Origin of the sequence: Anoxybacillus eryuanensis (genome assembly GCF_051200995.1) — a bacterium.
In the GTDB taxonomy this organism is placed as follows: domain Bacteria; phylum Bacillota; class Bacilli; order Bacillales; family Anoxybacillaceae; genus Anoxybacillus; species Anoxybacillus tengchongensis.
The window spans coordinates 1-57,671 of the sequence record NZ_JBPODS010000008.1; the positions used below are offsets into that span (position 1 = coordinate 1).

Below are 57,671 nucleotides of genomic sequence, written 5' to 3' on the forward strand. Positions count from 1 at the left end.
TGCGGAAGAAGGATCTTGACTGATGAACCCATTTCATCCAGCTAACATGTTTCTGGGATTGAGTGGAAATCACAGAAAATGGTGAAGACCCAAAAATGTTAAAGCTATGACCGATGAGAAGATAACAATCACTACTCCGCTAATAGCGACCGTCTTAAAAATCTCAACATCAATAACTAACATGCCAGCCAACCCTAAAATCACGCATAAAGCCGAAAATAAAATAGCTCTCCCTGCTGTTTGTACTGCAACAGCGGTAGCTCCCTTTATATCCGCAGATTTTAACTCTTCTCGAAACCTACTAATAAACAATAAAGCAAAATCAATTCCTAAAGCCAAGCCAATCATTGGAACAATATTCAAAGTAAAAATGGACAACTCTTTATACTGACCGATGAAATACAACGTTCCCATTGAACAACTAACCGCAAGTAAACCAATTACAATTGGAATAAACGCCGCCACAAAACTACCAAATGCGATTAACAAGATAATTAAAGCAATTGGGATTCCAATCATTTCGGCTTTCTTCAAATCCTCTTGACTTGCTTTATTCATGTCCTCATTAATTAATGCAGGACCTGTCAAACGAATGTAAATTCCATCCTCACTTTTTAACTTTCTCTTTAACTCACGGAGTATATCTTCCATATCATTGAATTCTCGGTCAAATCCTAAAACAGCAAATGCTACATTGTTCTTTAGCTGCTCTTCTCGATCATAAGGAGATATAAGACTAACTAATCCCTCTACATTTCGAACACTCTCAAGTTTTTTTTGTATAAAATGTATGAACTCTTCGTATTCTACTTTTTTTTCTTTTTCAAATAAAACAATAACACTGTTATTTGGGAGATTAAACTCTTCACTCGCTATTTTTTGAACTTCTGCATAAGAACCTTTTTTCATCTCGAATCCATCGCCACTAAGCACGTTCGGAAGTTTAAATGCATATGAAACAAGCAAAAATGAAATCATCACCCACAAAGCTAATATAATCCATCGATAAACATACGCCATCTTCCCCAAGCTTTTAAACATGAAATCACCATCTCTCAAAAATATTCACTATAGTTTTCCCGTGAAAATAACGGATCCTTGACCGTTTATTTTCATAACATATATGGTTAGTGAACCTTTCCCATTGATGTTTTAGTACGTCAAAGCTACACATCCTATAGATAAACCGGCAGAAGTTCCGAATAATAACACCAAATCTCCTCTCTTAATCCTGTTATCCTCTATGTAATCGTACAACAACATTGGAAGAGAAGCTGCAATGCAGTTCCCATGTGTAGAAATATGAGAAGCAATTTGTTCTGAACGAAATCCAAACTTTCTAAAAATATCTATTCCATGCTTGCTTGTTTGATGAGGGAACAAATATTTCACATCACTTTGACATATACCACTTTCTGAAAAAAAATCTTTAAAAAAATCAGGAAGTAGACGAACTGCATACCTAAACACTTTCCTGCCATCCATCTGAAACAAATTGTCTTCTATTCTTGTTTTCGGGTCATTTGGGTGTCTTAGCGTACCCCCGCCCTTCACGCAAGTTAAATCGGCTCCCGATCCGTAAGTTTGCATTTTGAAATGTTGAAGAGCGCTTTTTCCATCCTTTTCTGATTTAGTAACAATCGCAGCAGCAGCCCCATCTCCAAATAAAGCCCTTACCTCATTAGAAGTTTTTAGCAATGTTGGACTTGGAGCATCTGAACTGATGATTAAGATGCGATTGTAGACTTGATTATGAATAAGATTAGCAGCCACAAATAAAGCTAATCCGAAACTATAGCACGTCGAATCAACATCAAAACACGGAATTCCTGAATCACCCAAACCTAATTCTCGCTGAAATAAACTAGCTCCACAAGGAATAGCCTGTAATGGAGAACCATTGGCACCAATTATACAATCAATCTGTTTCGGATCAATCCCACTATTTTTGATTGCCTGCTTAGCAGCTTTTATACCAAGTGTTAACGCATTTTCTCCATCTTCAAAATTCACATAATGTCTAGAATCAATACCTGTTGCCTTAACAATCCAACCGCTTGTAACATTCATTTGCTCTTCTAATTCTTGACTCTTTACTTTTAATGATCCAACAGCTTTTCCCATTCCAGCAATCTTTACTTTAAACATTTTCATCCCCTCCACAAGCTTTTTCTTCATTCAACCTAATTATAGCCTCACATTTTCACTCATTCACCGCCAACATGGTGTCGAACCCCGCCATTTTTTTTGTCGGATACCGACACGAAATGGCGGACTTCCAAAAAAGAAAATGCCCTCACCGATCCGGTGAAGGCATTCACAACATATGATGCTCTGGAATGAGCCCTAATTGTTTTGCTTTTTCCACTGCTTCTATTCGTGAAGATACGTGCAGCTTTGTGAAGATGCGCGATAAATGTCTTTCTATCGTTCTTTGACTCGTGTGATGTTTTTTGGCAATGTCTTTATTACATAAGCCGTTAGCAACTTCCATTAATAGTTCTTGCTCGAGAGGACTCAGCACAGCCAGTTGTCCGTTTTCATCCATATTTTCTTTTGCTCCACAACGGCACAGCTGACGCAATACATGCACAGGAATGACCGCCTCATCTCGTAGCGCACAGCGAATCGCTGTCACTAATTGCTCACTTGATGCGGTTTTACTGACAAAGCCTGTAATGCCTGATTCAATGAAATAATTTAAAAAGGGAACAATATCATATCCGGTATAGATGACAATTTTCGCAGTTGGCTGTTTTTCGAGAATTCGTTTACTCAATTCGATACCGCTCATATCCGACATACACCAGTCAAGTAAACATACATCATACGCACGTTGCTCGATCATTTGTTCTGCTTCGCTCGCAGATGTCGTAATGTCTACTTGAAAATCTCCTTCACGTTCAAGCACATTTCTCGTACCTTCACAAACAAGAAGATGATCGTCGACAATTAAAATACGAGCCATGCTTCTCTCCTTTCCATACGTCTATAATGGGATGGTGACCGTTATCTCCAATCCAGATCCATGTGATGAATCGATTTTGCATGCTCCACCTAATCCTTGCACACGCTCTTTTATTCCAAATAATCCTAAATTACCATGATGATCATTTAATTTTTCCATCTCTATTCCTATTCCATCGTCTACATAACAAAGTTGAACAGCCTCATCTTGCGCATCCAATACGAGGTGGATCGTTGATGCTTGAGAATGTTTTACGGCGTTGTTTAACAATTCTTGTATGATCCGATACATCGCCAGTTCCTGTTCTTCTCCTAATTTAGCTTGTATGTGAACATTCCACTTTACTTTTATATTCGTACGTAAATGAAATCGGTCAATAAGCTGCGAGATTGCTTGTTTTAGTCCCATCTGACTCAAAAACGGCGGTCTTAATTCATGGCATATTTCTCTTGTTACATCAATAACATTGAGGAGCTCCTCGTCGATATCGTTTAGCTGTTTTTGTATATCTTCCACGTACAGAGGTTGAACAAGCAAGTTTTCCACTTTTCTTCTTAACAAAATTAAATCTTGAAGCAATGTATCGTGCAAATCGATCGCCAGTTTTTTTCTTTCCCTTTCTGACCATTGGAACATCAACCGAGTAAACGAAATCGAATGTTCTTTCTCTTTTAATCGATCTAACTCTTTCAATAGATCCTCCACTTTTAACATGTTTTCGATCGTCATGCTCGTATAATAAACAATGGTAGATAGCCAGTCTTTTTGATCGGTGCGAAAGGAAAGAGGTCGTTTCTTCTTCCCTACTAGCCATAAAGGTGTTTGACGAAATGAGCCGATAAACACGACAAATAAGGAGCGATGTTCAATGACGCGACCGATCGAAAGTGGAGCACCATTTATTTTTTTGACGATATTCGCCCAATGTGCTTGATTGTACTTGAAAGAAGGTGGTTCGTTTATGGACTGAATCACCTTTATTTTTTCCACGTCCAAAATTTCTTGCAATTCCTTTTCCAAACAATACATGGCTCCTTCTACTGTACGCTGTTTTTTCAGTTGTTCACTTATGCGATACAAACTCTCTTCATAAAAATGTTTTTGCATCCGTAATTTTGCCCGCCATTTGCGGTCTAACCATTCTTTTATGTAAAAAGCAACAAGAACGATGATATAAACGACAGAAAATAAAACAACAAGTTCAGCCCATTTGCTAGAGCGATGGATCCATTGATTGTACACAATCATTATAAAAAAAGATGGGAATAATGCGAACAAACTAAGATACTTTAACCGCTCGATGGAAAATGGCAGTTGAAACAGTTGATCTGTTGCCATTAAATAAAAAAAAACGATCGGTAAGGCGAAAAGAAAGATAACCGTTAATTCCGCTGGCAATATCCATTTTTTCATTACTAGCATAGGAAGACTATAAAAGAAAAGAAACGGGATCGTCGATAAACTAATCGCCAATAACAATCCTGTTACGGTATGTTGCTGTTCATCTTTTTTCAAATCAACGAACCCTTTTCTTAACAAAGCAAGAATGATAACCGTATTGATAAAAAATGCCGTCAATAACACTTCCGTTTCACTTATCGAACGAAACGGTATAGACATCAGTGAAATAATAAACATCACAACGTTAAACCAATAAAGGAAAAAGACGATTTTTTTCGCAAACCATACTTTCTTTTCGTTTTCAAAATAGTTGTAAACAAAATGCAAAAATAGCGGAGGCAGCATGAAAAATGCACCGCTGAATATTTGCCTTCCAAAAGGCGCATGCTTCGCTGATAAACTGGCACTGATATAACAAAGCCCTGCCGATAACAACAAGTAAATCAGCACGGTCGCCGAGTTATCATCTGGCCGCAAACGAAGCAAAAAAACGCTTAAACGAACAGCGAATAGAAAAAAACCCGTCGGCAAAAGAATATAATACAACCACTGTTCCGTTCCATGCGCTTGATAGTCAACCGTCAATGTTTGGATTTGATTTTCTCTCTGAATCGTTATTGTTTTCGCTTGTTCAATTGTTTTGTATTCCCGTACAGTAAAATGGGAGAGCGGGGGCTTTTCATCTACTTTTAACACTTGATCATGAATATGAATCCCATGTTTTTTTGCCCAGCCAAACTCGTAAAGGTCGTTAACAATCATATCACCATTCTTGTTTTCTACTACATCCATGCCGATCAATGGATGTTTCACATTTAAAACGGTTAAATATAGCGCTAAAATCGAAGCAACAATCATGGCGATGACTGGTCGTTTCATTGTGATCTACATCCAATATCTAAGCGGATGAATCGATTCGCTAAACGCCTTTATCACCGCTTTTCCCTCTAACTCACTTAAACCAATTAAGCTCACTGTACCATTTTGTAATTTTTCGACGATTTCCGGATGTTCGACTAAAAAACGAATGATTTGTTGCATCACAATTCCCCTCCAACATTACAAAATCATTGTTTTCAGTGCGGATTTATGCTTATCATCTACATCTAGTTTTTCGATTTCTTGCCACGCTTTTTCCTTGTAAATTTGGCTCATCACTTTCGCATAGTAAATCGCTCCTTCCTGTTCCATTTGCTGAAGCGCTTTTTCTTTTTGGACATACATCCGATCGTAGTCTATATCGTTGTTGAAATACTGCTGCCACAAGTTATTTTGTTTGCTTTCTAGCATATACAAAATCGGAAGCGACTTTTTCTTTGCTTGAATATCAGCTTTTTTATCCCAGTTGTATAGCGCATCAAGATCATTATCGATTTGTGCCGCAATGCCGATGTAGCGAGCATATGTTTCAATCGCTGCGATGTCCTCTTTTCCTGCTAATAATGCTCCGATCACACAAACCATCGCAACAAGAGAGCCTGATTTTTCTCTACCATCTTTATATATTCTGCTTCTGTCTGTACGTTACACGCCACATCAGTCTGTTGTCCATGTACACTCTGAAGCAAGCAAGACGTAACATATGATAGTGCCTTTAATTTCTTTTCATCAGCAATGTGCAAATGAGCAATTACTTGCTGCCCTAATAACAAAAACCCAATCGCAGTATGTACGGTAATCGCATCATCTTTTAATCGATCTTGATCAACTACGTCATCAAGTAAATCGCCAGCAAGCACGATTAATTCAACAGCTGTGGCGATATAAATGAAGGGATATTCCTGTTTTGAAAACATGTCATGGTGCAAATTGGCTAATCGACCAAAAACCAAATCGCTCTCTTTCATATGTTCCTCAATTGCCATCAACATGTGTGCCTTTAGTTGTGGTTCCGACATGAATAGTTCCACAATTTCTTTCATTTGTTTCGCTATTTTTCCCTTTTCACTCATCCGACCGCACCTTGCACAAATATTTACAAATAGGGAACATTCGACAAGTTCAATGAAATTCCTTCCTGAAAAATAAAAAGACTTGTCGAAGATTGTGACAAGTCTGGTAAATGCATATTTTAAATCTTTTCACCTAAGTTTATAAAACCCTGAATGCTTTCCTCCGTTCTTCGCAATCTCAAAAGCTCCCCCTGCTCCCTTACCTCCCCCAGCGAAACCCCATCACTCCGACTTCATCTGCTGATACAGTTCTTTCGCGCTTTTCGCAAAGCCTGCCCCTCCTACGGTGGCAAGTCCTGTCCCATGCGCTACTTCCACAGCAGCAACCGCTGTGGCAGGCGTTCCAATGACTGCTCCTGCTCCTGTGGCGTTAAGCACTACCCCACCTGTACCAATGGCAACGGAATTTGATTAATAATTGAGGTAACAACTCCTTTATTTTGGGTGTTTGGGTGTGTCGTTACCTCATCGTTACCTCAATTGTACCAAAAACAGCAGGTGGCAAGCTTTTTTTGTCGAGAACAGCATAAAATCAATAAAAATTAAGGGTACGATTTTAAAACTTTTGACAGTACCAGAGATCTGTAGAGGTTCGGCTTATGGCAAATTTACAAGGAGTAAGGGGAGTGATAGGATTTTTAAACATAACCGCTCCTTGATATCGCTGTTTTTTGGACTTTTTAACCACATCCAAAAGATCTCCATGTCAAGTTGTAATTCTCTACAATTTTCGAGTTTGAAGGCCATATGGTCAGTCAATATTGTTGAAATATCAGTACTTTTCTAATTCAGTCTCCAAGTCTCTAAGTAGAGTATCTACTTCTAATACAGCTGAATCATTATTATTCCAAAATATAGATAATTTATAACCATCCTTTTTTATGCCAGGCAACCAGTCATTAATAAATTCATCTAAATCAATGCTTTTCGGTGTATAATCGGACCATTCCTCAATAGAACAAAGCTCCGCAAATTCTTTTTTTGGCCAAAACGGCATTAACATTTTCCCTGTATCGTCTTGAGATATTGCCCAACCATCATGATACAACCCCCAAACCTCTTCGAAGTCAACAACTTTCTTGATAAAGTACTCATATCTTTTATTAGCAGGTAGTTTTATAACAGCTTCAAGTTCCTTGTTAATCATCCTATCACTCTCCATTATTTTTCTTCTTTTTTCCATAACCATCATGCTTATGCTGAGTTCTATGATTCTTAATCATTTGTAAGTCGCTGTGCTCATACCCATATCCATTTCTTGCTTCATAGCCCCTTCTATGGGCAAGTTCATACCCCTGGGGTACTCTTATATTTTTCCTCTTTCCTGCTGCTATTTCATTCATATCACGTTTAATTTCGCCACGCAATGCTGATGAAACTTTATCATCATTTGCTATCTCTTTAAGTCTTGCTTGTTTTCCTGACCTACCAGAGTTTTTGACGACAGGTTGGTTAACATTCTCCGTTCTCGTACTTTTCCTGCCAGAAACCCCACCACTCCGACTCATCTGCTGATACAGTTCTTTCGCGCTTTTCGCAAAGCCTGCCCCTCCTACGGTGGTAAGTCCTGTCCCATGCGCTACTCCTACAGCAGCAACCGCTGTGACAGGCGTTCCAATGACTGCCCCTGCTCCTGTGGCGTTAAGCAACATCCCGCCTGCACCAGTGGCAATAGAACTTGTCGTTTCCATCACGCCTGCGATTGTTGCTACCGCATGTCCAAACGCTTGCCCTGCTTTGTATGCCGTCGGATGTTTACTGTAATCTGAGCGCTTTTGTACAACGTTTAATGTCATATCCGATAACGCTGCATCGCCTGCACCTGTGACAAACTCTTTTGTCCTTTCCATCGGATGTTTCTTAAAACTATGCCATGATTGTTCTGTACGTTTCGCTACGGACAGAACGGTTTTTTCGGCATGTTGTCCTGTGTTCATTATACTACGAGCAGCTTGTTTAACGGCAAGTCCTGCTTTCTTTTCTAGTTGGTGAACACCGCGTTCCAGCGTTTTTTCTGTATCTTTCAACGTTTGTTTAACAGAATGAACGGTTTCAGATGTAGTTTTTTTCGCATGATGAACGATTTGTTTTGTCACTCGTTCTGTTTTCTTTTCCGCCTCATGAAACGCTTTTTGCGCTTTCTGACTAATATGTACCGTGTCTTTGATCGCCTGTTTCGTTACTTGCTCCACTTTCTTTTCCACATGATTAACCGTTTGATGTATCGCTTTCTCTGCTTTTTTTACATCATTAGCGATGTGTTTGCTTGTTTTTTCTATTTTTTGCTCCACTTTCTCAAAAGCCTCTTTTGCTTTTTGGCTAATTTGAATCGTATCTTTTACAATTTGTTTGGTGACTGATTCCACTTTCTTCTCTGCTCGTTGAATCGTCTTTTCTACCTTTTTGAAGTCTTTGGCAACATGTTTTGTCGTCTGTTCAATCTTTTTACTGACTGAATGCCCCCATTTGCTTAATGAACCCCAAAAAGACATATGTTTTGTTCCTCCAATCGTAACATAGTGGAAATAGTCTTACATTTGATGAGTTTACTATACAAAAAGTTCATGGGAGGGGGGCAACGAGATTTTTTCGACAAATTTTGTACTTTTCGACAGATTTTATAGAGCAATATTTGTTCGATCATCATTACTAAAGTTTCACCATGTATTCTTTGTATAATTAGAATTTTTGTATCACTTACTACCCAATAGAACGATTAGCATTACAATAAAATTCTATACTTGTTGAAATCGTATATGTTGCACCATGATAGGAATATTTCCCGGAGACCGTAATGACGTATGTGCGACCACCATCAATTAATTCCGCATTATATCCTGTCTGTGTCCACGTCCCACTGCCAGACGCTTTTGAGGAGATCGATTTAACTCCCGAAAACAGTTGTCTTTTATGAACATCACTATACTGAGTTTCAAAAGTTCCTGTCACATACAAAGTTTGAACGGTTTGTCCAACTTGGATCGTTGTTGTTTTTGTCTTTGAGGCAATCGATTGAGGAGTAATCGTCCCTGATTCTTTTGAGGAATTAATCCCCTGTTGATTCGAAGTTGCCAACGAATCTTTTCCTATGCCAAATAAAATTCCTCCAACAAGCATTACTGCTACTGCTACACTGATCAATTGACGAATCATTTAAAAAATTCCTCCTTTCGTTTTGATAGTTTGATTATACTTCACTTTTTTCCATTCTTCACCGCCAACTTGGTGTCGAACCCCGCCTTCTTTTGGCGGTGTGCACGCCAATTGAGCTGATCGAGTCGCTACCGCAGGGTCGGGGGAGGAAGGCACATGTTGAATCCTCATTGATGCCGAAAAGATATCGTCATGATAATATGCTTCGATATGATCGAAATCCGTTTTTCCTGTGGCAAGCACATCATCGATCGAATGACGTCGCTATGGGAAATGTGCACCTCTCGACGAACGGTTGGAATCCGAAGCGCGTTTACTCGTTTATCCAGTTTCGTTTGATGGAGTAAGTAGACAATGAAAGCAAGCCTAGGGCTTGGGGTAATCGCTTCATCTGTCAATACAAAACGAATCGGGAAATCTTTCATGACATTCACCTACTTTTGATGCGTCAACGTTGTTTTTCCTTATGGTATCAATGGTTCGCATCTATTGTAAAAATGCTTTGTCACGGATTCAGATATTCAACTACAGAACCTTATTTTTTATCATCCTTCGTTACTTTTGAAAGTTTAAAAATACCAACTAACAGACAAATCATACTTCCTGCCCATAATGCCCCTGATTCACCTAAAAGAAGGGAAATTTCTTCTGACGCCATCGGATGATTAATGTCAAAAGAAATTGCTTTTAATGCCAAATATACAGCAATAAAGAACGATACAAAATGCACGAAAATCCAAAGAAATGCTGCTCTTTGTGTGGTATTCCTTCTCCAAAGAAAAATTAATGTAATAATTGCAATGAACATTATTGTGGAAAAACCACCAATTAACATGTTCATCACTTCTTCTTCCAAAGGCAGATGCCGATGCATGTTAAGAACACCTCACATAATAGATAAATAAATTCGTCGTGCTAGTTGAGAACTAGAACTACGAATTTATTCTTCATAAAAATATCATCCTTATGTATTTTTCCTATTCAACCTCATTATACCTCCATTTTCTCTCTCTTTCACCGCCAACTTGATGTCGAACCCCGCCATTTTTTTGACGGTGCGCCCGCCAATTTTGGCGGACTGGACAAAAAACGCCCTCACCGATCCGACAAGGACATAAAAACCCCCATCCAATGCTTATGCATTAGATGGGGGATTCGTTTTATGCGCGCAATGTGGCGCCGAATTGTTGTTCGACCGCTTTGATCACTTGTTCGTGAACGTTTGTGACTTCTTCATCTGTTAATGTCCGCTCTGGGTCGTAGTAGCGGAGCGAGAAGGCGATCGATTTTTTTCCTTCTGGGAGGCGGTCGCCTTTGTAAACGTCGAAAATCGTTACTTCTTTTAATAGCTCTCCGCCTGCTTCAATAATTGCTCGCTCGAGGTCACCTGCTACGATATGCTCATCAACGACAAGGGCAATGTCGCGCGTAATCGACGGGAAGCGTGGAATCGCTGTATAGCGAATGTCACCTACTTCCGCTTTTAATAAAGCTTCAAGGTCTAGCTCAAAGACGTACGTTTCTTTCAAATCAAATTGTTTTTGCACGTTCGGATGTAGCTGACCGATAAAGCCGATTGTTTTGCCGTCCAACAACATATCGGCTGTACGTCCTGGATGAAGGTACTCGCGTTTTGCTTGCTTGTATTCGATACGGCTCTCTAATCCTAGCAACGCAAACAAGCCATCTACAATGCCTTTTGCGACATAAAAATCAACTGCTTTTTTCTCTCCTTGCCATAAATGGGCATGCCATACACCTGTCAGAACGCCTGCGAGACGTTCTTTTTCGTTCGGCAGTTCATGTTCGCCGTTAGCTAAGTATACCGAGCCGATTTCATATAGCGCGACGTTTTCGACTTGGCGAGCGCGGTTGTAGCTTGCCGCCTCTAGCAAGTGCGGCACTAAACTTTGCCGCAAGACGCTGCGCTCTTCGCTCATCGGCAATGCTAGGCGAATTGGTGTAGCTGTTTCAAGCGCAAACATCGTCGCTTTTGCTTCGTTTGTGAGCGAGTACGTAATCGCTTGGAACAAGCCCGCATCTTCTAAATAACGGCGCACGTGGCGGCGCTTTGCTTGATATGGTGTGAGTTTTCCTGGCTTTGCCTCGCCGATCGGTAATGTTGCTGGTAAATGGTCGTATCCATATAAACGCGCCACTTCTTCGATGATGTCTTCTTCAATTGTAATATCTGCACGACGTGACGGAACAGTAATCGTAAACGTACCGTCATGTTCTGTAAATGTAAATTGCAAGTTCGTCAAAATGCCTGCGACTTCTTCTTTCGTAATTGTTGTGCCAAGCACGCGATTGATACGATCTAACGTAATCGTAACGACGACTTCTTTTTTTGTTAGCGTGTTGACTTCGACAACGCCGCCAACGACTTCGCCGCTAGCATATTCCGCCATTAACGCAGCTGCGCGGTCAAGCGCTTCTTTCGTGCGCGCAGGATCAATTCCTTTTTCAAAGCGTGTGCTCGACTCGCTGCGCAATCCGTGATCTTTGACCGCTTGGCGAATCGTCGCCCCGTTAAAATATGCCGCTTCAATAAATACGTTTACTGTTTCATCACATACTTCCGAATTCGCACCGCCCATCACACCAGCTAAAGCGACAGGCTCTTTCCCGTTTGTAATGACGAGATGCTCTTCTGTCAGCGTGCGCTCTACATCATCAAGCGTCACGATCGTTTCACCGGCTTTTGCGCGGCGAACGACGATTTCTTTTGAACCGAGCCGGTCGTAGTCAAACGCATGAAGCGGCTGACCGTATTCAAGTAAAATGTAGTTCGTAATATCAACGACATTATTATGCGGGCGGATGCCGGCTGCCATTAAACGCGCTTGCATCCAAAGCGGAGACGGAGCAATTTTCACGTTTTTCACGATGCGTCCTGCGTATAGCGAATTGTCTTCTGGCGCATCGACGCGGACAGAAATATAATCGTGAACGCTTTCGCTGTTTTCGTGAAGTTCGATTGTCGGGAGCTTTACACTTCGCCCTAAAATCGCTGCCACTTCATAAGCAACACCAACCATGCTCAAACAATCGGCACGGTTTGGTGTTAAACTAAGTTCTAGCACTTCGTCATCTAAGTAAAGTAATTGTAGCGCATCGGCCCCGACTGGTGCATCGCTTGGGAAAACGAAAATGCCATCGGCGTATTCTTTCGGTACTAATTTTGACTCGACGCCAAGTTCTTGTAACGAACAAATCATGCCGTTCGATTCTTCACCGCGCAGTTTGGCGCGTTTAATTTTAAAGTTGCCAGGCAATACGGCACCAACTTTAGCAACAGCGACCTTTTGTCCTTTTGCGACGTTCGGCGCCCCGCAAATAATTTGCACCGGCTCTCCTTCACCAATATCGACGAAACATTTACTTAATTTATCGGCGTTCGGATGTTGTTCACGCTCAAGTACATGTCCGATGACGACACCTTGTATTCCTTTATTGCGCACCTCAACGCTTTCTACTTCAATGCCTGCTTTCGTGATGCGACCGGCTAATTCTTTTGCGGTAATGCCTGCTAAATCAACGTATTCCTGTAGCCATTTATATGAAACAAACATCATGCAACCTCCTTTTACACCCGATGAAATTGTTGTAAGAAACGAATGTCGTTTTGATAAAAATGACGAATATCATCAATGCCGTATTTTAACATTGCAATACGCTCCGGACCCATACCGAACGCAAAGCCTGTATATTTTTTCGAATCAAATCCTGCCATTTCAAGTACGTTCGGATGAACCATCCCTGCCCCTAAAATTTCAATCCAACCTGTTCCTTTACATACGCTACAACCGTTTCCGCCACAATTTGCACATGAAACGTCGACTTCAACAGACGGTTCTGTAAATGGGAAAAAGCTTGGGCGGAAGCGAATATCGCGATCTTCGCCAAACATTTTGCGCGCAAATTCACGTAACGTTCCTTTTAAATCGCTCATGCGAATGTTTTCGTCTACAACAAGTCCTTCGATTTGTGTAAATTGATGGGAATGCGTTGCATCATCGTTGTCGCGGCGATACACTTTTCCCGGGCAAATGATTTTTACAGGACCGCGCCCTTGATGTTTTTCCATCGTTCTTGCTTGCACAGGTGACGTATGCGTACGCAATAAAATTTCCTCTGTTATATAAAACGAATCTTGCATATCGCGCGCAGGATGACCTTTTGGCAAATTGAGCGCTTCAAAGTTGTAATAGTCTTTTTCGACTTCCGGTCCTTCAGCAATCGTATAGCCCATTCCGATAAATAAATCTTCAATTTCTTCAATGACGCGCGTTAACGGATGATGGTTGCCGCGTCTAATCGGACGCCCCGGAAGTGTCACGTCAATCGCTTCAGACGCCAACTTTTTCTCGACTTCTTCTTGTTCAAGCGTTGCTTGCTTTGCTTCTAACGCTCGTTGAATCGCTTCACGCACGTCGTTGACAAGCGCTCCCATAATTGGACGTTCTTCAGGCGACAGCGCCCCCATCCCGCGTAGCACTTCTGTAATTGGGCCTTTTTTGCCAAGATATGCGACGCGCACGTCATTGAGCGCTTTTAAATCGTTTGCCTGTTCAATTTTTTCAAGTGCTTCTTGTTGAAGCTGTTGTAACCGCTCTTTCATGAAATACCCTCCCTTGTTATGTATAATTAAGAAAAGCGCAAAGCGCCCGCCTATCGGCGAAGAGCGCACAAGCCCCACCGAGGAGGCTGTCGCCGCCGAAAGAAGGGGCGAAGCGACTCGAGCCGATGGCGCTTGGAGCTAGACAGTTCCGTAAATCTGAAATTTTATACTTTCTTAATCTTTAAATAAAAAACTCGCCCCTTAAGTAAGGGACGAGTGCACTCGCGGTACCACCCTTGTTAGCTATACAATAAGCATAGCTCACTCCATTCAGATAACGGTCTACACCGGAACGCCTTTACATTTCGCATGCGCAAAATGGTCCAAGCGCCAACTCCCGAGGTGAATTCACTTGCTTCAACCATAAAAACGCTCGCAGTCTATGGCGTTTTCTCCCTGAATGGCGATCGGCAAGCTACTCTTCTCGATCATCGTTTTTTGTATGATGAAATTCTTCATTTATTATAAGCAAATAGGCAATAAGCTGCAAGGTGATGATACAAACATATGTTTATTTTTTCTGCAAATGGTAAAGTAAAATTCCTGTTGCAACGGCTACGTTTAACGATTCTGCCTTCCCGTAAATCGGCACATATAAGTTTGTTGTCGTCTGTTGCAGCCACTTATCGTTTACTCCGCTTCCTTCATTTCCAACAATTAATGCAAACGATGAAGAAGGAGATACAGAACGGTAGTCTACCCCATTTTGAAGCGATGTTCCATAAATAGGGATATGCTTGTTTTGAAAGTGGGCGATCCATTGCCCAATATCTCCTTTTATAACAGGGAAATGAAACAACGAACCTTGCGTAGCACGAATCACTTTTGCATTGTATATATCTGCGCTTCCTTCTCCGACAACAACAGCGTCTATTCCAGCGGCATCTGCCGTGCGAATGATTGTCCCTACATTCCCAGGATCTTGTACGGTGTCAATGAACAATGCCGTTTGTATATCATCAATGTTCCAATGCAGTTGTTTACATACCGCTGCGATGCCTTGCGGTGTTTCTGTATCGCTAATCGCTTTGATCACATCGTCGGTCACAATCGTCATCGGAATATGGGCAATGTCCCAGCTTGCTGGGATGACCGCATGCTCCGCAACAATCAGTTGTTCGATATGAACGCCACTTTTGACCGCCTCTTCTACTAAATGAAACCCTTCAATGAGAAACAGACCGGTTTTGTCGCGTCCTTTTTTCGTTAAAAGTTTTTTCCATTGCTTTACTCGCTCATTTTTCGGCGATTCAATTCGTTTCACTCGTTGTTCCCCCAATGTTTCGCAATAAATTCATCGCGGCCTGAGGCAGCGCGGTCTTCTTTATAATGTTTCGGATTTTTTTTATGGTAATTTTGATGATAGTCTTCTGCTGGATAAAACGTTGTCGCTGGTAAAATTTCTGTCACGATCGGTTTGGAAAAACGTCCGCTTTCTTCTAATTGCTTTTTCGATTGCTCCGCTAATGTTTTTTGTCTCTCATTATGATAAAAAATCGCTGTTCGATATTGTGGACCACGGTCATGAAATTGCCCGCCATCATCCGTCGGATCAATTTGACACCAATACAACTCCAACAATTTTTCGTACGGAAACACATCTGGATCAAACGTAATTTGTACCGCTTCGTAATGTCCTGTCGTTCCTGTTTTCACTTGTTCGTACGTCGGATGTTCGACATGACCGCCTGTGTATCCAGAAACAATGCCATAAATGCCGTCAAGTTCTTCAAACGGAGTGACCATGCACCAAAAACATCCGCCCGCAAATGTTGCTTTTTCCATTTTCCTCTCTCCTCTTTGATGAATAGTAATTATCATTATAGCAAAAACTACGTACGCAATACATAAAGAATGGAGTGAATCAAATGGACTTTAATTTACGCGGTGCCGTCATGGCAAACGTCGCAAACAGCTCAAAAGACCAGCTTGAACATACGATCGTCGATGCGATTCAACAAGGCGAAGAAAAATATTTACCTGGTCTTGGCGTTTTATTTGAAGCGTTATGGAATCACGCAACAGAGGAACAAAAACAATCAATGCTTGCCACATTAGAAGAAGCCGTAAAAAAATAGCCTTCGCGTTGAAGGCTATTTTTTAATCAAACGTAATTTCTTTCACTTTATCTTCATCAAGTCGTTTAATAACTTCGACTAATAGTTTTACCGTTTGTTCATAGTCGTCGCGATGAAGAAGGGCAGCGTGAGAGTGAATGTAGCGCGTTGGGATGGAAATGGTGAGCGCTGGAACGCCGCGCATCGTCATATGGATCGCACCAGCGTCTGTTCCACCGCCTGGCATCGCGTCAAAGCGGTACGGGATGTTCATTTCCTCCGCAACGTTAACGACAAATTCTCGCAATCCTTTGTGAGAAACGAGCGTTGCATCGTATAAAACGATATGCGGTCCACCTCCGAGTTTTCCCATCGCATCTTTTTCTGATACACCTGGTGTATCACCAGCAATGCCAACATCAACCGCAAATGCAATATCTGGTTCGATCGCAAAAGCAGATGTTCGCGCACCGCGCAAGCCCACTTCTTCTTGCACTGTACCAACGCCATACACGACGTTTGGATGCTCCACATCTTTTAATTGTTTCAACACATCGATCGCAACGGCACAACCGATGCGGTTATCCCATGCTTTTGCAAGCAACATTTTTTCATTATTCATCACGGTAAATTCAAAATACGGAACGATCGCATCACCCGGACGCACACCCCATTCGATCGCTTCATCACGGCTTGAAGCCCCGATGTCGATAAACATATCCTTGATTTCTACCGGCTTTCTTCTTGCTTCAGCAGGTAAAATATGTGGCGGTTTTGAACCGATGACGCCTGTAATGTCGCCTTTTTTCGTTACAATTGTCACTCGCTGAGCAAGCATGACTTGCCCCCACCAGCCTCCGAGCGGTTGGAAGCGAATGAAGCCTTTTTCATCGATTTGCGTCACCATAAAACCTACTTCATCTAAATGGCCAGCAATCATGACTTTCGGTCCATTTTCTTTTCCTACTTTTTTCGCAATTAAGCTACCAAGACGATCCGTTGTCACTTCATCAGCATACGGAGCGATGTACGACTTCATTACTTCGCGCACTTCTCGTTCGTTCCCTGGAACGCCTTTCGCATCCGTTAACGCTTTCAACATCGTTAACGTTTCATCTAATTTTTTCACGTATGTCACTCCTCTCTATGTACAACACTCATTATACTAAACATTTTGACAGTTGTTAATAATTGTGACTTTGTCGCTCATGATTCACTTCGTTTTTTGCGACATACGCTCGTTCAATTTGTTCAGCATTGAATTGAAGCGCATGACCAAGCTGTGCATACGCATATACTAATCGACCGTATGCTTGTTCGTCCATCTTTTCGCGAAACGTCTGAACGGCTTCAAATACGTATAAAAACTGTTCAACAAGCGGTTTACTTTCTTGCACATGTGGCCATTGGATATGTTCATAAAGGGAAAGATCGAGCCCGAGCGATAAAATAAAATGAAGACCGTCGACATATTCCTCTAAAATCGTTTCGTCCGCCGCTTTCGGCTTTGAGCTCCAAAATTTAAAACAGCGCGTTTCATTCGCGAGTTCTCCAATTTCAACAAGAAGAGCTAACAACTTACGTTCAATTAAACGTTCACCGCTCAATCCTCGTTCTGTCTCAATTCGCTCATCTAATTGTCGTTGCATAGAAAATAATGTTTGTAAATTCATTTTTCTCCCCCTCTTATAAAAAATGACCATCCCCTCAAGGGAGAATGGCCATTTCTTTTATTACTTGTTTAAGTTTTCTTTTGCGATGTTTGCAAGTTGTGTGAATGCCGCAGCATCGTTTACCGCTAAATCAGCAAGCATTTTGCGGTTTACTTCGATACCTGCAAGTTTTAATCCGTGCATTAAACGGCTATAAGAAAGACCGTTCATGCGCGCTGCTGCGTTAATGCGCGTAATCCAAAGTTTACGGAAGTCGCGTTTGCGTTGGCGACGGTCGCGATACGCGTACATTAACGATTTCATGACTTGTTGGTTTGCAACTTTATATAAACGATGTTTCGAACCGAAATATCCTTTTGCAAGTTTAAGAATTTTTTTACGACGTCTGCGTGTGACTGTACCGCCTTTTACACGTGGCATAATATTTCCCTCCTAAAATTATTTTACGTTATCTAACAATTGACGAATGCGTTTGAAATCGCCTTTTGATACAAGCGTTGCTTTACGAAGTTTACGTTTTTGTTTTTGTGTTTTGTTTGCGAATAAGTGGCTAGTGAATGCGTGTGAACGTTTTAATTGGCCTGTTCCTGTCTTTTTGAAACGCTTCGCTGAGCCTTTGTGAGTTTTCATTTTTGGCATAAGGTGTTCCTCCCTTTTGTTATTTGTCGTTTTTCGGTGCTAGCACTAAAAACATGCTGCGGCCGTCCATTTTTGGAGCCGTTTCAACCGTACCAATATCCGCGCACGCCTCAGCAAATCGATCAAGCACGCGCTGACCAATTTCTTTATGCGTAATCGCACGTCCTTTAAAGCGAATCGTCGCCTTTACTTTATCTCCTTTTTCAAGGAACTTCCGCGCGTTGCGCAATTTTGTGTTGAAGTCATGTTCTTCGATCGTTGGGCTTAAACGAATTTCTTTCACGTTGATTACTTTTTGCTTTTTGCGCGCTTCTTTTTCTTTCTTTTGTTGCTCAAAACGGAATTTGCCATAATCCATAATGCGACATACTGGCGGTTTCGCATTTGGTGCAACCATCACTAAGTCCAAATTTAAACGCGCCGCAATTTCTAACGCTTCTTGTTTCGTCTTAATCCCAAGTTGTTCGCCGTTTGGATCGACTAAACGAACTTCACGTGCCCGAATGTTTTCATTAATAATAAAATCTTTGCTAATAACTAGCCACCTCCACGGTTTTTTCAAACTTGTTTGTAAAAGCAGAACGCACATAACAAAAAACGTGTGGGCATAATACACCCACACGTCTCGATGACAACATTTGTTTTGTCATAAACCTGTTAACAGCCATATGGCGTCGATCAGGTGAGAAGCGGGTGCTTCTGCTTGTTTCAAACAAGTATTTATTTTTACTCTAACATATATACCATAAACGGAAATACATTGTCAACTGATGTCAATTGATCACAACAAATAAAACTATAACAAACATGAAGAAAAAATGCAACTATATTATTTACGCACTTCTTTTTGAATGAAATCGACAAACGCATGAAGCGGCATCGTTTCGCTCTTTTGTTCGCCATATTTTCGCACGTTTACTGCTCTTTCACTCACTTCATTATCCCCGACAACGAGCATGTACGGAATTTTTTGCATTTGTGCTTCGCGAATCTTATAACCGATTTTTTCTTCACGTTCATCGACTTCAACGCGAATGCCTGCCGCTTGTAACGCATGTTTTACTTCATACGCATAGTCCATATGGACAGATGGAGCGACTGGAATCACTTGCACTTGTACAGGTGCTAACCATGTTGGGAACGCGCCTTTATACTCTTCAATTAAGAAAGCGACGAAGCGTTCCATCGTCGATACGACACCACGATGGATGACGACTGGACGATGCGGTTTTCCATCCTCCCCAATATATGTTAAATCAAAACGTTCTGGCAGTAAAAAGTCTAATTGCACAGTCGATAATGTTTCATCTTTTCCTAGCGCTGTGCGCACTTGAACGTCTAATTTCGGACCGTAAAACGCCGCTTCTCCTTCCGCTTCGTAATAGTCAAGTCCGAGTTCGTCCATCGCCTCTTTTAACATGCTTTGTGCTTTTTCCCACATCGCATCGTCATCATAATATTTTTCTTTATCTTGTGGATCACGATACGACAGACGGAATGAATAATCAGTTAAACCGAAGTCTTTATATACCTCTAAAATTAAATTGACGACGCGCTTAAACTCGTCTTTAATTTGATCTGGGCGCACGAAAATATGTGCATCATTTAACGTCATGCCGCGCACACGTTGCAAGCCTGTAAGCGCTCCAGACATTTCATAACGGTGCATCGTGCCGAGTTCAGCGATGCGAATTGGCAGTTCGCGATAGCTATGAATTTTATGTTTATACACCATCATATGATGTGGGCAGTTCATCGGACGTAATACAAGCTGCTCATTATCCATTTCCATTGGTGGAAACATACCATCCTTATAGTGATCCCAATGACCAGACGTTTTATATAACTCGACGCTGCCAAGCACCGGCGTATATACGTGTTGATAACCAAGCGACAACTCTTTATCAACGATGTAACGTTCAATTGTTCGGCGAATCGTCGCTCCTTTTGGAAGCCAAAGTGGTAATCCTTGTCCGACCTTTTGCGATGTCATAAATAAGTCGAGTTCTTTTCCAAGCTTGCGATGATCGCGCTCTTTCGCTTCTTGTAAAAGGCGTAAATATTCATCTAAATCTTCTTTTTTGAAAAAGGCTGTTCCGTAAATACGTTGCAACATTTTGTTTTTGCTGTCGCCACGCCAGTACGCACCCGCCACACTTAACAGTTTAAACTCTTTAATTTTTCCTGTTGATGGCACGTGCACCCCGCGACAAAGATCGAAAAATTCTCCTTGTTCGTAAATGGAGACAACTTCTCCTTCCGGAATGTCGTGAATGAGTTCAATTTTTAAATGATCTCCAATTTCTTCATAGCGACGAATCGCTTCTTCACGACTCACTTCTTTACGAATGATGTCTAAGTTTTCTTTTACAATTTTTTTCATTTCTTGTTCAATTTTCGGTAAGTCTTCTGCTGTAATTGGCACATCAACATCAATATCATAGTAAAAACCGTTTTCAATAACAGGACCAACACCAAGCTTTACATCTTTATATAGTCGTTTCACCGCTTGCGCCATTAAGTGCGCTGTGCTATGGCGCAAAATATCAAGCGCCTCTGGCATATCTTGTGTAATAATCGAAAGTGCGCCATCTTCTTCAATTGGTGTACGCAAATCAATCATGCGATCGTTCAGCTTCCCAGCAATTGCTTTTTTCTTCAAGCCTGGACTAATTGACGCCGCAATGTCTTCTGTTGTCACTCCTTTCGGAAACTCCTTTACTGCTCCATCTGGAAATGTGATTTTTACTACATCCACCAAAGCTATCCACTCCTTTTTTAAAAATAAAAAAACTCGTCCCAAAAACGAGGGACGAGTTGGCTTCGTGGTTCCACCCTTCTTCCCGTTTATACAAATATCAAACGAGCGTATAAACGGCTTCATTTCGATAACGGCGCAAACCGTCAGCAATTACTAAACGGGGCATCGTCCCATTGTTCACTGCTGAAGTTTAGAGGTGGTAAGTGCATCTTTCGTGTTAGGAAGGTTTCAGCCTATGCCTTCCCTCTCTGTGAACCGTAAACATACACCCATGTCCTCATCATCACTTTTGACCTTATTCATTATGTATGTCATTATAAGCATATTTCTTTGGAAAATCAAGAGGTGTTCGAAGCTCCATTCGCTCTTGAAATACATTTTGAATCGTTTGAATCATTCCCACATCTGTGACATCTGTATACATATATATTTTTTCCGGCGCCATCGATACGAGCGGAGCTAATACAGATGTATCAATGTACATCGGCTGGCTCACCATGATTCGTCGATCGATGAACTGCTTTAGTTGTTGCGGTGACAAGTACAAAAATTGACCATCAAAAAATTGAAACGTTTCATTCTCATATACTACATGAAGCACGTTCATTTTCGGCTGACGTGATGCAACAATTTCGCGCAACATATGAACAAACGCTTGATATTCTTGTTCTAGTTTGTATTCGTCAATGGCTAATTCAACGTAATGCATCAACCGATCATAATACGGCTTTAACCGAAAAGTCATAAGCGACTCGAACGAAAATACACCTTCATGTAAACATTCATGTAGCGATTGAGCAATTAATTGCTCGCGCGGCATAATCAATTTTTTTCCGAGACGATAGTCGTACCTTTCTCCATCAATAAACGAGTAAGTCAGCTGTAAAATTTGTTGTTGCTCTTCTTCATTCTCATAAAAGAACGTACGGGAAATAATTGATAAAATCCAACGTGCTTCAAACGCTTGAATGATACATGAAGTAAAAATCGGAATGAACAATGCGCGCATATGGGCAATATTCGATTCATGAAAGAAGACGGTAATCGTCTTGTCGTCGTAAAACAATTTTCCATATGGTTGTGGTGCTTTATTCAATTCCACAAAAAGCCGTTGTGCATCTTGTCCATCTTGAAATACGATATAAATCAACGGTGCCCCTCCCTTTTTCCAAAAACATGCTTGTTTTATATATATGGGGAACACCGTCTGTTTATCACATTTCGATTCGTCGATTTTTTCCTTTCATCTCGATCGGAGTAGCTAAATAAACAATTCGCTCAATAATTCGAGCCGCTTTCACCTGTTCTTCTTCACCTCGTTGTGAGTGAGCGAAGTGATGGGTAAGACGTTTCAAATCAAAGTTCGATGTAAAGCATGTCGGCAAATGCTCAAGCATACGATATTGTAAAATCGGACCGAGCACCTCGTCGCGCCACCAACTTGACATTAGTTCTGCCCCTAGATCATCGAGCATAAGAACAGGCACTTGCTTTGCATATTCAATCGTATCTTGAAACGCGTCCGTTTGAAGCGATGACTTTAATGAACGAACAAATTCCGGCACGTACACAAGAAATGAAGCAATATGTCTTTGGGCTAACTCATTTGCCATCGCTGCTAACAAATACGTTTTTCCAACGCCAAAAGAACCGTATAAATACAGTCCTTTCGTTCGTTTACCTACTTCATACGTTGAAGCAAATGTGTTCGCAAGTTCGATCGCTTCAATTCTTCCAAGATCGTCCGTCTCTAACTGATCAAATGATGCTTGTAGCATGTCACGCGGAATAAATAAACTACGAATGAGCGACTGTTGTTTTTTCCGTTCATCATCTTGCACTTTACGAGCACAGCGCTCGTATTGTACATCAATGTTTTTCCCTTGCCAAATTAAATGAGGTGTGTACCCTTTCAGTAAATTCGGACATTGTTCTAAACTTGGACAACGTTCACAATGCTTACTTTGTTGCACAAACTCATACAATTTCCCGAGATGTCGATTCAACATCGCATCCGTCACATCATGACCACGTAAAAACGATTGAACGTGTCGATCGTTTAAAATATCGCGCTTCATCGCCTCATATCGCTCTTTAAAATCATGACGATTCATTAAATGATGGATCGTTTCCCGAATTGGTTTCATCATTTATCCCCTAACTTTTCGGCTTTTTCAACCGTTCTTCCAACTCGCGTCGTTTTTGTTCTAGCTCTTCTTCCGATTTCACTTGTTTTCGCTCAAATTGTGAATAATCTGTTTGTAACCAATCTGGCAATAACTCAGTACGAATCGGCTTTTTCGAACCTTTTTTCTCTTTTTCTTTTATAAATGTTTCGTATTCACGCGCTTCTTTTTTCGCCAATTCCATCGCTTGCTTCACTGTGCGCACTTTTTTTCGCGCCCATGAACTAGCGATCTTTTCTACATATTTTTTCGGAAGCTTCATATCTGTACGCAGCATGACGTAATAAATCAGCACATTCATAACACCTGGTGGCAATTTTTGTTTAAACATAATCTCTTCAATGAGCTGCAAATCTGCTAGCGCTGGCTCAACGCCACCAGAAAAGTCCATAAGTAGTTGTCTCGGCGAAACGGTTTCAAGCTGCTTCATTAAATATTCTTCTTCGTTTTTTGGCTCGACATGCGCCATCGTCCGCTCCTCTAACGGCTGCACACGATCATATAGACGCGGAAGCGCCTCACCACGTTCAAATTGATACCATTCTTGTGCTGCTTTTCTTAATGCTTCGATATCAATTTGTTCAGCCGGATCTATAACACTCATCACAATTTTTTGCATGTCAAGCGGGCCAATGCCATATAAAAAAGCTAGCTTTTTGATCGCATCTTTCACTTTTTCAGTAATCGCACGACGTGGAACAAGATGATGGGACAGTCCTGCATAAAATGTGTCAAAATCAAATATATCATCTCGCATCGTATACATCGCTTGCTCTTTTCCTATATACTGCTGTCCGTCTTGCAACATGACTTCTTGCTTCGCTTCGTCGCTTAACTTATGAATCATTTTTTCAGGTTGGATCGATGAAAATACATCGTGAAATGAGCGAGTAACGGGTATGAAAGAAGTGCGATCGATGGCACGATCAGAAAAAAACTTTTTCAACTTTTGAAATTTTGTTTTTCCTACACGATCATATAAAAATACGTTTAAAACACCATCAGTAAAAAATTGTTCTGGTGTAAGAGGAAGGCAAAGTTCATAAATAAATACGCGTTCATCATTTTCATTCGTGCGCTTCATATACGTATTCAACAGCCCAATGCCCTCGAGCTTTAAACGTTCAGCATATATCGTCGGCAAACTGCATTGCATAATTGCCATTAAACTATGATGCGTCGTCTCTTCGCTCCATAAACGTGCTTGCTCTAGTTCGCTCCATAACGTCATATATAGACTATATGCTTGAGCCCCGATTAAAGGTTGATATAAAAGCGTCAATACTTTTCGGTCTAGTTCGCTTAAAACCCCATTCGCATGCACAATATATCGGTCGACGGCAATTAATTCTTTCCAACTATATTCCATATTATCGACCTTCTTCATATGAAAAAGAGCACATTATGCCCTTTCTCCTTGTTCTTTTTTAATAAGTTCTTTTAATTCCTCAATAAAGACATTTAAATCTTTAAATTGACGGTATACAGAAGCAAAACGAACATAAGCGACTTCATCAATTTTCGATAACCGTTCCATGACCATTTCTCCAATTGTTTCGCTTTTCACTTCATTTATACCGCTGTTGCGCAACTCTCGCTCAATTTGTTGCGTCACTTCCTCTAGCTGTTCAAGCGCAACCGGCCGTTTTTCGCACGCTTTAATGAGCCCGCGTAATATTTTTTCACGACTAAATTCTTCTCTCGTTCCTTCTTTCTTCACAACAATTAACGGCGTTTCTTCAATCCGTTCAAACGTTGTGAACCGAAAATGACAACGTTCACATTCACGCCGACGGCGAATGGAACGCCCTTCATCAACCGGACGCGAGTCGAGCACGCGCGTTCCATTGTGGTGACACGACGGGCATTTCATATGTATCAGCTCCCTAGCAGTAATCTTACCCTTATAGTAGACAAAAAAAGGCGTATATACAACTATTTATCGCCATATATTCCTGATCCGATATATGTGAATCGTTTAGCTAATTGATCGTATAAACGAATAATAAGTTGGCGACTAAATCCAAAATCAATCGGCAACCATGTTGTTTCTGTCGTTACTGAAAAATCAACGGCTGTTTCAAATGGGCGAACAGAAACGATTGTCGCAACAATAAATGCTTTTTTTCCTTTCGTGAGGGATACGCTTATTTCTCCGTGTTCTGCTGAAATCGCCACAATGCGACATCCATCCATTTGTTCAAATATTTCTTTTACCGCTTGTAATGCAGCAGACTGTGTTATTTTATAATAGCGACTTTTTAGTTGTTCATCCGGGTGACGTTCAGATGTTTCATTATGATTTGTTAATACGTATTTCCATTTCACCGTTCGTCTCCTCGCTTTTCAATGAATGATAAAAAGAGGTGCAGAATCTACACCTCTTTTTCTCTTACATTTTATTATAAAGCTTTTGCTCGTTTAATTTCAATTGGGCCCATACCACGAGGCAATTCAATTGTTTCACGCGTTTGCGCACCTAATGCTTCTGCAATATAGTCAGCTGCAATCGTTGGATCTAGATGTCCACATGTGTAAACATCGATGCTCGCATAACCATGTTCTGGAAAACTGTGAATAGTTAAATGTGATTCAGAAATGATAACAACACCGCTAACGCCTTGTGGTGCAAATTTATGAAACGCAACTTCACGAATTTCAGCACCAGACTTCAATGCTGCATCAACAAATGTTTTTTCAATAAACTCCATGTCATTCAACTTATCAAAATCGCATCCCCAAAGTTCTGAGATAACGTGACGACCCATTGTATCCATGATCGTATCCCCCTTTTATGAATTTTAAAAAAATAAACGATGAATTTCTTTTGCTTTCTGGAATGTACAACTACCACGGGGGAAAGTTAGTCCAAAGAGGTCCTAACCCTTTAAGTAGTCACATTACCACGCGTTCAAGAAGTTCACGAAAAATAGTATACTTCGTTTATATATTTTTTTCAATATTGTTTTTTATTTTTTTGTAAAATGGGTAGAAAAATAACGCTGGGAACCCCCAGCGTTATGACATCGTAACCGTTTCATTTTTTAACAATTGTTTCGCAACAAGCTTTGTTAAGTCGACAACGCGACATGAATAGCCCCATTCGTTATCATACCATGCTAATACTTTCACTTTGCGATTTTCGATCACCATCGTTGATAAGCCATCGACAATGGCAGAATGTGGATTTGTGTTAAAATCAATGGACACAAGCGGTTCCATCGTCACGTCTAAAATTCCTTTTAACGATCCACGCGCAGCCTGCATAAACGTTTCATTCACTTCATCGACGGTGACGTCTTTTTTCACATCGACAACGACGTCAACAAGTGAAACGTTTGGTGTTGGAACGCGCAACGCCATACCATGCATTTTCCCCTTTAGATGTGGTAATACAAGCGCTAACGCTTTCGCCGCACCTGTTGTTGTCGGAATGATCGATTGTGCGCATGAACGTGCACGACGTAAATCTTTATGCGGATTGTCAATATTTTTTTGGTCGTTCGTATATGCATGGACAGTTGTCATGAGTCCATTTTCAATCCCAAATGCTTCATCAAGCACTTTCACAACAGGCGCCAAACAGTTTGTTGTACACGAAGCATTTGAAATGATGACGTGCTCTGGGGAAAGCATATGTTCATTGACTCCCATAACAATCGTTACATCTTCATCTTTTCCAGGTGCAGTTAAAATGACGCGCTTTGCTCCTGCTTCGACGTGCATCATTGCTTTTTCTTTTGCGTTAAACTTTCCTGTTGCTTCAATAACAATATCGATTTGAAGTTCTCCCCATGGTAATAGCCGTGGATCACGTGAATTTAGCAATTGCACTTTTTTTCCGTTTACAATTAAGCCGTCTTCAACCGCAATGACATCTCCGTCAAATTTACCGTGGTTTGAATCATATTTTATTAAATGAGCTAACGTTTCAGGCGGATAGCTCGCATTAATCGCTACAATGTCAAGATCATGCTCCATAATAGCTTTTCGGAACACCATACGTCCGATGCGTCCGAACCCGTTAATCGCTACTCTCGCTTTCATTATATAGCCCCTTTCAATATATGTGTTATACTATTTATCTGTTATATACAAAAATAGTATAACATTTTTAAGGTGTTTATGCTATAAAAAAATAAAAAAAGGGCATCCTATTTTCCAAGGACACCCCAGCGCATTAAACAGGTGTGCAATTGTTGTTTCGTTTCTTCGATCGTTCCATTATTATCGATGATCTCATCTGCTTTTTTTCTTTTTTCTTCAAGTGGCATTTGTGCTTTTATCCGCGCCCATGCTTCTTCAACGGAAAATCCATTGCGCTCACAAAGGCGATGAAGTTGAGTTTGTTCATCCACATACACAACGAGAATACGGTCAACGAGATGCTGTAATTTACTTTCAAATAAAAGCGGAATGTCAAGAACAACTGCTTTTTCCCCTTCTTTTGCATATTTCTCTTTCTGTTGCAACATATGTTTGCGAACAAGTGGATGAACAATGGCATTTAACTGTTTTCGCTTTTGTTCATCATAAAATACGATCGCACCAAGCTTACGTCGATCAATCGCACCATTTGAATCTAAAATGTCGCGCCCAAACGTTTCTATAATCGGTTGATATGCCTCGCCATCAACTGATGTGACACGATGAGCGATTTCATCTGCATCGATGACAGGAATATGTAAGTCACGGAACATTGCCGCGACCGTACTTTTCCCACTAGCGATGCCCCCAGTTAATCCGATCGTTAACACCATCCTCACCCCTACCTCATTTTAAAAATCCCAATAACAATAAGCATAATCCCAGGTAAAAACGAGTATTTTTGTAGCCAGTCATACTTCCTAAACGATTTTCCAATTTTTAACCCACTAAATAAAAAACTAAAGCTAAGCAAACAAACGAGAAATGTAGTAAACAACACAGAATAATTTAAAAGCGCAGCGCTCACGCCTGCTCCAAACGCATCGAGCGACAGGGCGATGCCTAAAAATACCGCCTCCATCCCTGTAATCGTTCCCGAGCGGTCAAAATCAGCCATCGTCGGTTTGCGTAAAATTTGAATGACAATACCGAGCGAACGAATTTCTACGTTCATTAAAAATTTTTCTTCATTGTCATCTCTTTTAAGCATAAATTGAATGATCATCCATAATCCTAATATGATTAATATACTCCCACCCATTGCATTAGCAACGGTTGGTGAAAAAAACATATAAAGCATGCGACCAATGCCCATCGCTACTAAAAATGTCATGCATGAAAAAAGCGAAATAATAAGCAACGAACGAAGCGGAATATGTACATTCCGCATACCATACGTAACACCGACAGTCAAACCGTCGATGCTCACAGCTAAAGCAAGCAAAACTAAAGACCACGTAATCATATACGCCCGCCCCTTCCTTTGAAAAGCTACCATAGTATATGGAAGAGGCCTAGGCAATGTTCTTATGCTATGTTTGACAATGCTGACAATAATGTGTACCGCGATTAGCCACAGTTGTCTTTATAATAGGTGTCCCACAACGACGGCACGGCATGTTTGCTCGGCCGTATACATATAATTGCGTTTGAAACGTCCCTGTCTTCCCTTGCGTATTAACGTACGTTCGAACGGTACTTCCGCCTTTTTCAATCGCTTCTTGTATCGTTTGAATAATCGCTTTATGTAACGCTTCGATTTCTTGGACAGTTAGCGTAGTTGCTACACGCTCTGGAGAGATGGAAGAACGAAACAACACTTCATCGACATAAATATTACCTAATCCTGCGACAATTGTTTGATCAAGCAATGTCGCTTTAATCGTTCGCTTCGTGCGTTGAAGCTGGTCGCTAAGCCATGAAACAGTAAACTGCTCGTCAAGTGGCTCAAGTCCGATATTTGACAAAGGAGGAACGTGTAATTCTTTTCCTTTATCGAACAGATGCATCGTACCAAATTTCCGCACATCGCGATAACGAAGTTCCGTGCGATCGGTAAATGTAAAAAAGACATGCGTATGCCGATCAAATGGTGTATCCTCTTTTTCATATATATAACGTCCTTCCATACGCAAATGGGAAACAAGAGCGACATTATCCAATTGAAAAATTAAAAATTTCCCTCGCCGCTGGATGTCGTAAATTGTTTGCCCTTTCAATCGTTCGCAAAATGTCTCTACTTCAGGGTGTTGAACGATTTTCTCCCAAAGCACGTTCACACGTTCGATCGTTTTACCAACAACAAGAGGAAGTAATGTACGTCGCACCGTTTCGACTTCCGGTAATTCTGGCATGCATGTTCACCCTTCCTTACTTTGCGTCATACCACGTCGGTCCAAAATGATAATCGACTTTTAGCGGAACACGTAATGAAACAGCATTTTCCATTACATCGGGAACAATGTTTTTCAACAAATTAACTTCCTCTTTTGGCGCTTCTAAAATGAGTTCGTCATGTACTTGTAGCAACAAACGAGCTTGTAGTCCTTCTTCACGTAAACGGCTAGCTAAATCAATCATCGCCTTTTTAATAATGTCCGCTGCACTTCCTTGAATTGGCGTGTTCATCGCTGTCCGCTCCGCAAAGCTACGAACATTAAAATTACTGCTCGTAATATCCGGTAAATAACGACGACGGTGAAGCAACGTCGTGACATATCCTTTTTGTTTTGCATCTTGTATAATTTCTTGCATATACCGTTTTACGCCCGGATAACTCTGGAAATAGCGCTCGATAAATTCCGCTGCTTCTTTGCGTGTAATGCCTAAGTTTTGCGACAATCCGTAGTCGCTAATCCCATAAACGATGCCGAAGTTGACAGCTTTTGCTTGCCGGCGCATTTGAGCAGTCACTTCTTCTTCTTTCACATGAAAAATACCCATCGCTGTTTTCGTATGAATGTCGAGATCATGATGAAATGCTGCAATTAAATTTTCATCGTTAGCGATATGAGCTAACACCCGCAACTCAATTTGCGAATAGTCAGCAGAAAAAATCACCCAGTCATCAAAAGATGGGACGAACGCTTGGCGAATTTTTCTTCCCTCTTCAATACGAATCGGAATGTTTTGTAAATTGGGCTCCGTTGAACTTAAACGTCCTGTTTGAGTGAGCGCTTGTTGGAAAATGGTATGCACTTTTCCTGTATCTTTTCGAACAACTTTCATTAATCCTTCTACATATGTCGATTGTAATTTTCCGAGCTGACGATAATGTAAAATTTGCTCGATGATTTCATGGTACGGCGCTAATTTTTCTAAAACATCCGCCGAGGTTGAATAACCTGTTTTCGTCTTTTTTACAACCGGCAACTGTAATTTCTCAAACAAAATCGTCCCTAGTTGTTTTGGGGAATTGATGTTAAATGTCGTTCCTGCTAATTCATAAATGCGTTGCTCAATTTGTTGAAGTTGAGCAGCGAATTCTTTCCCCATATCTTGCAAACGATTTACATCCACTTTTACACCGTAGAACTCCATCTGTGCCAAAATGAACGTAAGTGGTAACTCTAAGTGAATAAGCAATTCAAATTGTTCATTTTGTTTTAGTTCATGAATATATGTTTCTTTCAACGAAGCAACCGCTCTTGCTTTTCGGACAAGATGTTCAGCTAATACACTTGTCGACGGAACGGCTTGTTTTGCCCCTTTTCCGTATACTTCTTCGTCACTTTGTACATCTGTATATTGTTTCGTTTTTGCAATAGCTGCCACATCGCCATTAGCATCTGTCGGATTGAGTAAATATGCGGCTAATAATAAATCGAAATCGACACCTTTGAGGTCAATACCGTGCCACTTTAGCGCAACGATCGCTCGTTTTGCATCAAATACACTTTTTTTGCATTGCTCATCTTCAAGCCACGTTTTAAATGCAGACGACGCTAAAGCAACGTCCGTCGGGATAAAAAAGTGTCCGCGTTCATTGACAAGCGCAAAGCCAAGAATAGGCGCTCGATGATAATTCGCATCCATCACTTCAACAACAAGTGAACCTTCATTTGTCAACATGTGTTTATCAATCGTTTGAACAGTAACAAATGAAATATCCGTTAACGTTGGTTGTTCTTTTGAATTATTACTAATTTTGTCCATTAGCGATGTGAAACCTAGCTCTTGAAATAAAGATGCCAATCTCTCTGCATCATACGACTGCCATGCTAATTCATCGAGCGATAGCGTCAGCGGAACATCGCGACGAATGGTTGCCAACTGTTTACTTAGTAACGCTTGTTCACGGTACGTTTGCAAGTTTTCCTTTAGTTTTTTTCCAGAAATATGTTCAAGTGAGGCAAGCACACGTTCAACTGTTCCGTATTCTTTTAATAATTTTAATGCCGTTTTCTCTCCCACTCCCGGAACTCCCGGAATATTATCTGATGCATCCCCCATTAATCCTTTTAAATCAACAATTTGTCCAGGCGTTAATCCATACTTCTCAAAGATATGTTCTGGCGTATATCGTTCCATATCTGTTATTCCTTTTTTTGTCACATGCACATGAATGCGTTCAGACGCTAATTGAGTTAAATCACGATCACCCGAAATGATGACAACGTTAAATCCTTCTTTTTCCGCCTGTGTTGCGAGCGTCCCGATAATATCATCCGCTTCATAATTTTCAAGTTCATACGTACGAATGTTATATGCATCAAGCAGTTCACGTAAAAAAGGAAGCTGTTCTGATAATTCTGGTGGCGTTTTTTGTCTTCCGCCCTTATATTCTGTATACACTTCATGTCGAAATGTCGTTTTTCCTGCATCAAACGCAACGAGCATATGCGTCGGTTGCTCTTCTTCAATAAGCTTCATTAACATCGTTGTAAAGCCGTAAATGGCGTTTGTATGAACACCTTTATCGTTATGTAAGAGCGGTAATGCAAAAAAAGCGCGATAAGCGATGCTGTTGCCGTCAATTAAGACTAATTTGTTCGCCAAACAGAAAACCCCCTCTTTTATTCATTTACGCTTATTTTACCACGATCACCGCCAAAAAAGAAAAAAGACGAGAACATTCGTTGTCCTCGCCTATTCCAAGACAATCGGCTTCTTGGATGAAGGGGTTTTCACTTGCTATGTTACCAATATTTTTTTAATACATGGTAAACTAATTGTAAATATATCGTTAAAAATCAGTCGTCTGCACAAGCATCTGCACGAAAATGAACGGTGAATGTCGTCCCTACCCCCACTTCACTTTTTACAGAAATTGTACCATGATGCGCCTCTACTAAATGTTTCACAATCGCTAATCCAAGACCCGTCCCACCTGAGTTACGACTTCGTGCTTTGTCTACACGATAAAATCTTTCAAAAATACGCGGAATTTCTTTTTGTTCAATTCCGATGCCTGTGTCACTTATATGAACGCGTAACTCTTTATCGTCTTTCTCCACATAAACTGTTACACGCCCACCAGCTGGTGTATAAGCAATAGCATTATTAATTAAATTAATAAAAATTTGTTTTAAACGATGTAAATCACCATACATATAACAAAGCGTTGCATTCGATGTACATGTCAATGTAATTTGTTTATCGTTCGCTTTTGATTCAAGCATGACAATGACTTCTTTCAATACCTCATTCAAGTCAACAACGGATATATTTAACGTAAATCCTTGCTGTTCAATTTTCGACAAATCAAGCAAATCTTGAATTAAATGTTGAAGACGCTCACTTTCTTTTAAAATAATCGTTAAAAAATATTCAAGTGTTTGAACATCATTCATCGCCCCATCTAATAGCGTTTCTGCAAAACCTTTAATTGATGTAATCGGCGTTTTTAATTCGTGGGAGACATTGGCCACAAAATCTTTTCGCATTTGCTCAAGCTTTTTAAGTTCAGTAATATCGTGGAACACAACGATAATCCCTTTCCATTCGTCATTTGTCCCGATAATTGGCGTTCCGTACACTTCAAAATGTTTTCGTTCAATACCAATCGGAAGAAGCATTTGTTTCCGTACATTTATTTCTGTCATAAATATTTCTTCTACAAGGGCAATGACTTCTTGATGCGGAAACGCTTCATAATATAAGCGATGTATGTAATCTGATGGATCAATATGAAACATTTCTTTATACGATCGATTCATTAACGAAATGTACCCACGCTGATCAATTAAAATTAAGCCGCTCCCCATATTTTCAATCAATGCCCGCAATCGATCTTGTTGCATTTCTTGTGTACGAACCATCTCTTGTAAATTGCGCGCCAAAATGTTTAGCGACTGGCTAAGCATGCCTGTTTCGTCTTCTCGACTTTCATACGTTCGAGCTTTATAATTGCCACGTGCCAACTCCATCGCCACTTTTGTTGCTGCTTCTATCGGTTTCGTATACTGGTTTGTAATTTTAATACCTAATAAAAGAATGATGAAAAAAGCAATGCTCAAGCTGAACGTGAGCAACAACCAAATTTGTTCGTCCACCCGCTCAATCGCATCCATCGGCAAACTTATGACAATATATCCGAGTTGTTGATCGCGTTGCCAAAATGAAACTGCATAATAATATAAGTCTTGTTCTTCTTCAAATATAACTGATTCATCTTCTTTTTTTAATAACGTTTGAATGAGCTTTTGATGACGTTTTTTATCAATCAACACGTAATTGTTTGTATCTAACAGAACTTTTCCGTCTCGATCAACAATGGTGATGCGAGCAGACAGCATATCGCTAATGGCGTTCAATCGTTGTTCAAACATATCAGACTGAAGCGATTTATTTTCCATATATAAGGCTAAAAGTTTTGCCTCTTTCTCCATTCGATCATGCACAGTATCTGCATAAAACTTTTGAAACAATTGACCTAATAGCAAACCTAGACCGAATAAAACCGACAAAATGACGGAAATAAGCCCGAGCAATAGCCGGGAGCGAAATTTATTCATCCGCTTTCGGCTCCTCCAATTTATATCCTAAGCCCCGTATCGTTTTAATATATACAGGCTTTCGCGTATCATGTTCGATTTTGTCACGCAAATGACTAATATGCACATCGACAATGCGTGTATCCCCCGCAAAGTCATAGTTCCAAACTGCACTTAATAATTGATCACGTGTCAATACACGTCCTTTATATTTCGCTAAGTATGCTAATAATTCAAATTCTTTCGGAGTGAGTTCTAATCTTTGTTGTGCAAAATATGCCTCATAACGATCTGGGAAAATTTTTAGTTGTCCGACAACGAGCGAATCGTCGCTACTTTCTTGTTTTTCTTCTTGTCCAGGTATGGTCGTTCGTCGTAAGATTGCCTTAACGCGTGCCACAACTTCACGTGGACTGAATGGCTTTGTCATATAGTCATCGGCACCTAATTCAAGCCCAAGTACTTTATCAAATTCATCATCTTTTGCTGTCAACATTAAAATAGGGGTCATTACTTTTTGTTGGCGCAACTGTTTGCATACTTCAATCCCATCTAATTTCGGTAACATTAAATCAAGAATGATAAAATCGGGACGCTCCTCTAACGCTTTATGAAGCCCTTCTTCTCCATCATAGGCTGTCAATACGATAAACCCTGCCTGTTTTAAGTTGTACTCTAACAACGTAACGATCGACTGCTCATCATCGACAACTAACACACGTTTCGACATAACCATCCTCCAACAACGTAAATTTGTTACATTTTTATTATAACGAATGATGTAAAAAGAAAAAAATAAAAAAGAGGCAACGCCTCCTTTTTAAAAGTTATCTAGTGCTTTTTCTTCAACGAACGGATATGGCGGAACGACACGCAATGCTCCAACTAATATTTCTTCTCCATCTCGCGCAGCTTGAATCGAAATATGAATTTCGTTATTTTCTTCATCCACTTCAGTCACTTCAAATAAAAATTCAACATGTTCGTAATGATATACCGGTCGTTTAAATTCAATCGTTTGGGAAATGATGTGGCTTCCTGGTCCCGGCAAATATTTTGAAACAGCCGACGTAATGATACCTGTTAACATAATGGTTGGTACAATCGGGCGTTTCCATGGTGTTTGCGATGCGTAGTCATGTTGAATATAAAGCGGATTGGCATCATTTGTGAGACCTAAATATAACAATAAATCTTTATCTTCGATCGCTTCCGTTAATACGAGCTTCTCACCAACGGAAATGTCCGAAATTAAACGTCCAAGTTTGCGTTTTTTGCTTAGCATACACATCTCCCCTTTGTTTGACCATATATAAAAATTCGGGGATTCCCCCCGAATTTTTATTATTGTAATACTTTCATCACATTTTTCACCGACTCAACGGATTTTGCTAACGCTGCTTTCTCTTCTTCTGTTAGCTCTAATTCGATGACTTTTTCAATTCCGTTGCCACCTAAAATGGTTGGCACACCTAAATAAATGCCTTCATATCCGTATTCGCCTTCTAAATAAGCGATGGCTGGAAGAACTCGGCGCTGGTCTTTCACAATTGCTTCAACCATTTCAGCAAGGGATGCAGCGGGCGCATAATAAGCACTGCCGTTACCAAGCAAGTTGACGATTTCACCGCCACCTTTCCGAGTACGTTCAACAATGGCGTCTAAACGATCTTTTGGAATTAACGTCTCAAGCGGAATACCACCCGCATACGAATAACGCACAAGTGGCACCATATCATCTCCATGACCGCCTAAAACAAATCCTGTAATGTCTTTTACAGATAAATTTAATTCTTGTGCAACAAATGTACGGAAACGTGCGGTATCTAACACCCCAGATTGACCGATCACACGGTTTTTCGGAAAGCCAGATTCCTTAAACACCGTGTATGTCATCGCGTCAACAGGATTCGTTAGTACGATAATAAAACAGTTCGGCGAATATTTGACGATTTCTTTTGTGACCGCCTTCATAATACCTTGGTTTGTCGTGACTAAATCATCGCGGCTCATGCCTGGTTTACGCGCAATGCCAGCAGTGATCACAACGATATCTGAATCAGCTGTATCCGCATAATCCGACGTACCGATGATGTTCGCGTCAAATCCAAGAACCGGGCTTGACTCAAGCATATCGAGCGCCTTTCCTTTTGTTGGATTTTCCAACTGTGGAATATCGACAAGAACTATGTCCCCAAGCTCCTTTTGCGCTAAAATGAACGCTGTTGTTGCTCCTGTAAATCCAGCACCGATAATTGAGATTTTTTTACGTTTCATACCCACGTTCTTCCATCCCCTTTTTCGTTTTATTCTCCCATATTTTGAATGAGAGCATCCGCGAATTCAGAACATTTCACTTCTGTTGCGCCTTCCATTAAACGTGCAAAATCGTATGTGACCACTTTAGATGCAATTGTTTTTTCCATGGAGTCAATAATCAATTTCGCCGCTTCATTCCAACCGAGATGTTCAAACATCATAACGCCAGATAAAATGACAGACGATGGGTTCACTTTATCTAATCCCGCATATTTCGGTGCAGTTCCATGCGTTGCTTCAAAGATCGCATGACCTGTTTCATAGTTAATGTTTGCACCTGGAGCAATGCCGATGCCGCCTACTTGTGCTGCAAGGGCATCCGAAATGTAGTCGCCGTTTAAGTTCATTGTCGCAACGACATCGAACTCACGTGGACGAGTTAAAATTTGTTGTAAGAAAATATCTGCAATCGCATCTTTAATAATAATTTTTCCTGCTGCTTCTGCTTCTGCTTGCGCTCGGTTTGCAGCTTCTTTTCCATGCATTTCAACGATGCGGTCATATTCAGCCCAAGTAAATACTTGATCGCCGAATTCTTGCTCAGCTAATTCATAACCCCAGTTTTTAAATGCGCCTTCTGTGTATTTCATAATGTTTCCTTTATGAACGAGCGTAACCGATTTCCGACCATGCTCAATGGCATATTTAATTGCTGCGCGCACTAATCGTTTCGTACCTTCTTCTGAAATCGGCTTAATACCAATTCCAGATGTTTCAGGGAAGCGAATTTTACGCACACCCATTTCGTTTTGCAAGAAATCAATTAATTTTTTCACTTCTGGTGTTCCTTTGGCATACTCAATTCCCGCATAAATATCCTCCGTATTCTCACGGAAAATAACCATGTCTGTATCTTCAGGACGCTTAACCGGAGAAGGAACTCCTTTGAAATAACGAACCGGGCGTAAGCATACAAATAAATCGAGCTCTTGACGAAGCGCAACGTTTAATGAACGGATCCCACCACCTACTGGCGTTGTCAACGGTCCTTTAATGGCAATTATGTATTCACGAATCGTATCAAGCGTTTCTTGTGGCAACCATTCACCTGTCAATTTAAACGCTTTTTCACCAGCAAGCACTTCTTTCCAAACAATTTTGCGTTCACCTTTATAAGCTTTTTCCACAGCCGCTTCTAGCACCCGAGATGCAGCTGCCCAAATATCTGGACCTGTCCCATCTCCTTCAATAAATGGAATAATTGGATAGTTTGGAACGTTTAATACCCCATTTGTAACCGTAATTTTTTCACCTTGCATCACAATAACGACCTCCAAATTATGTAGTATAAAAAGGTGAGAAAGGCGAGTTTCTCACCTTTTGCAGCCATCCTTATGCTCGCTCTTCAAGCGGCACGTATACTTGTCTCATAGGTCCCGTATATTCAGCACGCGGACGAATGAGACGGTTGTTTTCGTATTGCTCTAAAATGTGTGCGAGCCATCCAGACATGCGACTAATTGCGAAAATCGGCGTAAATAAATCATGATCAATTCCTAAACTATGGTAAACAGAAGCAGAGTAGAAGTCAACATTTGGCGGTAAACCTTTTGTTGATGTAACGATCTCCTCAATTTTCACCGACATATCATACCAATGTGGTTCACCTGTTAACTTCGTCAATTTTTCAGACATTTTCTTCAAGTGCTTTGCACGTGGGTCTCCATGGCGATACACACGATGACCAAAGCCCATGATTTTTTCTTTATTATTTAATTTGTTATGAATGTACGTTTCTACATTTTCAAGCGTGCCGATTTCCGTCAACATTTTCATTACCGCTTCGTTCGCTCCACCGTGAAGCGGCCCTTTCAACGCTCCAATCGCTGCTGTAATGCCAGAATATACATCAGATAAAGTCGCAACACAGACGCGCGCTGTAAATGTTGAAGCGTTCAATTCATGATCTGCATGCAGCACGAGCGCTTTATTAAACGCTTCCTCAGCGATCGGATCAGGCTCTTTGCCTGTTAGCATATATAAAAAGTTTGCTGCAAAGCTTAAATCTTTACGCGGTGGCACAGGCTCTAATCCTTTTCGAATGCGCGAAAACGCTGCAACGATCGTTGATACTTTCGCCTGTAAACGAATGGCTTTGCGATAGTTTGCTTCCGGATTCATCGCTTCTGCTTCTTCATCGTACAAGCCGAGGAATGAAATCGCTGTACGAAGCGCTGCCATTGGATGAACTTGATCAAGCGGATACATTTTAAAATGATCAATGACTTGTTGCGGAATATCGGCATTTTCCGCTAACTGTTTTGTTAACATTTCTAGTTCTTCCTTATTCGGCAGTTTGCGATGCCAAAGCAAATAAACGACTTCTTCAAACGTAGCGTGTTCAGCTAAGTCATCGATATTATACCCAACATATGTGAGCGTATCATCGATGATTGAACTAATTGTGGAAGTGGTTGCTACAACCCCTTCGAGACCGCGAGTTACTGTCATCTTACATCTCTCCTTTTTCTCTTTTATTCCCCTTTTCCCATGTTGAAACGCGTCGTCGAGCGATTGCTCAAAACAGCTGAATAAAAATGCAAAGAAAATGCTTACATTTTGTTATATATTCACCTATCCGCTTTACGAAGCGAGCAGGGGAATATATACGATAGTTTCGTACATGCTCCACTACCATTATAAACAATTATCAGACTTTTGTGAACTAAAAGAAATCATAATTCAAAAATATTATTATAAAAAAGTAATCAATCATGAAAATACATCTACCATTTTCATGATTACATATGCAATGCCAGCACCTATTAACGGACCGACAGCGACCCCTTTAAATACAGATACAGCTAAAATCGTCCCAAGAACAAGTGCAGTCGTCATATGCGGATCTTTCACAAGCAGTGTAACTCCTCCCTTTGCTAACAAAGCGACAGCAACCCCTGATAACATGGCAATCCAGGAATAAATCGAGCGAACAGACTCTGTCAGTTCTTTCAACCCTATTTTTCCAGTTGCAATCGGAACTAATACAGCAATCGTAATCATCGTCACACCAAGATTAATTCCCTTTTGCTCTAAATAAGGAAATACTTTAGAACTTAATCCGATACTTTTCACAACGAGTAAAAAAAGTACAGCAACAATAAGGGAATGATTTTTTGCTATCATACCAATGACAAGAAGAATAAATAAAAAAATAAATGGTTGCATGAAATACGCCCCCTTCTTTGAAACTTTTTCTTCCTTTGCATTGTATATTATAATAGTTGTAAATGACAAAAGACGGGAGGTGAGGGAATGTCGAATCAATATTTGTACAGTTCCCTTCGTTTTTTATTTGTGATCGTTGTGATTATCGCCGGATTAGCAAGCTTATATTATTTGTCCACGTTAACGTACCCGTTTTTAATTGCGTTAGCGATCGCCTTTTTCATCAATCCGATTGTCGACGTAATGGAGAAAAAAACGAAAATACCAAGGGCGTTGGCAGTCATCGTTGTTTTAATTCTTTTACTTGCACTCGTTGCTGGGCTTGTCACCCTTCTTGTTGCAGAAATCGTGACTGGAACACAATACTTAGCAACAGTGGTGCCAAATCATTTTCAAAAACTCGTTATTTATATAGAACAGTTTGTGGCAAGCCAAATCATTCCACTCTATAACCAACTAGCTACACTTTTTAAAAATTTAGACACATCACAACAAGATACGATTATGTCAAACATTCAATCTGTTGGAACGAAAATTGCTACAACGGTCGGGCAATTTATCCAAAACATATTACAAAATATACCTTCTATCATTGGATGGTTGCCTAATTTTGCAACAATTTTTATTTTCTCGTTGCTTGCCACATTTTTTATATGCAAAGACTGGTATCGCCTAAAAGCATTGTTTCAAAAATTGTTACCAAACAAAGTGCAAACGAGCACGACAAAAGTGTTTGCTGAATTAAAAAAGGCGCTATTTGGGTTTCTTAAAGCGCAAGCGACACTCATTTCGATTACAACACTGATCGTATTAGTCGGCTTACTTGTGTTGCGAGTAGAATACGCGATTACGATCGCTCTTATTATCGGCATTGTTGATATTTTACCGTATTTAGGAACAGGATTAGTGTTTGTTCCATGGATTGTTTACGCAGCGATGAGCGGCGATACTCACTTTTCTATCGGCCTTGGTGTGTTATATCTCGTCGTTCTCGTACAGCGACAAGTGATGGAACCAAAGCTCCTCTCCTCTAATATCGGACTCGATCCATTAGCCACATTGATCGCTTTATTTGTTGGTTTCAAACTGATCGGTTTTCTCGGATTAATCGTTGGACCGGTACTACTTGTCATTGGTCGAACACTACATCACGCTGGCGTTTTTCAAGATATTTGGAACTTTATTATCGGAAAAAAGGAAGCATAAGCCAATTTTGAGCTTATGCTTTTTTATTTTCGAATGTAAATCCATGTTTTTGTATAGAACATCCTCTTAAATAAACGAACAAGCCACGGTTTTATTTTTTCACGCGCAAACGGGAGAAGTAAAATAAAACCTGTCGTATCTGTAATAAATCCCGGCGTTAACAATAACGTTCCCCCCACTAAAATACAAACACCATCTAATAGGGCATCGCTTGGTATGTGCCCGTTCATGAACTCATATTTTACCCGTTGTAGCGTATGCAATCCTTGTTTTTTGGCTAAAAACGCACCAATCATGCCTGTCAAAACGATTAGTGCAAACGTTGGCCATATGCCGATCGCCTTCCCCGACAAAACAAGCACAACAATTTCTAGCGCTGGAATAACAATAAAAAGAAGAAAAAAGATATTTCGCACATACATCCCTCCAAAATAATAAAGAAGGGGATGTCCCCTTCTTTATTATAGCACGCTTGCATGGCCACGATAAATGGCACCGAAGCTTGCATCTACCGTAATATCTTGTCCATCTTTTAAGATAGCTGTTGCGTTGTTTACACCGACGATGACCGGGATCCCCAAGCTTAAGCCAACAACAGCTGCGTGGCTCGTTAAGCCACCTTCTTCAGTGATGATAGCCACAGCTTTTTCTAATGCTTTCATCATGTCTGCATCTGTTGCTGGGGCGACTAAAATGCCGCCTTCCATCATTTTTTCAAGCGCCTCTTCAGCCGTTTTAGCTACAACGACTTTTCCGAATGCTGATTTACGACCAATGCCTTGGCCTTTAGCAATCATATCGCCGATCATGTGTACTTTCATTAAGTTGGTTGATCCGGTTTCTCCAACCGGAACGCCTGCTGTAATGACAACAAGATCACCATGTTTCACGATACCTGTATCGAGAGCTGCCTCAACAGCAATATCAAGCATCTCATCCGTTGAGGTCGCATGTTGGGCAACGCGTGGATGAACACCCCAAACGAGTGCTAATTTACGGGAGACAGCCTCATTTGATGTAACGGCGATAATTGGCGCTTTCGGGCGATATTTCGAAATCATACGCGCTGTATGACCGCTTACTGTCGGCGTCACAATTGCCGCAACATCTAAGTTTAGTGCTGTATGAGCAACCGATTGTCCAATTGCATCTGTAATTGTTGTTCCGCTTTGCTTGCTCCGTTTTGATAATAAATCGCGATATTGTAACGCTTGCTCCGTGCGCAAAGCAATGCGGTGCATCGTTTGTACCGCCTCAACTGGGTAAGCCCCTGCTGCTGTTTCTCCGGAAAGCATAATCGCATCTGTTCCATCGAAAATAGCGTTCGCCACATCGCTTGCCTCTGCACGAGTTGGTCGTGGGTTGCGTTGCATTGAATCGAGCATTTGTGTCGCTGTGATGACCGGTTTTCCAAGCGCGTTGCATTTTTTAATTAACTCTTTTTGGACAAGTGGCACTTCTTCCGCTGGAATTTCGACACCTAGGTCCCCGCGAGCAACCATTAAACCGTCTGCCACTTCTAAAATCTCATCAATATTGTCTACGCCTTCTTGATTTTCAATTTTCGGGATAATTTGAATGTGTAATGCGTTATGTTCTTCAAGCAATTCGCGAATTTCAAGCACATCAGAAGCACGTCGAACAAACGATGCAGCAATGAAGTCGATGCCTTGTTCAATACCGAAACGAATGTCATCTGCATCTTTTTCCGTAATGCCCGGTAATTTCACTTTTACGCCTGGAACGTTGACACCTTTTTTATTTTTTAATACGCCGCCGTTCAACACTTTTGTTTTGATTTCTTTCGCTTCTTTGTCAACAGCTAATACTTCTAAACCGATTAACCCGTCATCTAATAAAATGGTTGAACCGACATGTACATCATCAATGAGTCCTTCATAAGTAATCGAAAATTTTTCTGGTGTACCAAGTACTTCTTTCATCGAAATGGTGACTTCAGCACCTGCTTTTAACTCAATTGCACCATTTTCCATGTTGTGTGTGCGAATTTCTGGACCTTTTGTATCCAATAAAATGGCAACAGTTTTCCCAGTCATTTTTGATGCTTCACGAATGTTGCGAATGCGTGCAGCATGCTCTTCATGACTTCCGTGAGAAAAGTTAAGGCGTGCAACGTTCATTCCCGCTTCGATAAGTTGCACAAGTTTTTCTACGCTTTCACTCGCAGGACCGATCGTACAAACAATTTTCGTTTTGCGCATAAATACCCTCCTACACTTTGCATATGGAAACGATACCACAAATATCCATTAAATTGAAAGCTCTTTTGATAGTTGGTACATTTTCTGATCGACTGTATGTTTTTGGGCTAACGCTTCAATAATATCATGATCAACCAGTTGGTTATTTTGAATACCAACGCAACGTCCGCCTTTTCCTTCAAGTAACAACTCTACTGCGCGCGCACCTAGACGACTTGCAAGGACACGGTCAAAAGCAGTTGGTGAACCACCGCGTTGGACATGACCTAATACTGTTACACGCGTTTCGAACCCTGTTGCTTCTTCGATGCGCTTACCGAATTCTACACCGCTACCGACACCTTCTGCAACAACAATGATGCTATGTTTCTTACCACGTTCATGTCCGCGTTTGAGACGCGCAACTATTTCGTCCATATCATAATCGGCTTCTGGGATTAAAATGCTTTCTGCTCCACCTGCAAGACCTGCCCAAAGCGCAATATCACCTGCATGACGTCCCATGACTTCAATGACATATGTACGTTCATGAGATGTCGCTGTATCGCGAATTTTGTCAATCGCGTCAATGACCGTATTTAACGCGGTATCAAAACCGATTGTAAAATCTGTTCCTGGAATGTCATTATCGATTGTTCCTGGTACACCAACACACGGATAACCGTGTTCTGTTAACTTTTTCGCTCCTTGATATGAGCCGTCACCACCGATGACAACCAGTCCTTCAATCCCATGTTTTTTCAACTGCTCAATTCCTTTTAACTGTCCTTCTAACGTTTTGAATTCTGGGCAACGGGCAGTATATAACATCGTTCCGCCACGATGAATAATATCGCCAACATCCCCGATTTCAAGCTTTTTAATTTGACCGGCAATTAATCCTGCATATCCATGGTAAATGCCGTACACTTCTAATCCATGATAGATCGCCTTTCGGACGACTGCACGAATGGCAGCATTCATTCCCGGCGAATCGCCACCGCTCGTAAGCACACCAATTCTTTTCATCGCTCTTCACCTCTTTAAAAAAATAAAATAAGAAGTATGACCTCTTACTTTAAGATAACATGAAGGTATATGGAACACAATACATAATGAAATGTTTCACAAAACGTTGATTTTTTTTGCACTACAAAAAGTTTGCCCAAAGTCGTCTATTTCATGTAAAGAAAAAGGCCATCTAAACGGATGACCTTTTTTACATAACCGAAACATGCTGTTCGGAATCAATGAAATCGCCAATTTTCTTATATTTTTCGTATCGTTGAGCAATCAACTGTTCAGCATGTAATGGAAGTAATTCACGCAAGGAACGCTTAAGCACATCATCAATATATTTCGCTTGTTCATCTACATTTCGATGGGCACCACCGCGCACCTCAGGAATCACTTCATCGATGATACCAAGCTGTTTCAAATCTTTCGCCGTAATTTTCATCGTTTCGGCAGCTTTTTTTGCAAGTGATGCATCTTTCCATAAAATTGCTGCTGCTCCTTCTGGCGAAATAACGGAATACGTTGAATTTTCAAGCATGTGAACGTAGTTTCCGACACCGAGTGCAAGCGCACCACCGCTTCCCCCTTCGCCAATGACAATGCATACAACGGGAACTGTCAATCCCGCCATTTCAAATAAGTTTCGCGCGATGGCCTCGCTTTGTCCTCGTTCTTCTGCCGCTTTTCCAGGGTATGCCCCTTTCGTATCAATAAAACAAATAATCGGACGCCCAAACTTTTCAGCTTGTTTCATTAAACGAAGCGCTTTTCGATATCCTTCTGGATGTGGCATACCAAAATTGCGACGAATATTTTCTTTCGTATCTTTCCCACGCTGATGGCCAATGACCGTCACGGGTAATCCGTAATATTTTGCAATTCCCCCTACGATCGCTTCATCATCACCAAAACAACGATCACCGTGACATTCAAAAAAGTTTGTAAACAAACGTTCAATATAATCAAGCGTTGTCGGGCGATTCGGATGACGTGCAATTTGTACACGATCCCATGGACCTAAATTGGCATAAATGTCATTCTCAAGTTTTTCAAGTCGGGCTTCTAATTTGTTGATTTCATCGGAAAAATCGACGTCGCGATACTTTGTAAATTCTTTCAATTCACTAATTTTTTTCCGTAATTCTACAAGTGGTTTCTCAAATTCTAATTCGTATGCCATTCGTCTCCACCTCGCGATTGGTGAATGTCTAATACATTCGTTAATACGTCTTTTAGCTCGTGACGCGGAATCACAGCATCTAGTTGTCCATGTTTCAATAAAAATTCCGCTGTTTGAAAATCTTCTGGCAACTCTTCACGAACGGTTTGTTCAATGACACGTCGTCCTGCAAAACCGATGAGCGCCCCCGGCTCAGCGAAATTGTAATCCCCAAGCGAGGCGAAACTTGCTGATACACCACCTGTCGTCGGATGAGTCATCACTGAAATAATAAGTCCACCTTGTTCGCTAAACAGTTTTAACGCTGCGCTCGTTTTCGCCATTTGCATTAAACTTAATACACCTTCTTGCATGCGCGCTCCACCTGAAGCGGTGAAAATCATAAAAGGCACTGATTTTTCCATTGCTCGTTCGATGGCACGTGCGATTTTTTCTCCGACAACCGATCCCATACTTCCCATGCGAAAGCGAGAATCCATTACGGCAATGACGATAGGAAACCCGTTAATCATTCCTTCCCCTGTGACGACCGCTTCATTTAGTTTTGTTTTTTCACGATCTTCCTCGACTTTTTCAATATATTGAGGAAAATCGAGCGGATTTTTAGAAAGAAGGTGACGATCGTATTCTTGAAACGTTCCTTCATCTAATAAACACGCAATGCGCTCTGGAGCAGACATCGGATGATGATAACCGCATGATATACAAACGCGTAAGTTTTTCACTAGTTCTTTTGTATACATAATTTTTTTACATTTTGGACATTTCGTCATAATGCCTTCTGGTACATCTTGCTTCGCTTGTTCAGACGGAATGGTGGCATACTTTTTCCTTTTAGAGAACAAATCTTTCAGCACATGTTTCCCTCCCCTACTTAGTCCATTTCTACTTTACCGAATAGAGACAACTTTGTTTGTCATATTGTGTCAGTTTGCTTTCGACATTTTTTGCATCACGTATTGTTCATAAATCGCTGTCGCTTCTTCACAAGACCGTTTTTGTAGCGCTGTCCACATTTGTTCATAAAACTCGGAAGGGAGAGTCAACGTATATACGTGTTCAAAAAAGTCGTTTAATACAAGCCAAATGCGTAACAATAAATAGTTGTCGGTTGCTTCCACAACTCGTTGAAAAAATAAATCATACGTATGCTCAGCACGAGCTATATGCTCGAGCTTCTCATCTGTTAGTCGCTCACAAGCAAGCTGCAGACACATTCGTTCGATAAACATTTTTGTTTCGATTAAATCTCGTTTTTCCCGATTTCCTTGCAAAATAAACGAACCGAGTAGTTGAATGAGCTGATGGTCACCAAACGGTTTCATAAATGTTCCTTCCCCGCGACGCGTTTCGATTAATCCAAGCAACTCTAACGCTCGCAGCGCTTCACGAACGGAAGATCGACCGACTCGTAACCGATCCGCTAACTCTCGTTCAGAAGGCAATCGATCCCCTGGTTGAAGCCCCGCTTCTTCAATCATGCGATGAATTTGCCAAAACGTTTCAATATACACTTTAGAAGTAGTCATCGGTGTCCTCACCTGCAATCAAAGCTAATTGTCGTGTTCGTTTTTCTATCTCTTTTGGATCAACAATCACTTGAGCCACTCCTGTTTCGATTGCTGCTTTTGCCACAGCAGCAGCAACTGCTGGAGCGACGCGCGGATCGAACGGAGCAGGAATCACATAATCCGCACGCAACTCATCTTCTGCAATTAAATGTGCTATTGCTTCGACTGCTGCTATTTTCATTTGTTCGTTAATTTGTTTTGCACGCACATCAAGCGCCCCTCTGAAAATACCTGGAAATGCTAACACGTTATTCACTTGATTCGGATAATCAGAACGTCCTGTGCCAACAACTGTTGCCCCTGCTTGTAACGCTTCTTCCGGCATAATTTCCGGCGTTGGGTTTGCCATCGCAAAAATAATTGCATCTCGATTCATCGTTTCAACCATGCTAGCTGTCAATGCTCCTGCAACAGACACACCAATAAATACATCGGCACCAACGATCACTTCTTCTAACGTGCCAGCTTTTTTCTCATGGTTTGTCCATTGTGCAACTTCATGTTTCATCTCATTCATTCCGTACGGGCGTCCCTCATAAATTGCCCCTTTGGAATCGCACATGATTATATGTTTTACACCATAACAACGAAGCAACTTCATGATCGCTATTCCTGCTGCACCTGCTCCATTAATCACAACTTGAATATGTTCTATTTTCTTATTCACTAATTTCAATGCATTCACTAAACCGGCAACAGTCACGATCGCTGTTCCATGTTGGTCGTCATGAAAGACCGGGATGTTTAGTTCTTTCTTTAAGCGTTCTTCAATGATAAAACAATGCGGAGCTGCAATGTCTTCTAAGTTAACGCCACCGAATGTCGGCTCAAGTAGCTTCACTGTTTGAATAATTTGTTCTGCGTCCGATGTATTTAAGCAAATCGGAAACGCATCAACTCCCGCAAAACTTTTAAAAAGCACGGCCTTTCCTTCCATCACTGGTAGCGCTGCTTCGGCTCCAATATTTCCAAGTCCTAATACCGCGCTTCCATTCGATACAACAGCTACTGTATTCGCTTTTAATGTATAATCGTATATTTTGTTCGGTTCATGATGGATAACTTTGCACGGTTCTGCTACACCAGGAGAATAAGCCAAGCTTAAATCGTAAGCATTTTTTAACGGTACTTTCGCTTTTATTTCTAGTTTTCCTTGATAACGCTCATGCATATGAAGCGCTTTTTCAAACAACGACACTAACAATCCCCCCACGAAGTGGTCGCCACTGGTCTGACCACTTAACTTCTATAAAAATATAATAAAAATGAAAAATAGTAAAGCATTTTTATTTCACAACGACATTCCCATCCCCAAGCAATGTTGTCAATTTCCTGATTACCTCATCACTTGGAGATACTGCGTGCTCATAGGAAAGCTGCACTTTTTTTCGTTCTTTTTCATAATACAAAATAACAGGTGCATATCCTCGATGAGCAGTTAACACATCTTTTAACTGTTTTAACACAACTGGTGACGCATGTTGTTCATCAATTTTGACATACACGCATACCGGCTTTCTCACTTGTTGTACAATGAGATGCCAACCACTCGGTCGCTGCTCTATTTTGCCTTCCATATACAATACGCTTCCTTGTTGCAATAAAGCATGAAACCGCCTATAGCTCGTTGGAAATACAATTGCATGCCACTCATCACTATCGTCACAAATTGTAGCAAACACCATTTCTTCCCCTTTTTTTGTCCGCTTTTTCGTCACCTCCTCAACATATACAATCACCTTTCCGTCCTTTGCCCTTTCTATGATCCATTCATACATACGTTTTGCTCCCCACATCGAGTAAAAATGTGAAAATGATTCAACAGGATGAGGGGACACGTATACATTGAGCCATTGTTTCTCATATTTCAGTTGATCGATAAGTGATAGAGGTTCAGCATGAACGTATTTTGGCCGTATATTCAGAGGGACATTCATCAACTCTGCATGCTCAATCGCAACATCGATACTTGCATAAAGAGTGGCACGCCCGATCTGAAATTCATCAAAGCATCCAGAAAAAATAAGTGCTTCGATTATCTTTTTTTGCGAAGGCTCAATACGTAGTCGTAAAACAAAATCAAAAAAATCGGCAAATGGGCGTTTTTGACGCTCCCTGATCATTTGCTTGACAAAGGTGGAACTCACTTGCTTAATCGCTAACAACCCAAAACGAATGCCGTTGTCATCAACGGTAAAGTGCCCTTCGCTTCGCGCAATAGAAGGGGGAAGTAAACGTATTTTTTTGTTCCGAAGCTCGTATACACATTGCATCATTTTTTCTTTTTGTCCACTTACGTTTGTTAATAATGTTGCATAAAAATCAAGCGGATAATGCGCTTTAATATACGCCAACATATATGCGATGTAGCTATATGCTACCGCGTGGCTACGATTAAAACCATATCCAGCAAAGCGAACGATGAGTTCATACAATTCGTTTGCGAGATCGGCATCATATCCATTTTGTATGCATCCCTCAACGAAGTGCTTTTTCTCTTTTTCCATTTGTTCAACATCTTTTTTGCTTATTGCTCGCCGTAATAAATCTGCCTCAGCTAATGAAAACCCCGCCATTTGTTCAGCAATTTTCATAATTTGTTCTTGATACACGATGACGCCATATGTCGACTGCAAAATTGATTGCAAATCATCATGCATGTAACGGATCGGTTCGTGGCCATGTTTACGAGAAATATATGTTGGAATTTGCTCCATCGGCCCTGGACGAAATAAGGCGTTCACTGCAACAATATCTTCAAACGTTGTCGGTTGTAATTCGCGCAATACCCGCTTCATTCCTTCTGACTCAAGCTGAAACACACCAAAGGTGTCCCCTTGACTTAAGAGCGCATACGTTTTTTGATCATCCATTGGCATGTTTTCAAAACTCAAGCGATGACCTGTGCGCTGTTCAATACTTTGAATCATTTGCTCAATCAGCGTTAAATTTTTAAGCGCAAGCAAATCAAATTTTAGTAATCCTAGTCGTTCAAGCGCATCCATCGCATATTGCGTCACATATGTTGTCGTTTGCCCCCTTTGAAGAGGAACGATATCAGTTAATGGATGCGGGCTAATCACAAGGCCAGCAGCATGAACGGACGTATGCTTCGGTAGTCCTTCGATTCGTTGTGCAACGTAATGCCATGGCCGCGTATGATTGAAACTTCCCGTTGATAACGTTTGTTGAATCTCGTGTTCATCAACATCAAAAATGCGACCAACTTCACGAATAGCAGAACGCATCCCAAAAGTTCCGAACGTAATAATTTGTGCAACGTGATCAGCTCCGTATTTTTGCTCAATGTAACGAATCACTTCTTCACGACGATCATCCGCAAAATCGATATCAATATCTGGAAGGGATAAACGTGCTGGATTTAAAAAACGTTCAAACAATAACCCATATTGCAACGGGTCTACTTGGGTAATACCGAGTATGTAAGCAACGAGCGAACCTGCGGCTGATCCGCGTCCCGGTCCGATGAATATGCCTCGCTCACGCGCAAAACGGACAAAATCGGCAACAATTAAAAAGTAATCACTAAAGTTCATTTGTTGAATGATTTGCAGCTCATATTGTAGTCGGTCAACATATGCTTGGGGACGCTCTGGAAAGCGTCTTGTCAGCTCTCTAAAGCACCATGTTTGTAAATATTCATCTGCTGTCGTCTCTGAAGGAACGGGGTAACGCGGCATATGCCATTGTTCATGTTCAAATGTCACATGGCATCGTTCTGCAATGCAGATCGTTTCCTTCACCGCCTCATGACACATAGAAAATAAAGAGACCATTTCATCTGCGCTTTTTAAATCATATTCATTTGTTTCCAAACGCGGACGGCTTGTGTCATTCATTTTCTTTCCATGCTTCATCGCAAGCAAGCACTCACATGCAAGCGCATCTTCTTTATAGATGTAACGTACATCGTTTGTTGCAACGAGCGGAATGTTCCATCGTTTACTATATTCAAGAAGTAGCGGCAATAATTTTGCTTGCTCTTGCAACCCGTGTTGTTGAACATTTATGTAAAAATCGCCTTTCTGGAATATTTTAGTGTACATTTGAGTAAGTGCTTCTGCTTGGGCAATTTCGCCATTTAACAAGTGCTGTTCTATTCGCCCATGCAATCCGCTTGTGATGCCAATTAGTTCGCTCGTGTAACGAGATAAGTCACATAAAGAAATCCCCTTTCCATCATTCATTTGAATCATTGTAGCAATATGGACAAGTTGACGATAACCGTCGTTATTTTTTGCTAACAACACAAGCTGATCTGTATGACCATATTCATGAATGACCGTTGCTATCATACCAATGATTGGCTTAATTCCATGTGCTTGACACGTCTCATAAAACGGAATGGCGCCGTACAACACATTTTCATCTGTTAATGCGATCGCTGGAAATTGAAGCTCGCGTGCACGTGTGACGAGCTCCTCGATTTTGACCGTGCTACTTAATAAACTATAACCACTTCGCACTTGTAGATGGATAAACGACAATGTGTCTCCCACCTTTTCTATTTTTTTCTATTATAGGCTCTGTAAAAGCTGAAAAGCAAAACATACCTTGCTCGTTTGTCCCATATACATAGTATACAGAAGGAGTGAGAGGTATGGAGATGAAAACAGCGTTTTTACCTGCTTTTATTCAAAGCTATTTCATTGCTTTAGGCGTGTTAGTTGGAGGGGCTCTCATCGGGGGATTTGGGGCTTTTTTGTCCGGCGAACCGCCACTGACGATGATGTATCGCTTTGCGAGCAGTTTAAAAATTTGGGCGTTAATTGCAGCCATTGGTGGTACGTTTGATACGTTTTATAGCGTGGAACGCGGATTTTTCCAAGGAGAAACACGGGATGTCATTAAACAATTTTTACTCATTTTATCGGCAACCGGCGGCGCACAGACAGGTATGACATTTATTCGCTGGTTTACGCAGGAGCATAGCGCATGAGAGTTCCACCATATTCACGCGATCCAGGATGGCAACGCTTTTTTGCTGGAGCGGCAATTGGAGCAATTATTAGCTGGATCGTTTTCACACAAATTTTTGGCATTTTACAAGAAAAACAAGTGCGTCAACTCAAAACCCAACAAGAAATCATTGCTCAATTAAAACATGATTTAAACATTTGGCAACAAGATTACATTCAACTAAACAAAGAAAATAAAAAACGACTGACGATTCAATCAATTGATGTGAAAGTCATTAACGCCCAATCATATGGCATCGATACGTACACAACCTTCCGCATTGAAGAAGATATAAAAAAAGATATTCAACATATAACTGCCAAAGATATCGAAACCGTATATAAAAGTAAAGAGCTATTAAAAAAAGCAATTGAAAATAAAACATACATTATAGACAATCGGACGTATCATCTCGATATCGAAACCATTTTATTTTTCACCAATATATCTATTGAACTAAAATTAAAGCAACAGTAGAAAGTATCCTACTGTTGCTTGCACACTTCGTTTAAATCTGCTAATACGTGTTCAACTTCCTCCCACGAATAAATCGACGCACCTGCGGCTAGCGGATGACCTCCACCACGGTATTTTTTCGCCACTTCATTGACGATCGGGCCTCTTGAACGAAGACGGACACGAATTTGATCATCTTCTTCTACAAAAAACACCCATGCTTTTATTCCTTCAATATTTCCAAGCACACTCACAAGTTGCGAAGCTTCTGACGGCGTTGCATCATATTGTTTTAACAACTCTTTTGTTAATATAATATGGGCCACCCCATGTTCAGATAGCTCAAAATTTTGCAACACATATCCACTTAAATGTGCAATCGATAATTTCGTCCGATACAGTTGATCATATAAATCGACAAACGAAAACCCGTATTCAACTAACTCGCTTGCATATTTAAATGTTTTCGGATTTGTACTTGGGAAAAGGAAACGGCCTGTATCACCAACAATGCCCGCATAAATGAGTCGAGCGGCTTCTCTCGTTAAAACAAGACCATGTTCCTTTCCAATTAAATATAACTCATAAATCATTTCGCTAACGGAACTTGCATTTGTATCTACCCACAAGATGTCACCGTATGGATCTTCATTTGGATGATGGTCGATTTTAATAATCTTTTTCCCTAGTTTATAGCGTTGGTCACATACGCGCTCTTCATTTGCTGTATCACAAACAATCACAAGCGCATCGTTATACATTTCATCCGAAATAACATCCATTTTACGTAAAAATTCAAGCGATGGTTCGTCTCTTCCAACTGTATATACTCGTTTTTCTGGAAATGAAGCTTGAATGATCTCGGCTAACCCTCCTTGTGAACCGTACGCATCGGGATCCGGTCGAACGTGCCGATGAATAATAATCGTATCAAATTGCCGAATATGATCAATAATTTCCAAAACTTTTTGTTCCATGGCGCTTCTCCCTTTTTTTCTCCATTAAAACATATTTTATTATGATTCGAAAAGATGTAAAATAATCACGCAACAATTTTTTCTTTTGGAGGACTGAATATGCCAATATTTGTTATACTTATCGTTTTTTCGCTTTCGTTTTATTTGTATTACAAAATAAAATATTTCCGAAGTAAAAAACCGATGGAGCGGAAATGGATTAGCGCAAAATCAAGCATTGCGCTCGGCTCATTTGTATTTTTCTTTGCGATCAACCAATTTTTCATTCATCGGTCAACGGTATCTCTCATCGTTGGTATTGTGCTTCTTCTTGTCGGTGCGGGAAGCATATGGGCTGGGTATCGTGCCCATCGCTATTATTTTCCGCTTGCAGTAAAAGAAGCGGAAGAAACGAAATAGGCTGCCGTATGCAGCCTATTGTCGTTCAAATAATTGACACATCATTAACGCCTTTCCGACAAGTGTCCCTTCATTAAACACTTCAACGTCAACCTTCCCAAATTTACGACCGATTTCTAACAACTTTGGCTTAATATCGATGACGGTATCAATCTGTACGGGTTTAATAAAGTAAATAGTAATATTTTCTACAACAAGATCACCTCGTTTATGCAAACGAAGCGCACGCGTAGCAGCCTCGGTTACAATCGTCGTAAATACGCCGTACGATAATGTTCCTAAATGATTTGTCATTTGCGGAGTAATGTTACAACGAAAAAAACCATCAACTGTTTCAGTTAAAAACTGGGTTGTTACAATATCATCAATAGTTTCCCCGACTTGTGGCTGACGTTGGACCATTTGTAACGCTTTTAATACGTCTTGACGACTAATAATTCCTTGAAGTCGATTGTATTCATCGACTACAGGCAACACTTCTATGCCTTCCCACACCATCATATGTGAAGCGGAAGCGACTGATGTTTTCCCACTTACCGTAATCGGATGTTTCGTCATCACTTTTTCAATGAGCACGTCACGCTCATATCCCATAATATCTTTTGCCGTCACAATTCCTTGCACTTTTAATTGCTGATCAATGACTGGAAAACGGCTATGCTTCGTCTCGCGATTAAGTTCATACCACCGCTCGATTGGATCTGTCACATACAAATATGCTGTTTTTTCAAATGGCGTTAAAATATCTTCAACGAGCACAATCTCTTTTTTAATTAACTGGTCATAAATAGCACGATTAATCATCGTCGCAACCGTAAACGTGTCGTAACTTGTCGAAATAATTGGTAACTGCCGCTCATCTGCTAATCTTTTTACATGTTCTTCTGTATCAAAACCGCCTGTAATGAGCACGCCTGCCCCGGCTTCAAGGGCTAATTCGTGCGCTTTCGTTCGGTTCCCAACGATCAACAAATTGCCTGCACCTGTATAACGCATCATTGCTTCAAGCTTCATCGCACCGATGACGAATTTATTTAACGTTTTATGTAATCCTTCTTTTCCTCCGAGCACTTGCCCATCAACAATATTAACAACTTCAGCATACGTTAGCTTTTCAATATTTTCTTTCTTTTTTTGTTCAATTCGAATCGTCCCGACCCGTTCGATCGTGCTTACATATCCCTTTGTTTCAGCATCTTTAATAGCACGATAAGCCGTTCCTTCACTTACTCCCATTTCTTTTGCGATTTGGCGAACGGATATTTTTTCTCCGATCGGTAAGCTCTCAATATATTGCAAAATTTGTTCGTGCTTCGTAATCGTCAAGTTGCCCCACCCTTTTTCGACAGTTTCTTACTCTTATTATAAGGGTGTGCATGACTGCATTCAATGAACGTTTTCACAGTTCAATGCTTTCCCCAACACGTAAAACGCGTCCGACCCGTCCAATCATTTCTACAAACTGTTGAGGATCTTGCTGAATGATAGGGAATGTATTGTAATGAATTGGAACAACTATTTTCGCCTTTAACCATTTTGCTGCAATCGCTGCATCCTCTGGTCCCATCGTAAAATTATCTCCAATTGGCAAAAAGGCAACATCAATATCATTCATTTCGCCGATGAGCTTCATATCAGAAAATAACGCTGTATCCCCGGCATGATAAATCGTTTTCCCTTCTGCATGAAATAAAATGCCACTTGGCATTCCTGTATAAACAATCGTTTCGTCTTCTTCTACATAGCTAGAGCCGTGAAACGCTTGTGTCAACTTTATTTTACCGAACTCAAACGTAAATGATCCACCGATGTGCATCGGATGAGTCCGAACACCTTTCCAACTTAAATATGTAGCTAATTCATAAGGAGCAATAACAAGCGCATCATTTTGCTTTGCTAATGCAACTGTATCTCCGACATGATCATTATGACCATGTGTTAATAAAATAACATCGACATGAACATCCTCTACTTTTAAATCTGTTAGCGGGTTTCCTGTAATAAAAGGATCAATGAAAATCGTTTTTCCGTTCGTTTCAATTTTTACGACTGAATGTCCGTGGTAAGTCAGTTTCATTTTTCATTCTCCTTTCTTCGTTTTTTTACATGATTTTGTTTCTTCATTTTTGCACTATTTCCTTCTTTTTTCGTTCATGATAAGCTGAAAAAGAAAGGATGTGAATATGATGGAACGGATAAGTAAACTTCAACAAAAACTGAAAGAAACAAATGCATCGTGGGCGTTCATTACATCGACAGCAAACGTTTTTTATTTTAGCAACTTTTACACCAACCCACATGAACGGCTATTAGCTATTGTCGTATTTCCAAATGACGAACCGTTTCTCATTTGTCCAGAAATGGATGTGAATCAAGCTAAACAGTCAGGTTGGTCATATTCCATCGTCAGCTATGATGATGTGCATGATCCATGGCATATGTTGCGCGATGAATTAAGTAGACGAAATGTACAAACAGAACGAATCGGTATCGAAAAATCTCATATGACCGTAAGCCGTTTCGATCAACTTCGTTCGTGCTTTTCTCATGCATCATGTTTCGATTTGACAGACACAATCCATAAACTACGTATGACAAAAGATGAAAAAGAGCTCCAAACGCTTCGGCAGGCAGCCGAATTAGCTGACTTCGGCGTCGATGTCGGTGTCCGTTCGCTGAAAGAAGGGAAAACAGAATTAGAAATCATCGCCACTATTGAATATGAATTAAAAAAACAAGGGGTACGTACGATGGCGTTTGATACGATGGTTCTTACCGGAACAAATAGCGCACATCCCCATGGTGTCCCAGGAATGAATCGTATTCAAGCAGGCGATTTCGTGTTATTTGACCTCGGTGTCGTACTTGATGGATATTGTTCCGATATTACGCGCACAGTCGTATTCGGGCAACCAACAGAAGAACAAAAACGCATATACAATATTGTTCTCGAAGCACAACAAGCAGCAATTGATGCTTGCCAAATTGGCGTGACGATTGGGAGCATCGATCAGGCAGCTCGCTTACGGATTGAACAAGAAGGATACGGAGCATATTTTCCGCATCGAATCGGTCATGGTCTCGGCATTGATGTTCATGAATATCCGTCGATGAACGCAACAAACACAATGCCTCTTCAAGCGGGAATGGTATTTACCATTGAACCTGGTATTTACGTCCCATCGATCGGTGGCGTACGCATTGAAGACGATGTATATATGACTGAAAAAGGACCGCTCATTTTAACAACATATCCAAAAGAGCTACAAATCGTATAGGCTGTCATCTTGGCAGCCTATTTTCGATACCGATGAATGACATCAAGACCGCCTGTCACTTCAATGACTGTCCCTGTAATCATATCGGAGTGATCATCACATAAAAATTCAACGACGCGGGCAATATCTTCCCCTGTCCCTGAACGACCAATCGGCGTCATATTATCTTTCATCTGGCGAGCATATGTGATTGTCGCTTCTTTCATTTCCCCAATAATATTTCCCGGACAGACCATATTCGCTGTAATGCCATACTCTGCTTCCTCCAGTGCGATCGTTTTTGTAAGCGAAACGAGCCCTACTTTTGCTGCGCTAAATGCTGAACGATACATCCATCCTGGTGCGTGATCTGCTCCTTGAAAACCGTATGTCACAATGCGACCGAAATGTTGGTTACGCATAATCGGTACTACACGTTTAAACAGATGAAACATGGCGCTTAAATTTCCTTCAATCATCTCATACCACTCACCGTCGGTATAATCGGCTAACTTTTTTCGTTCAAATATGTAAGGTCCTGCATTATGAATTAAATAATCGATACGTCCGAATTTGGCAACGGCTTCATCGACAAGGCGAATTAAATCTTCTTTATTCGTCACATCCCCTTGTACAAAATGAAGTCGGTCGTGACAATGACGAT

The 57,671-nt window shown here is 40.8% G+C and carries 58 protein-coding genes, 1 pseudogene and 2 other annotated features (1 of these 61 running past the window's edge); of the genes and pseudogenes, 6 read left to right on the forward strand and 53 right to left on the reverse strand.

The window, feature by feature from the left end:
• Positions 1–69: 69 nt before the first annotated feature.
• From HNQ84_RS08880 to msrA, 17 genes and pseudogenes are all read right to left on the reverse strand, one after another.
• A complete protein-coding gene (locus tag HNQ84_RS08880) occupies positions 70–1,041 on the reverse strand; it encodes an MMPL family transporter (RefSeq protein ID WP_435621884.1) in 972 nt (323 codons plus the stop codon).
• 111 nt (positions 1,042–1,152) lie between these two features.
• Positions 1,153–2,148 (reverse strand): 3-oxoacyl-[acyl-carrier-protein] synthase III C-terminal domain-containing protein, encoded by a 996-nt coding sequence (locus tag HNQ84_RS08885; protein WP_435621885.1) that lies wholly within the window; start codon positions 2,146–2,148, stop codon positions 1,153–1,155.
• A gap of 169 nt (positions 2,149–2,317) precedes the next feature.
• The gene (locus HNQ84_RS08890) at positions 2,318–2,968 is read right to left on the reverse strand and encodes a response regulator transcription factor (protein ID WP_435621886.1); all 651 of its coding nucleotides are present in this window, start codon (positions 2,966–2,968) and stop codon (positions 2,318–2,320) included.
• Positions 2,969–2,989: 21 nt separating this feature from the next.
• Complete coding sequence (locus tag HNQ84_RS08895) at positions 2,990–5,248, reverse strand: sensor histidine kinase (protein WP_435621887.1); 2,259 nt, start codon at positions 5,246–5,248, stop codon at positions 2,990–2,992.
• 6 nt (positions 5,249–5,254) lie between these two features.
• Entirely contained in the window at positions 5,255–5,410 is a 156-nt protein-coding gene (gene comX, locus HNQ84_RS08900; protein ID WP_183242144.1) for a competence pheromone ComX, read from the reverse strand.
• An 18-nt stretch (positions 5,411–5,428) separates the two neighbouring features.
• Positions 5,429–5,824 (reverse strand): isoprenoid biosynthesis enzyme family protein, encoded by a 396-nt coding sequence (locus HNQ84_RS08905; RefSeq protein ID WP_435621888.1) that lies wholly within the window; start codon positions 5,822–5,824, stop codon positions 5,429–5,431.
• Positions 5,821–6,321 (reverse strand): hypothetical protein, encoded by a 501-nt coding sequence (locus tag HNQ84_RS08910; RefSeq protein ID WP_435621889.1) that lies wholly within the window; start codon positions 6,319–6,321, stop codon positions 5,821–5,823. Before HNQ84_RS08910 ends, HNQ84_RS08905 begins: the two co-directional genes overlap by 4 nt.
• Before the next feature lie 222 nt (positions 6,322–6,543).
• Positions 6,544–6,699 (reverse strand): hypothetical protein, encoded by a 156-nt coding sequence (locus HNQ84_RS08915; RefSeq protein ID WP_435621890.1) that lies wholly within the window; start codon positions 6,697–6,699, stop codon positions 6,544–6,546.
• 394 nt (positions 6,700–7,093) lie between these two features.
• Complete coding sequence (locus HNQ84_RS08920; protein ID WP_066327990.1) at positions 7,094–7,468, reverse strand: DUF2750 domain-containing protein; 375 nt, start codon at positions 7,466–7,468, stop codon at positions 7,094–7,096.
• A gap of 4 nt (positions 7,469–7,472) precedes the next feature.
• On the reverse strand, positions 7,473–8,813 hold the full coding sequence (locus tag HNQ84_RS08925; protein WP_435621891.1) for a polymorphic toxin type 8 domain-containing protein: 1,341 nt from the start codon (positions 8,811–8,813) through the stop codon (positions 7,473–7,475).
• Positions 8,814–9,021: 208 nt separating this feature from the next.
• Entirely contained in the window at positions 9,022–9,474 is a 453-nt protein-coding gene (locus HNQ84_RS08930) for a hypothetical protein (RefSeq protein ID WP_435621892.1), read from the reverse strand.
• A gap of 87 nt (positions 9,475–9,561) precedes the next feature.
• Positions 9,562–9,899, reverse strand: a pseudogene (locus HNQ84_RS08935) (IS1380 family transposase); the annotation flags it as partial.
• Positions 9,900–10,009: 110 nt separating this feature from the next.
• Positions 10,010–10,348 (reverse strand): hypothetical protein, encoded by a 339-nt coding sequence (locus HNQ84_RS08940; RefSeq protein WP_003396547.1) that lies wholly within the window; start codon positions 10,346–10,348, stop codon positions 10,010–10,012.
• A gap of 286 nt (positions 10,349–10,634) precedes the next feature.
• Positions 10,635–13,049: a phenylalanine--tRNA ligase subunit beta gene (pheT, locus tag HNQ84_RS08945; protein WP_435621893.1), complete on the reverse strand. Its 2,415-nt coding sequence runs from the start codon at positions 13,047–13,049 to the stop codon at positions 10,635–10,637.
• 14 nt (positions 13,050–13,063) lie between these two features.
• Positions 13,064–14,098, reverse strand: coding sequence for a phenylalanine--tRNA ligase subunit alpha (gene pheS / locus HNQ84_RS08950; protein WP_435621894.1), 1,035 nt, complete (start codon positions 14,096–14,098; stop codon positions 13,064–13,066).
• Between the two features lie 205 nt (positions 14,099–14,303).
• Positions 14,304–14,539: a binding site (T-box leader), on the reverse strand.
• A 70-nt stretch (positions 14,540–14,609) separates the two neighbouring features.
• A complete protein-coding gene (locus HNQ84_RS08955) occupies positions 14,610–15,362 on the reverse strand; it encodes a TrmH family RNA methyltransferase (protein ID WP_435621895.1) in 753 nt (250 codons plus the stop codon).
• Positions 15,359–15,883 carry a peptide-methionine (S)-S-oxide reductase MsrA gene (gene msrA, locus HNQ84_RS08960; RefSeq protein WP_021093804.1) on the reverse strand — a complete coding sequence of 175 codons (525 nt, stop codon included), beginning with the start codon at positions 15,881–15,883 and terminating at the stop codon, positions 15,359–15,361. Before msrA ends, HNQ84_RS08955 begins: the two co-directional genes overlap by 4 nt.
• Before the next feature lie 83 nt (positions 15,884–15,966).
• Between msrA and sspI the strand changes: the two genes are divergently transcribed.
• Entirely contained in the window at positions 15,967–16,176 is a 210-nt protein-coding gene (gene sspI / locus HNQ84_RS08965) for a small acid-soluble spore protein SspI (protein WP_032100298.1), read from the forward strand.
• A gap of 22 nt (positions 16,177–16,198) precedes the next feature.
• Here the strand turns inward: sspI and HNQ84_RS08970 are convergent, their stop codons facing one another.
• The 24 genes from HNQ84_RS08970 to HNQ84_RS09085 form a co-directional block, all read right to left on the reverse strand.
• Complete coding sequence (locus tag HNQ84_RS08970) at positions 16,199–17,284, reverse strand: M42 family metallopeptidase (RefSeq protein ID WP_435621896.1); 1,086 nt, start codon at positions 17,282–17,284, stop codon at positions 16,199–16,201.
• Between the two features lie 55 nt (positions 17,285–17,339).
• Complete coding sequence (locus tag HNQ84_RS08975) at positions 17,340–17,828, reverse strand: dUTP diphosphatase (protein ID WP_435621897.1); 489 nt, start codon at positions 17,826–17,828, stop codon at positions 17,340–17,342.
• A 60-nt stretch (positions 17,829–17,888) separates the two neighbouring features.
• A complete protein-coding gene (rplT, locus tag HNQ84_RS08980) occupies positions 17,889–18,248 on the reverse strand; it encodes a 50S ribosomal protein L20 (protein WP_003397837.1) in 360 nt (119 codons plus the stop codon).
• Between the two features lie 18 nt (positions 18,249–18,266).
• Entirely contained in the window at positions 18,267–18,467 is a 201-nt protein-coding gene (rpmI, locus tag HNQ84_RS08985; RefSeq protein ID WP_003397838.1) for a 50S ribosomal protein L35, read from the reverse strand.
• A gap of 19 nt (positions 18,468–18,486) precedes the next feature.
• Positions 18,487–19,056 carry a translation initiation factor IF-3 gene (infC, locus tag HNQ84_RS08990; RefSeq protein WP_435621898.1) on the reverse strand — a complete coding sequence of 190 codons (570 nt, stop codon included), beginning with the start codon at positions 19,054–19,056 and terminating at the stop codon, positions 18,487–18,489.
• Positions 19,055–19,178: a sequence feature (ribosomal protein L20 leader region), on the reverse strand. It overlaps the preceding gene by 2 nt.
• A 118-nt stretch (positions 19,179–19,296) precedes the next feature.
• Complete coding sequence (thrS, locus tag HNQ84_RS08995; RefSeq protein WP_435621899.1) at positions 19,297–21,228, reverse strand: threonine--tRNA ligase; 1,932 nt, start codon at positions 21,226–21,228, stop codon at positions 19,297–19,299.
• Between the two features lie 295 nt (positions 21,229–21,523).
• The gene (gene ytxC / locus HNQ84_RS09000; RefSeq protein ID WP_435621900.1) at positions 21,524–22,378 is read right to left on the reverse strand and encodes a putative sporulation protein YtxC; all 855 of its coding nucleotides are present in this window, start codon (positions 22,376–22,378) and stop codon (positions 21,524–21,526) included.
• A gap of 64 nt (positions 22,379–22,442) precedes the next feature.
• On the reverse strand, positions 22,443–23,375 hold the full coding sequence (gene dnaI / locus HNQ84_RS09005) for a primosomal protein DnaI (RefSeq protein ID WP_435621901.1): 933 nt from the start codon (positions 23,373–23,375) through the stop codon (positions 22,443–22,445).
• 10 nt (positions 23,376–23,385) lie between these two features.
• On the reverse strand, positions 23,386–24,783 hold the full coding sequence (locus tag HNQ84_RS09010; RefSeq protein WP_435621902.1) for a replication initiation and membrane attachment family protein: 1,398 nt from the start codon (positions 24,781–24,783) through the stop codon (positions 23,386–23,388).
• Between the two features lie 33 nt (positions 24,784–24,816).
• Positions 24,817–25,287, reverse strand: a complete 471-nt coding sequence (gene nrdR, locus HNQ84_RS09015; protein ID WP_032100345.1) for a transcriptional regulator NrdR — start codon at positions 25,285–25,287, stop codon at positions 24,817–24,819.
• 62 nt (positions 25,288–25,349) lie between these two features.
• Complete coding sequence (locus tag HNQ84_RS09020) at positions 25,350–25,742, reverse strand: cytosolic protein (protein WP_435621903.1); 393 nt, start codon at positions 25,740–25,742, stop codon at positions 25,350–25,352.
• Between the two features lie 74 nt (positions 25,743–25,816).
• A complete protein-coding gene (speD, locus tag HNQ84_RS09025; RefSeq protein WP_435621904.1) occupies positions 25,817–26,191 on the reverse strand; it encodes an adenosylmethionine decarboxylase in 375 nt (124 codons plus the stop codon).
• Between the two features lie 241 nt (positions 26,192–26,432).
• Positions 26,433–27,461: a glyceraldehyde-3-phosphate dehydrogenase gene (locus HNQ84_RS09030; RefSeq protein WP_435621905.1), complete on the reverse strand. Its 1,029-nt coding sequence runs from the start codon at positions 27,459–27,461 to the stop codon at positions 26,433–26,435.
• A gap of 107 nt (positions 27,462–27,568) precedes the next feature.
• Complete coding sequence (gene coaE / locus HNQ84_RS09035; RefSeq protein WP_435621906.1) at positions 27,569–28,174, reverse strand: dephospho-CoA kinase; 606 nt, start codon at positions 28,172–28,174, stop codon at positions 27,569–27,571.
• A gap of 8 nt (positions 28,175–28,182) precedes the next feature.
• Positions 28,183–28,806 carry a sporulation membrane protein YtaF gene (gene ytaF / locus HNQ84_RS09040; RefSeq protein WP_055440071.1) on the reverse strand — a complete coding sequence of 208 codons (624 nt, stop codon included), beginning with the start codon at positions 28,804–28,806 and terminating at the stop codon, positions 28,183–28,185.
• A 67-nt stretch (positions 28,807–28,873) separates the two neighbouring features.
• Positions 28,874–29,695 (reverse strand): DNA-formamidopyrimidine glycosylase, encoded by an 822-nt coding sequence (mutM, locus tag HNQ84_RS09045; protein ID WP_183242067.1) that lies wholly within the window; start codon positions 29,693–29,695, stop codon positions 28,874–28,876.
• Between the two features lie 16 nt (positions 29,696–29,711).
• Positions 29,712–32,339: a DNA polymerase I gene (polA, locus tag HNQ84_RS09050; RefSeq protein ID WP_435621907.1), complete on the reverse strand. Its 2,628-nt coding sequence runs from the start codon at positions 32,337–32,339 to the stop codon at positions 29,712–29,714.
• A 194-nt stretch (positions 32,340–32,533) separates the two neighbouring features.
• Positions 32,534–34,297, reverse strand: coding sequence for a two-component system histidine kinase PnpS (gene pnpS, locus HNQ84_RS09055; RefSeq protein ID WP_435621908.1), 1,764 nt, complete (start codon positions 34,295–34,297; stop codon positions 32,534–32,536).
• A complete protein-coding gene (locus tag HNQ84_RS09060) occupies positions 34,290–35,006 on the reverse strand; it encodes a response regulator transcription factor (protein ID WP_183242061.1) in 717 nt (238 codons plus the stop codon). The genes pnpS and HNQ84_RS09060 overlap by 8 nt, the downstream gene beginning before the upstream one ends.
• Before the next feature lie 90 nt (positions 35,007–35,096).
• Positions 35,097–35,567, reverse strand: coding sequence for a MaoC/PaaZ C-terminal domain-containing protein (locus tag HNQ84_RS09065; RefSeq protein WP_183242059.1), 471 nt, complete (start codon positions 35,565–35,567; stop codon positions 35,097–35,099).
• 53 nt (positions 35,568–35,620) lie between these two features.
• The gene (gene mdh, locus HNQ84_RS09070) at positions 35,621–36,559 is read right to left on the reverse strand and encodes a malate dehydrogenase (RefSeq protein ID WP_183242057.1); all 939 of its coding nucleotides are present in this window, start codon (positions 36,557–36,559) and stop codon (positions 35,621–35,623) included.
• A 23-nt stretch (positions 36,560–36,582) separates the two neighbouring features.
• The gene (gene icd / locus HNQ84_RS09075) at positions 36,583–37,857 is read right to left on the reverse strand and encodes an NADP-dependent isocitrate dehydrogenase (protein ID WP_343055729.1); all 1,275 of its coding nucleotides are present in this window, start codon (positions 37,855–37,857) and stop codon (positions 36,583–36,585) included.
• Positions 37,858–37,927: 70 nt separating this feature from the next.
• Positions 37,928–39,046: a citrate synthase gene (gene citZ, locus HNQ84_RS09080; protein WP_435621909.1), complete on the reverse strand. Its 1,119-nt coding sequence runs from the start codon at positions 39,044–39,046 to the stop codon at positions 37,928–37,930.
• Positions 39,047–39,307: 261 nt separating this feature from the next.
• Positions 39,308–39,763 carry a DUF441 domain-containing protein gene (locus HNQ84_RS09085; RefSeq protein WP_435621910.1) on the reverse strand — a complete coding sequence of 152 codons (456 nt, stop codon included), beginning with the start codon at positions 39,761–39,763 and terminating at the stop codon, positions 39,308–39,310.
• A gap of 87 nt (positions 39,764–39,850) precedes the next feature.
• On the opposite strand from HNQ84_RS09085, the gene ytvI reads away from it, so the two are divergent.
• Complete coding sequence (gene ytvI / locus HNQ84_RS09090; protein ID WP_435621911.1) at positions 39,851–40,969, forward strand: sporulation integral membrane protein YtvI; 1,119 nt, start codon at positions 39,851–39,853, stop codon at positions 40,967–40,969.
• 23 nt (positions 40,970–40,992) lie between these two features.
• Here the strand turns inward: ytvI and HNQ84_RS09095 are convergent, their stop codons facing one another.
• From HNQ84_RS09095 to dnaE, 8 genes are all read right to left on the reverse strand, one after another.
• Positions 40,993–41,385: an FxsA family protein gene (locus HNQ84_RS09095; RefSeq protein WP_435621912.1), complete on the reverse strand. Its 393-nt coding sequence runs from the start codon at positions 41,383–41,385 to the stop codon at positions 40,993–40,995.
• Positions 41,386–41,430: 45 nt separating this feature from the next.
• Entirely contained in the window at positions 41,431–43,191 is a 1,761-nt protein-coding gene (pyk, locus tag HNQ84_RS09100) for a pyruvate kinase (RefSeq protein WP_435621913.1), read from the reverse strand.
• Positions 43,192–43,239: 48 nt separating this feature from the next.
• Positions 43,240–44,199: a 6-phosphofructokinase gene (gene pfkA / locus HNQ84_RS09105; RefSeq protein ID WP_055440081.1), complete on the reverse strand. Its 960-nt coding sequence runs from the start codon at positions 44,197–44,199 to the stop codon at positions 43,240–43,242.
• Between the two features lie 190 nt (positions 44,200–44,389).
• The gene (gene accA, locus HNQ84_RS09110) at positions 44,390–45,367 is read right to left on the reverse strand and encodes an acetyl-CoA carboxylase carboxyl transferase subunit alpha (protein ID WP_435621914.1); all 978 of its coding nucleotides are present in this window, start codon (positions 45,365–45,367) and stop codon (positions 44,390–44,392) included.
• The gene (gene accD / locus HNQ84_RS09115) at positions 45,352–46,224 is read right to left on the reverse strand and encodes an acetyl-CoA carboxylase, carboxyltransferase subunit beta (protein ID WP_435621915.1); all 873 of its coding nucleotides are present in this window, start codon (positions 46,222–46,224) and stop codon (positions 45,352–45,354) included. Before accD ends, accA begins: the two co-directional genes overlap by 16 nt.
• A gap of 69 nt (positions 46,225–46,293) precedes the next feature.
• The gene (locus HNQ84_RS09120; RefSeq protein ID WP_183242043.1) at positions 46,294–46,896 is read right to left on the reverse strand and encodes a FadR/GntR family transcriptional regulator; all 603 of its coding nucleotides are present in this window, start codon (positions 46,894–46,896) and stop codon (positions 46,294–46,296) included.
• A complete protein-coding gene (ystJ, locus tag HNQ84_RS09125; RefSeq protein ID WP_435621916.1) occupies positions 46,883–48,136 on the reverse strand; it encodes an NADP-dependent malic enzyme in 1,254 nt (417 codons plus the stop codon). Before ystJ ends, HNQ84_RS09120 begins: the two co-directional genes overlap by 14 nt.
• An 88-nt stretch (positions 48,137–48,224) precedes the next feature.
• Complete coding sequence (gene dnaE / locus HNQ84_RS09130; protein ID WP_435621917.1) at positions 48,225–51,446, reverse strand: DNA polymerase III subunit alpha; 3,222 nt, start codon at positions 51,444–51,446, stop codon at positions 48,225–48,227.
• 113 nt (positions 51,447–51,559) lie between these two features.
• On the opposite strand from dnaE, the gene ytrH reads away from it, so the two are divergent.
• The gene (gene ytrH / locus HNQ84_RS09135) at positions 51,560–51,898 is read left to right on the forward strand and encodes a sporulation membrane protein YtrH (protein ID WP_043965430.1); all 339 of its coding nucleotides are present in this window, start codon (positions 51,560–51,562) and stop codon (positions 51,896–51,898) included.
• The gene (gene ytrI / locus HNQ84_RS09140) at positions 51,895–52,395 is read left to right on the forward strand and encodes a sporulation membrane protein YtrI (protein WP_435621918.1); all 501 of its coding nucleotides are present in this window, start codon (positions 51,895–51,897) and stop codon (positions 52,393–52,395) included. Before ytrH ends, ytrI begins: the two co-directional genes overlap by 4 nt.
• An 8-nt stretch (positions 52,396–52,403) precedes the next feature.
• Here the strand turns inward: ytrI and HNQ84_RS09145 are convergent, their stop codons facing one another.
• Positions 52,404–53,351, reverse strand: coding sequence for a DHH family phosphoesterase (locus tag HNQ84_RS09145; protein ID WP_435621919.1), 948 nt, complete (start codon positions 53,349–53,351; stop codon positions 52,404–52,406).
• Between the two features lie 99 nt (positions 53,352–53,450).
• On the opposite strand from HNQ84_RS09145, the gene HNQ84_RS09150 reads away from it, so the two are divergent.
• A complete protein-coding gene (locus HNQ84_RS09150; protein ID WP_183242033.1) occupies positions 53,451–53,750 on the forward strand; it encodes a YtpI family protein in 300 nt (99 codons plus the stop codon).
• Positions 53,751–53,765: 15 nt separating this feature from the next.
• Here the strand turns inward: HNQ84_RS09150 and HNQ84_RS09155 are convergent, their stop codons facing one another.
• On the reverse strand, positions 53,766–55,076 hold the full coding sequence (locus HNQ84_RS09155; protein WP_183242031.1) for a CBS domain-containing protein: 1,311 nt from the start codon (positions 55,074–55,076) through the stop codon (positions 53,766–53,768).
• A gap of 73 nt (positions 55,077–55,149) precedes the next feature.
• On the reverse strand, positions 55,150–55,827 hold the full coding sequence (locus tag HNQ84_RS09160) for a metal-dependent hydrolase (protein WP_435621920.1): 678 nt from the start codon (positions 55,825–55,827) through the stop codon (positions 55,150–55,152).
• A 106-nt stretch (positions 55,828–55,933) separates the two neighbouring features.
• Here HNQ84_RS09160 and HNQ84_RS09165 point away from each other — a divergent pair, with 106 nt between their 5' ends.
• Complete coding sequence (locus HNQ84_RS09165) at positions 55,934–57,028, forward strand: M24 family metallopeptidase (RefSeq protein WP_435621921.1); 1,095 nt, start codon at positions 55,934–55,936, stop codon at positions 57,026–57,028.
• Between the two features lie 17 nt (positions 57,029–57,045).
• Here HNQ84_RS09165 and HNQ84_RS09170 read toward each other — a convergent pair whose 3' ends face one another.
• A protein-coding gene (locus tag HNQ84_RS09170; RefSeq protein ID WP_435621922.1) for an SDR family oxidoreductase crosses the window boundary here: on the reverse strand, positions 57,046–57,671 show its 3' portion. Its footprint extends 154 nt past the window's final position; only the last 626 of its 780 coding nucleotides appear in the window; the start codon falls outside the window, past its right edge; the stop codon is at positions 57,046–57,048.

Coding starts and splice junctions, on each gene's coding strand:
- HNQ84_RS08885 (WP_435621885.1), bottom strand. CDS start 2,148: ATGTTTAAAGTAAAGATTGCTGGAATGGGAAAAGCTGTTGGATCATTA.
- accA (WP_435621914.1), bottom strand. CDS start 45,367: ATGGCATACGAATTAGAATTTGAGAAACCACTTGTAGAATTACGGAAA.
- HNQ84_RS08910 (WP_435621889.1), bottom strand. CDS start 6,321: ATGAGTGAAAAGGGAAAAATAGCGAAACAAATGAAAGAAATTGTGGAA.
- HNQ84_RS09010 (WP_435621902.1), bottom strand. CDS start 24,783: ATGGAATATAGTTGGAAAGAATTAATTGCCGTCGACCGATATATTGTG.
- ytvI (WP_435621911.1), top strand. CDS start 39,851: ATGTCGAATCAATATTTGTACAGTTCCCTTCGTTTTTTATTTGTGATC.
- HNQ84_RS09085 (WP_435621910.1), bottom strand. CDS start 39,763: ATGCAACCATTTATTTTTTTATTTATTCTTCTTGTCATTGGTATGATA.
- ytrH (WP_043965430.1), top strand. CDS start 51,560: ATGGAGATGAAAACAGCGTTTTTACCTGCTTTTATTCAAAGCTATTTC.
- HNQ84_RS08925 (WP_435621891.1), bottom strand. CDS start 8,813: ATGTCTTTTTGGGGTTCATTAAGCAAATGGGGGCATTCAGTCAGTAAA.
- pheT (WP_435621893.1), bottom strand. CDS start 13,049: ATGTTTGTTTCATATAAATGGCTACAGGAATACGTTGATTTAGCAGGC.
- HNQ84_RS09030 (WP_435621905.1), bottom strand. CDS start 27,461: ATGAAAGCGAGAGTAGCGATTAACGGGTTCGGACGCATCGGACGTATG.
- HNQ84_RS09150 (WP_183242033.1), top strand. CDS start 53,451: ATGCCAATATTTGTTATACTTATCGTTTTTTCGCTTTCGTTTTATTTG.
- pyk (WP_435621913.1), bottom strand. CDS start 43,191: ATGCGCAAAACGAAAATTGTTTGTACGATCGGTCCTGCGAGTGAAAGC.
- HNQ84_RS08890 (WP_435621886.1), bottom strand. CDS start 2,968: ATGGCTCGTATTTTAATTGTCGACGATCATCTTCTTGTTTGTGAAGGT.
- sspI (WP_032100298.1), top strand. CDS start 15,967: ATGGACTTTAATTTACGCGGTGCCGTCATGGCAAACGTCGCAAACAGC.
- HNQ84_RS09065 (WP_183242059.1), bottom strand. CDS start 35,567: ATGTGTATGCTAAGCAAAAAACGCAAACTTGGACGTTTAATTTCGGAC.
- pheS (WP_435621894.1), bottom strand. CDS start 14,098: ATGAAAGAGCGGTTACAACAGCTTCAACAAGAAGCACTTGAAAAAATT.
- citZ (WP_435621909.1), bottom strand. CDS start 39,046: ATGACAGTAACTCGCGGTCTCGAAGGGGTTGTAGCAACCACTTCCACA.
- coaE (WP_435621906.1), bottom strand. CDS start 28,174: ATGGTGTTAACGATCGGATTAACTGGGGGCATCGCTAGTGGGAAAAGT.
- HNQ84_RS08940 (WP_003396547.1), bottom strand. CDS start 10,348: ATGCATCGGCATCTGCCTTTGGAAGAAGAAGTGATGAACATGTTAATT.
- HNQ84_RS09160 (WP_435621920.1), bottom strand. CDS start 55,827: ATGAAACTGACTTACCACGGACATTCAGTCGTAAAAATTGAAACGAAC.
- HNQ84_RS09060 (WP_183242061.1), bottom strand. CDS start 35,006: ATGTCGAAACGTGTGTTAGTTGTCGATGATGAGCAGTCGATCGTTACG.
- ytaF (WP_055440071.1), bottom strand. CDS start 28,806: ATGATTACGTGGTCTTTAGTTTTGCTTGCTTTAGCTGTGAGCATCGAC.
- rpmI (WP_003397838.1), bottom strand. CDS start 18,467: ATGCCAAAAATGAAAACTCACAAAGGCTCAGCGAAGCGTTTCAAAAAG.
- rplT (WP_003397837.1), bottom strand. CDS start 18,248: ATGCCACGTGTAAAAGGCGGTACAGTCACACGCAGACGTCGTAAAAAA.
- mutM (WP_183242067.1), bottom strand. CDS start 29,695: ATGCCAGAATTACCGGAAGTCGAAACGGTGCGACGTACATTACTTCCT.
- infC (WP_435621898.1), bottom strand. CDS start 19,056: ATGTGCGTTCTGCTTTTACAAACAAGTTTGAAAAAACCGTGGAGGTGG.
- msrA (WP_021093804.1), bottom strand. CDS start 15,883: ATGGAAAAAGCAACATTTGCGGGCGGATGTTTTTGGTGCATGGTCACT.
- speD (WP_435621904.1), bottom strand. CDS start 26,191: ATGGATACAATGGGTCGTCACGTTATCTCAGAACTTTGGGGATGCGAT.
- HNQ84_RS08920 (WP_066327990.1), bottom strand. CDS start 7,468: ATGATTAACAAGGAACTTGAAGCTGTTATAAAACTACCTGCTAATAAA.
- HNQ84_RS08975 (WP_435621897.1), bottom strand. CDS start 17,828: ATGAATTTACAAACATTATTTTCTATGCAACGACAATTAGATGAGCGA.
- ytrI (WP_435621918.1), top strand. CDS start 51,895: ATGAGAGTTCCACCATATTCACGCGATCCAGGATGGCAACGCTTTTTT.
- HNQ84_RS09165 (WP_435621921.1), top strand. CDS start 55,934: ATGATGGAACGGATAAGTAAACTTCAACAAAAACTGAAAGAAACAAAT.
- HNQ84_RS09145 (WP_435621919.1), bottom strand. CDS start 53,351: ATGGAACAAAAAGTTTTGGAAATTATTGATCATATTCGGCAATTTGAT.
- HNQ84_RS08895 (WP_435621887.1), bottom strand. CDS start 5,248: ATGAAACGACCAGTCATCGCCATGATTGTTGCTTCGATTTTAGCGCTA.
- comX (WP_183242144.1), bottom strand. CDS start 5,410: ATGCAACAAATCATTCGTTTTTTAGTCGAACATCCGGAAATCGTCGAA.
- dnaI (WP_435621901.1), bottom strand. CDS start 23,375: ATGAAACCAATTCGGGAAACGATCCATCATTTAATGAATCGTCATGAT.
- HNQ84_RS08930 (WP_435621892.1), bottom strand. CDS start 9,474: ATGATTCGTCAATTGATCAGTGTAGCAGTAGCAGTAATGCTTGTTGGA.
- nrdR (WP_032100345.1), bottom strand. CDS start 25,287: ATGAAATGCCCGTCGTGTCACCACAATGGAACGCGCGTGCTCGACTCG.
- HNQ84_RS08880 (WP_435621884.1), bottom strand. CDS start 1,041: ATGTTTAAAAGCTTGGGGAAGATGGCGTATGTTTATCGATGGATTATA.
- pnpS (WP_435621908.1), bottom strand. CDS start 34,297: ATGAATAAATTTCGCTCCCGGCTATTGCTCGGGCTTATTTCCGTCATT.
- HNQ84_RS09120 (WP_183242043.1), bottom strand. CDS start 46,896: ATGACTACTTCTAAAGTGTATATTGAAACGTTTTGGCAAATTCATCGC.
- pfkA (WP_055440081.1), bottom strand. CDS start 44,199: ATGAAAAGAATTGGTGTGCTTACGAGCGGTGGCGATTCGCCGGGAATG.